The organism is Modicisalibacter radicis (assembly GCF_900961225.1).
Classification (GTDB): Bacteria; Pseudomonadota; Gammaproteobacteria; order Pseudomonadales; family Halomonadaceae; genus Modicisalibacter.
In genome coordinates this window covers 1-50,677 of the sequence record NZ_CAAHFN010000062.1, presented here as the reverse complement: position 1 = coordinate 50,677, position 50,677 = coordinate 1, and the positions used below count along the sequence as shown (strand labels likewise).

The 50,677-nt window shown below is 66.2% G+C and carries 46 protein-coding genes, 2 tRNA genes and 1 pseudogene; 27 read left to right on the top strand and 22 right to left on the bottom strand.

The window, feature by feature from the left end:
- Positions 1 to 121 (bottom strand): annotated as a pseudogene (locus HR9077_RS21905) (Hsp70 family protein); the annotation flags it as partial.
- A gap of 18 nt (positions 122 to 139) precedes the next feature.
- Here HR9077_RS21905 and HR9077_RS22140 point away from each other — a divergent pair.
- Complete coding sequence (locus HR9077_RS22140; RefSeq protein WP_244613144.1) at positions 140 to 484, top strand: EamA family transporter; 345 nt, start codon at positions 140 to 142, stop codon at positions 482 to 484.
- Here HR9077_RS22140 and HR9077_RS10170 read toward each other — a convergent pair.
- Positions 423 to 1,394 carry an esterase-like activity of phytase family protein gene (locus HR9077_RS10170; RefSeq protein WP_136066892.1) on the bottom strand — a complete coding sequence of 324 codons (972 nt, stop codon included), beginning with the start codon at positions 1,392 to 1,394 and terminating at the stop codon, positions 423 to 425. The two genes, HR9077_RS22140 and HR9077_RS10170, sit on opposite strands and share 62 nt — an antisense overlap.
- Before the next feature lie 280 nt (positions 1,395 to 1,674).
- On the opposite strand from HR9077_RS10170, the gene HR9077_RS10165 reads away from it, so the two are divergent.
- Positions 1,675 to 2,571 carry a DMT family transporter gene (locus HR9077_RS10165; protein WP_136066891.1) on the top strand — a complete coding sequence of 299 codons (897 nt, stop codon included), beginning with the start codon at positions 1,675 to 1,677 and terminating at the stop codon, positions 2,569 to 2,571.
- On the opposite strand, the gene HR9077_RS10160 is transcribed toward HR9077_RS10165, so the two are convergent.
- Genes HR9077_RS10160 through HR9077_RS10150 form a run of 3 tightly spaced genes read right to left on the bottom strand, consistent with a single transcriptional unit; the run spans position 2,549 to position 5,482 of the window.
- On the bottom strand, positions 2,549 to 3,298 hold the full coding sequence (locus tag HR9077_RS10160; protein ID WP_136066890.1) for an ABC transporter ATP-binding protein: 750 nt from the start codon (positions 3,296 to 3,298) through the stop codon (positions 2,549 to 2,551). The genes HR9077_RS10165 and HR9077_RS10160 overlap by 23 nt on opposite strands.
- Positions 3,292 to 4,365: a FecCD family ABC transporter permease gene (locus HR9077_RS10155; protein WP_244613140.1), complete on the bottom strand. Its 1,074-nt coding sequence runs from the start codon at positions 4,363 to 4,365 to the stop codon at positions 3,292 to 3,294. The genes HR9077_RS10160 and HR9077_RS10155 overlap by 7 nt, the downstream gene beginning before the upstream one ends.
- Positions 4,355 to 5,482, bottom strand: coding sequence for an ABC transporter substrate-binding protein (locus HR9077_RS10150; protein WP_136066889.1), 1,128 nt, complete (start codon positions 5,480 to 5,482; stop codon positions 4,355 to 4,357). The genes HR9077_RS10155 and HR9077_RS10150 overlap by 11 nt, the downstream gene beginning before the upstream one ends.
- Positions 5,483 to 5,811: 329 nt before the next feature.
- Between HR9077_RS10150 and dapB the strand changes: the two genes are divergently transcribed.
- The 4 genes from dapB (at position 5,812) to greA (ending at position 11,841) form a co-directional block, all read left to right on the top strand.
- Positions 5,812 to 6,630 (top strand): 4-hydroxy-tetrahydrodipicolinate reductase, encoded by an 819-nt coding sequence (gene dapB / locus HR9077_RS10145; protein ID WP_136066888.1) that lies wholly within the window; start codon positions 5,812 to 5,814, stop codon positions 6,628 to 6,630.
- Positions 6,631 to 6,937: 307 nt separating this feature from the next.
- Positions 6,938 to 8,083 carry a glutamine-hydrolyzing carbamoyl-phosphate synthase small subunit gene (gene carA / locus HR9077_RS10140; RefSeq protein ID WP_210725906.1) on the top strand — a complete coding sequence of 382 codons (1,146 nt, stop codon included), beginning with the start codon at positions 6,938 to 6,940 and terminating at the stop codon, positions 8,081 to 8,083.
- 54 nt (positions 8,084 to 8,137) lie between these two features.
- The gene (gene carB, locus HR9077_RS10135) at positions 8,138 to 11,368 is read left to right on the top strand and encodes a carbamoyl-phosphate synthase large subunit (protein WP_136066886.1); all 3,231 of its coding nucleotides are present in this window, start codon (positions 8,138 to 8,140) and stop codon (positions 11,366 to 11,368) included.
- Positions 11,365 to 11,841 (top strand): transcription elongation factor GreA, encoded by a 477-nt coding sequence (greA, locus tag HR9077_RS10130; RefSeq protein WP_031385258.1) that lies wholly within the window; start codon positions 11,365 to 11,367, stop codon positions 11,839 to 11,841. Before carB ends, greA begins: the two co-directional genes overlap by 4 nt.
- A gap of 104 nt (positions 11,842 to 11,945) precedes the next feature.
- Here the strand turns inward: greA and yhbY are convergent, their stop codons facing one another.
- The gene (gene yhbY, locus HR9077_RS10125) at positions 11,946 to 12,272 is read right to left on the bottom strand and encodes a ribosome assembly RNA-binding protein YhbY (RefSeq protein ID WP_136066885.1); all 327 of its coding nucleotides are present in this window, start codon (positions 12,270 to 12,272) and stop codon (positions 11,946 to 11,948) included.
- Positions 12,273 to 12,486: 214 nt separating this feature from the next.
- Here yhbY and rlmE point away from each other — a divergent pair, with 214 nt between their 5' ends.
- The 15 genes from rlmE (at position 12,487) to pnp (ending at position 27,889) form a co-directional block, all read left to right on the top strand.
- Positions 12,487 to 13,161: a 23S rRNA (uridine(2552)-2'-O)-methyltransferase RlmE gene (rlmE, locus tag HR9077_RS10120; protein ID WP_136066884.1), complete on the top strand. Its 675-nt coding sequence runs from the start codon at positions 12,487 to 12,489 to the stop codon at positions 13,159 to 13,161.
- Positions 13,162 to 13,252: 91 nt separating this feature from the next.
- Positions 13,253 to 15,220 carry an ATP-dependent zinc metalloprotease FtsH gene (ftsH, locus tag HR9077_RS10115; protein WP_136066883.1) on the top strand — a complete coding sequence of 656 codons (1,968 nt, stop codon included), beginning with the start codon at positions 13,253 to 13,255 and terminating at the stop codon, positions 15,218 to 15,220.
- Between the two features lie 109 nt (positions 15,221 to 15,329).
- A complete protein-coding gene (folP, locus tag HR9077_RS10110; RefSeq protein WP_244613139.1) occupies positions 15,330 to 16,205 on the top strand; it encodes a dihydropteroate synthase in 876 nt (291 codons plus the stop codon).
- Positions 16,202 to 17,551 carry a phosphoglucosamine mutase gene (gene glmM, locus HR9077_RS10105; RefSeq protein WP_136066882.1) on the top strand — a complete coding sequence of 450 codons (1,350 nt, stop codon included), beginning with the start codon at positions 16,202 to 16,204 and terminating at the stop codon, positions 17,549 to 17,551. Before folP ends, glmM begins: the two co-directional genes overlap by 4 nt.
- Positions 17,552 to 17,622: 71 nt before the next feature.
- Positions 17,623 to 18,372 carry a triose-phosphate isomerase gene (gene tpiA, locus HR9077_RS10100; protein ID WP_136066881.1) on the top strand — a complete coding sequence of 250 codons (750 nt, stop codon included), beginning with the start codon at positions 17,623 to 17,625 and terminating at the stop codon, positions 18,370 to 18,372.
- Positions 18,373 to 18,374: 2 nt separating this feature from the next.
- Positions 18,375 to 18,737, top strand: a complete 363-nt coding sequence (gene secG / locus HR9077_RS10095) for a preprotein translocase subunit SecG (RefSeq protein WP_136066880.1) — start codon at positions 18,375 to 18,377, stop codon at positions 18,735 to 18,737.
- 118 nt (positions 18,738 to 18,855) lie between these two features.
- A tRNA-Leu gene (locus tag HR9077_RS10090) sits at positions 18,856 to 18,942 on the top strand.
- 111 nt (positions 18,943 to 19,053) lie between these two features.
- Positions 19,054 to 19,130, top strand: a tRNA-Met gene (locus tag HR9077_RS10085).
- A 157-nt stretch (positions 19,131 to 19,287) separates the two neighbouring features.
- On the top strand, positions 19,288 to 19,749 hold the full coding sequence (gene rimP, locus HR9077_RS10080; protein ID WP_136066879.1) for a ribosome maturation factor RimP: 462 nt from the start codon (positions 19,288 to 19,290) through the stop codon (positions 19,747 to 19,749).
- A 28-nt stretch (positions 19,750 to 19,777) separates the two neighbouring features.
- On the top strand, positions 19,778 to 21,271 hold the full coding sequence (nusA, locus tag HR9077_RS10075) for a transcription termination factor NusA (RefSeq protein WP_136066878.1): 1,494 nt from the start codon (positions 19,778 to 19,780) through the stop codon (positions 21,269 to 21,271).
- A 27-nt stretch (positions 21,272 to 21,298) separates the two neighbouring features.
- On the top strand, positions 21,299 to 23,860 hold the full coding sequence (gene infB / locus HR9077_RS10070; RefSeq protein WP_136066877.1) for a translation initiation factor IF-2: 2,562 nt from the start codon (positions 21,299 to 21,301) through the stop codon (positions 23,858 to 23,860).
- 45 nt (positions 23,861 to 23,905) lie between these two features.
- Entirely contained in the window at positions 23,906 to 24,316 is a 411-nt protein-coding gene (gene rbfA / locus HR9077_RS10065; RefSeq protein ID WP_136066876.1) for a 30S ribosome-binding factor RbfA, read from the top strand.
- A complete protein-coding gene (truB, locus tag HR9077_RS10060) occupies positions 24,316 to 25,230 on the top strand; it encodes a tRNA pseudouridine(55) synthase TruB (RefSeq protein WP_136066875.1) in 915 nt (304 codons plus the stop codon). Before rbfA ends, truB begins: the two co-directional genes overlap by 1 nt.
- A gap of 111 nt (positions 25,231 to 25,341) precedes the next feature.
- Positions 25,342 to 25,611, top strand: coding sequence for a 30S ribosomal protein S15 (gene rpsO / locus HR9077_RS10055; RefSeq protein WP_136066874.1), 270 nt, complete (start codon positions 25,342 to 25,344; stop codon positions 25,609 to 25,611).
- A gap of 154 nt (positions 25,612 to 25,765) precedes the next feature.
- Positions 25,766 to 27,889, top strand: a complete 2,124-nt coding sequence (gene pnp, locus HR9077_RS10050; protein WP_136066873.1) for a polyribonucleotide nucleotidyltransferase — start codon at positions 25,766 to 25,768, stop codon at positions 27,887 to 27,889.
- Between the two features lie 126 nt (positions 27,890 to 28,015).
- Here pnp and hisC read toward each other — a convergent pair whose 3' ends face one another.
- The gene (gene hisC, locus HR9077_RS10045) at positions 28,016 to 29,071 is read right to left on the bottom strand and encodes a histidinol-phosphate transaminase (protein ID WP_136066872.1); all 1,056 of its coding nucleotides are present in this window, start codon (positions 29,069 to 29,071) and stop codon (positions 28,016 to 28,018) included.
- Between the two features lie 153 nt (positions 29,072 to 29,224).
- On the opposite strand from hisC, the gene HR9077_RS10040 reads away from it, so the two are divergent.
- Complete coding sequence (locus HR9077_RS10040; RefSeq protein WP_136066871.1) at positions 29,225 to 30,112, top strand: AEC family transporter; 888 nt, start codon at positions 29,225 to 29,227, stop codon at positions 30,110 to 30,112.
- Positions 30,113 to 30,196: 84 nt separating this feature from the next.
- Here the strand turns inward: HR9077_RS10040 and HR9077_RS10035 are convergent, their stop codons facing one another.
- The 9 genes from HR9077_RS10035 to dksA form a co-directional block, all read right to left on the bottom strand.
- Positions 30,197 to 31,375: an acetyl-CoA C-acetyltransferase gene (locus HR9077_RS10035; protein ID WP_136066870.1), complete on the bottom strand. Its 1,179-nt coding sequence runs from the start codon at positions 31,373 to 31,375 to the stop codon at positions 30,197 to 30,199.
- 139 nt (positions 31,376 to 31,514) lie between these two features.
- Positions 31,515 to 32,366, bottom strand: coding sequence for a pantoate--beta-alanine ligase (gene panC, locus HR9077_RS10030; protein ID WP_136066869.1), 852 nt, complete (start codon positions 32,364 to 32,366; stop codon positions 31,515 to 31,517).
- Entirely contained in the window at positions 32,366 to 33,157 is a 792-nt protein-coding gene (gene panB / locus HR9077_RS10025; RefSeq protein ID WP_136066868.1) for a 3-methyl-2-oxobutanoate hydroxymethyltransferase, read from the bottom strand. The genes panC and panB overlap by 1 nt, the downstream gene beginning before the upstream one ends.
- 131 nt (positions 33,158 to 33,288) lie before the next feature.
- The gene (gene folK / locus HR9077_RS10020) at positions 33,289 to 33,789 is read right to left on the bottom strand and encodes a 2-amino-4-hydroxy-6-hydroxymethyldihydropteridine diphosphokinase (RefSeq protein ID WP_136066867.1); all 501 of its coding nucleotides are present in this window, start codon (positions 33,787 to 33,789) and stop codon (positions 33,289 to 33,291) included.
- Between the two features lie 4 nt (positions 33,790 to 33,793).
- Positions 33,794 to 35,206: a polynucleotide adenylyltransferase PcnB gene (gene pcnB / locus HR9077_RS10015; RefSeq protein WP_136066866.1), complete on the bottom strand. Its 1,413-nt coding sequence runs from the start codon at positions 35,204 to 35,206 to the stop codon at positions 33,794 to 33,796.
- Between the two features lie 923 nt (positions 35,207 to 36,129).
- A complete protein-coding gene (locus HR9077_RS10010) occupies positions 36,130 to 37,518 on the bottom strand; it encodes a sigma-54-dependent transcriptional regulator (RefSeq protein ID WP_136066865.1) in 1,389 nt (462 codons plus the stop codon).
- 35 nt (positions 37,519 to 37,553) lie between these two features.
- The gene (locus HR9077_RS21900; RefSeq protein ID WP_168380927.1) at positions 37,554 to 37,703 is read right to left on the bottom strand and encodes a hypothetical protein; all 150 of its coding nucleotides are present in this window, start codon (positions 37,701 to 37,703) and stop codon (positions 37,554 to 37,556) included.
- 55 nt (positions 37,704 to 37,758) lie between these two features.
- Complete coding sequence (gluQRS, locus tag HR9077_RS10005; protein WP_136066864.1) at positions 37,759 to 38,649, bottom strand: tRNA glutamyl-Q(34) synthetase GluQRS; 891 nt, start codon at positions 38,647 to 38,649, stop codon at positions 37,759 to 37,761.
- Between the two features lie 97 nt (positions 38,650 to 38,746).
- Positions 38,747 to 39,184, bottom strand: a complete 438-nt coding sequence (dksA, locus tag HR9077_RS10000; protein ID WP_031385282.1) for an RNA polymerase-binding protein DksA — start codon at positions 39,182 to 39,184, stop codon at positions 38,747 to 38,749.
- A 245-nt stretch (positions 39,185 to 39,429) separates the two neighbouring features.
- On the opposite strand from dksA, the gene HR9077_RS09995 reads away from it, so the two are divergent.
- Positions 39,430 to 40,599: an aminotransferase class I/II-fold pyridoxal phosphate-dependent enzyme gene (locus HR9077_RS09995; RefSeq protein ID WP_136066863.1), complete on the top strand. Its 1,170-nt coding sequence runs from the start codon at positions 39,430 to 39,432 to the stop codon at positions 40,597 to 40,599.
- Position 40,600: 1 nt separating this feature from the next.
- Positions 40,601 to 41,353 carry a DNA/RNA nuclease SfsA gene (sfsA, locus tag HR9077_RS09990; protein WP_136066862.1) on the top strand — a complete coding sequence of 251 codons (753 nt, stop codon included), beginning with the start codon at positions 40,601 to 40,603 and terminating at the stop codon, positions 41,351 to 41,353.
- On the opposite strand, the gene metW is transcribed toward sfsA, so the two are convergent.
- The 5 genes from metW to HR9077_RS09965 all read right to left on the bottom strand — a co-directional run bounded on the left by metW (position 41,337) and on the right by HR9077_RS09965 (position 45,457).
- Positions 41,337 to 41,933 carry a methionine biosynthesis protein MetW gene (metW, locus tag HR9077_RS09985; protein WP_136066861.1) on the bottom strand — a complete coding sequence of 199 codons (597 nt, stop codon included), beginning with the start codon at positions 41,931 to 41,933 and terminating at the stop codon, positions 41,337 to 41,339. The genes sfsA and metW overlap by 17 nt on opposite strands.
- The gene (gene metX, locus HR9077_RS09980) at positions 41,933 to 43,090 is read right to left on the bottom strand and encodes a homoserine O-succinyltransferase MetX (protein ID WP_136066860.1); all 1,158 of its coding nucleotides are present in this window, start codon (positions 43,088 to 43,090) and stop codon (positions 41,933 to 41,935) included. Before metX ends, metW begins: the two co-directional genes overlap by 1 nt.
- A 78-nt stretch (positions 43,091 to 43,168) precedes the next feature.
- Positions 43,169 to 43,759, bottom strand: coding sequence for a YggT family protein (locus tag HR9077_RS09975; RefSeq protein ID WP_136066859.1), 591 nt, complete (start codon positions 43,757 to 43,759; stop codon positions 43,169 to 43,171).
- A gap of 92 nt (positions 43,760 to 43,851) precedes the next feature.
- Positions 43,852 to 44,679, bottom strand: a complete 828-nt coding sequence (proC, locus tag HR9077_RS09970; RefSeq protein ID WP_136066858.1) for a pyrroline-5-carboxylate reductase — start codon at positions 44,677 to 44,679, stop codon at positions 43,852 to 43,854.
- Between the two features lie 73 nt (positions 44,680 to 44,752).
- On the bottom strand, positions 44,753 to 45,457 hold the full coding sequence (locus HR9077_RS09965) for a YggS family pyridoxal phosphate-dependent enzyme (RefSeq protein ID WP_136066857.1): 705 nt from the start codon (positions 45,455 to 45,457) through the stop codon (positions 44,753 to 44,755).
- Between the two features lie 40 nt (positions 45,458 to 45,497).
- On the opposite strand from HR9077_RS09965, the gene HR9077_RS09960 reads away from it, so the two are divergent.
- Both HR9077_RS09960 and HR9077_RS09955 read left to right on the top strand, forming a co-directional pair.
- A complete protein-coding gene (locus HR9077_RS09960; protein WP_136066856.1) occupies positions 45,498 to 46,547 on the top strand; it encodes a type IV pilus twitching motility protein PilT in 1,050 nt (349 codons plus the stop codon).
- Positions 46,548 to 46,573: 26 nt separating this feature from the next.
- On the top strand, positions 46,574 to 47,725 hold the full coding sequence (locus tag HR9077_RS09955) for a PilT/PilU family type 4a pilus ATPase (protein ID WP_136066855.1): 1,152 nt from the start codon (positions 46,574 to 46,576) through the stop codon (positions 47,723 to 47,725).
- Between the two features lie 36 nt (positions 47,726 to 47,761).
- Here HR9077_RS09955 and HR9077_RS09950 read toward each other — a convergent pair whose 3' ends face one another.
- Entirely contained in the window at positions 47,762 to 48,880 is a 1,119-nt protein-coding gene (locus HR9077_RS09950) for an anhydro-N-acetylmuramic acid kinase (protein WP_136066854.1), read from the bottom strand.
- Positions 48,881 to 48,979: 99 nt separating this feature from the next.
- Between HR9077_RS09950 and tyrS the strand changes: the two genes are divergently transcribed.
- A complete protein-coding gene (gene tyrS, locus HR9077_RS09945; protein WP_136066853.1) occupies positions 48,980 to 50,179 on the top strand; it encodes a tyrosine--tRNA ligase in 1,200 nt (399 codons plus the stop codon).
- Positions 50,180 to 50,677 lie beyond the last annotated feature (498 nt).

The following is a 50,677-nucleotide window of genomic DNA, read 5'->3' as shown; positions in this document are numbered from 1 at the left end:
TCTTGTCACCGCGCGCCTTGTCCATGCCATAGGCCAGCGCGGCCGCGGTCGGCTCGTTGATGATGCGCTTGACCTCGAGCCCGGCGATGCGCCCGGCGTCCTTGGTGGCCTGGCGCTGGGAGGGGGCTTGATTGCCCTCGTGGGGCTGGCGCGGGGTGGTGCTGATGATCTGTCGCGACTGACGCCGGGCGATGCGCTGATACTGATCTACCTGGGGCTGTTCTCCAGCGGCCTGACGTTCTGGCTGCAGCAGCGCGCCACCGCCGTGCTGACGCCCGGGGCAGTGACCGCCTACAGTTATCTGGTGCCGTTCGTGTCGATGCTGCTGCTGTTCGTCAACGAGCCGCAGCAGATGGACTGGAGATGGCTGCCGGGCAGCCTGCTGGTGACGCTGGCGATCGTGCTGCTGCTGAGGCGCGACGTCACTCAGCGTCGGGCGGCGGCAGCTCGAAACAGCTCAGCAGAGTCTCCTGGGCGAAGCTGAAGTTGTCGTCGCTGACCATCAGGAAGCGATGGCCGGGCAGCGCCGTCAGTCCCTCGAAATTGTCGAGCCGCCAGCCCTCGCCGGTCGACAGCCGTGCCAGGGTCGTCACCTCGAGCCGGGCATTGCTGGCCAGACTCACCTGACGCAGGCTGATCACCAGCGGTGCCGGCGGGGCAAAGGCGCGTTCCAGCGCCAGCAGACCGTCGCCGTAAGGGGCCAGCGCGGTCAGCGCGCTGCCGGCCTCGTCGGCCAGGGGATAGCGCCATTCGGCCCCGGAGTCGAGCGCGAACAGCCGCGTCACGCCGACTTCGTTACCCCTGGGCGGGCTTTCCAGGCCGACGATCACACCCTCGCTCGGGTGGCGGGCCATCGCCTCGGGACCGCTGTTGTCACCGGCGCCACGCAGTCCACCGGGATACAGCGCCTCATCGACGGCACGGCCGTTGGGATAGAAGCGCTGCAGCCGCGTGTCACCCTCGAAGCCGATCAGCAGCACCGTGTCGCCACGCTTGCCGTTGTCCGCGCGCTGCAGGATCAGCGACTCGGCGTCGGCGGTGCGGGCCTCGAAGGCATCGCCGTGGCCGTCGCGCAGCACATAGGTCTTGAGCGGATCGAGGGCGATCAGCTCGCCCTCGCGAAAGCGTGGTCTGACGCGATGCAGCCAGCCGCGATCCGAGACGAGATAGAGCAGCGATTCGTCGGCGTCCCAGGCCAGGTCGGAAAGGCCGCCGACCGGGGTGTCGTCCTGCCACTTGCCGGGCAGCGCCAGGCTGCCGCACCACTCGACCGTCGCGGCCGGCTGCGTGACGTTGTCGGTCATCAGTCGGGTCTGGCGCGCCTCGCGGGCGCAGCCGGCCAGCAGGCCCAGGATCAACAGCAGGGTGGCCGGGTAAGAGGGACGATGGGGCATGGCGACTCCGCTGACGGCAGGTGGGTTTCGTCGGGGCTTAGTCCTTGAGCCTAGAGTATGGGCGCGACACGTGCATGACAGACGCCCCGGGGTCGCATTGGTATACTGCCGGCCGGTTCGCTGACGCCCGGGGCGTTGCGTGGGCTCGCCGGACGGCGAACGTCCGGCGTGGCATTCGCTCAGTGGCGCAGCGGCTTCTCTCCGGTCACCCGGCACGGGCCTGGAGGCCCTTCATCGTCAGCCTGCATTCGGCTCTCGCTCAGGACGGTAGACAAGCAAGATGGATGACATCTCGGGCCGGCCCCTGGCCGGCATTCTGCTTCGGCTGATGTCGGGGCTGCTTTTCACGGGCATGATGGTGTGTGTCAAGGCGGTCAGCACCCAGGTGCCGCTGGGGCAGACGGTCTTCTTTCGCTCGACCTTTGCGCTGCTGCCCATCCTGGCGTTCATGGCCTGGCGGCGGGAGTTCCCGAGGGCCCTGGCCACGCGGCGCCCGCTGGGGCACCTGTTGCGCTCGGGGCTGGGGGCGGCGGCGATGTTCGCCTCCTTCGCGGCGGTGGCCCGGCTGCCGGTGGCCGAGGCCACGCTGCTGGCCCAGCTGTCACCGGTGGCCATGGCCGTCGGTGGCGTGATGCTGCTGGGCGAGCGCTTCAGCCTGCACCGAGCAACGGCCCTCGCATTGGTGCTCACCGGTGTGGCGGTGCTGGTGCTGCCCGAGTTGAAGGGCCCTCAGGTGGATGGGCGTGTGCTCGGGTATGCGCTGGGCATCCTGGCCGCCCTGCTGACGGCGGGGGCGCTGCTGACCGTGCGGCGTATCTCGCGCACCGAGACCGCCGCCTCCATCGCCTTCTACTTCGTTCTGGTCACGGCCCTGGCCGGGCTGGCGACCCTGCCGCTGGGGTGGGGCGAGGTGGCCTGGCCGACCCTGGGATTGCTGGTGCTTTCGGGGCTGTTCGGCGGCGCGGCGCATATCTGCATGACCTTGGCGCTACGCTTCGCCGAGGTCTCGCGCCTGGCGCCCTTCGAGTACGTGGCGCTGATCTGGCCGGTGCTGGCGGACCTGTGGCTGTTCGGCCAGCCCCTCTCGAGCGGTTTCCTGCTGGCCCTGCCGCTGGTGCTGGGTGGCGCCGCCCTGGCGGCCTTCGAGGGGCGGCTCAGACGGCCGCTTCGACGATGAGCTGCGGGCGGCCCTGGGAGCAGGGTTCGATGCGGGCTTCGACCTGGAAGGTCTGCCGCAGCAGGGCCGGCGTCACCACCTGCGCTGTCGGCCCGCAGGCGACTAGCCGGCCGCTTTCCAGCACCAGCGCCTGATCGGTAAAGCGCAGCGCGTGGCCCAGGTCGTGCAGCGAGGCGACGACCAGCATGCGTCGCTCGCGGGCCAGCCGGCATAGGATGCCGAGCAGACTGATCTGACGGTGCAGGTCGAGCGCCGAGGTGGGCTCGTCGAGCAGCAGTATCTCGGGGTCCTGAACCAGCGCCTGGGCCGCACTCACCAGCTGGCGCTGTCCGCCGCTGAGATCGCCGATGTCGCGCTCGCCGAGCGCGGCGATTCCCAGCTCTTCCAGGGCGCGATCCACCGCCTGCAGGTCCTCGGAGCCGACCCTGAGGCTGCGCCCCTGCATGCGCGCCAGCAACACCGACTCATAGACCGTCAGTACTGCGTTGGCGCCGCTCTCCTGGGGCATGTAGGCCACCGGACGTTCGCGGGTCGCGCCGTCGATACGTACCTGGCCATCCCCCTCGAGCAGGCCGAGGATGCGGCGAAATAGCGTCGACTTGCCGGCCGCGTTGGGGCCCAGCAGGGCCACGACCTGGCCGCCCGCGAAAGCGGGCGTGGTGATTTCGGCAAGGATCTGGCGCCGGCCGTAGCGGGCCGACAGGCGGTCGAGGGTCAGGGTTACCATGAAGCCTTCTTGTGACGGAGCACCAGGAACAGAAAGAAGGGAATGCCTACCAGCGAGGTGATGATGCCGATGGGGATGATGGTGCCGGGCAGGATGACCTTCGACAGCACCGAGCCCACCGAGAGGATCAGGGCGCCGCAGAGCGCCGAGCCCGGCAGGAAGAAGCGCTGATCCTCGCCCAGCAGCAGGCGGGCGATATGCGGCCCGACCAGGCCGATGAAGCCGATGGTGCCGACGAAGGCCACCGCGATGGCCGCCAGCAGCGAGACCAGCACCAGCACCTCCAGGCGCAGCGCGCGGGGGTTCACGCCCAGGCTCTCGGCCTTGGCGTCGCCCAGGCGCATGGCGGTGAGCGCCCAGCCGTGCCGCGCCAGCAGCGGCAGCACGGCCGCCAGCACGCCGAATGCGATCCACAGCTTGGGCCAGGTTGCCTTGGTCAGGCTGCCCATGGTCCAGAACACCACCGCGGACACCGCCTGCTGGCTGGCGAAGAACTGGATCAGCGCCATCAGCGAATTGAAGATGAACACCATGGCGATGCCCAGTAGCACGATGGTCTCGATCGTCACCCCGCGCCGCATGCTCAGCAGGTGAATGGCGAAGGCGGTCAGCATGGCCATGACGAAGGCATTGATCGGAATGACGTAGTCGACCATGCCGGGGACCAGTGTCACGCCGAAGGCGAGCGCCAGGGCGGCACCGAAACTCGCTCCGGCCGAGATGCCCAGCGTGAAGGGGCTGGCCAGCGGATTGCTGAGGATGGTCTGCATCTGGGCGCCGGCGATCGACAGGCTGGCGCCGACGACCAGGGCCATCAGCGCCACCGGCATGCGGATCTCCCAGAGAATGACCCTGACCGGCTGGCTGACGGCATCGGGCGTGAAGATCGCGGCGATCACTTGCGTCAGGTCGAAGCGTGCCGGGCCGAGCGCCAGGTCGACGCACAGGCTCAGGCACAGTGCCAGGGCGAGTGCGGCGAGGATCAACTGGCGGCGAATGACCAGACGGCGGTAATGGCCGTGGCCCTCGAGGGGGCCGCTCGTGCCGGCGGCCAACTCACCGCTCACGGAGGGAGATCCAGTAGCCGGGCGCGTAGTCCACGGGCAGGAACCGCTCGTGCAGGGTGCGCAGGGTGGCCTCGGGGTCGAGATCGTCGAACAGCTCCGGATGGAACCACTTGGCCAGCCGCTGCACGGCGACGAAGTAGTAGGGGCTGTTGTAGAACTGATGCCAGATGGCATGGACGTTGCCGGTCTCGACGGCGCTGATGCCGGTCATGGCGGTGCGCTCGGTCAGCCCCTGGAGCTTCTCGCGGGCCGCGTTCATGTCGGCCCCCGGCCCCACGCCGACCCAGTCGCCGCCGGGCACGTAGGCGTCCCAATTGCCGCCCGTCACCACGACGTGGTCGGGATTGGCGGCGATGATCTGCTCGGGATTCAGGGAGCCGAAGGTGTTGGGAATGATGCCGTCGGCGATGTTGGCGCCCCCGGCGATCTCGACATATTCGCCGAAGTTGCCCGGCCCGAAGCTCATGCAGCAGTCTTCCGAGTAGCCCCCGGCTCGGTCGATGAAGATCTTGGGCCGGTCGGGGTCGGCGGCGGCGATCGTCTCCGTGACCCGGGCCATTTGTGCCTGGGAAAAGTCGATGAAGGCCTGCGCCCTGTCTTCCTCGCCCAGCAGGCGGCCCATCAGACGCATCGAGGGGATGGTGTGCTCGAGCGGTTTTTCGCGAAAGTCCACGTAGACGATGGGAATGCCGAGCTCGGCGAGCTTGTCGTCGTAGCCGGCGTCCTCGGTAGCGGCCCTGGCCTCGAGATTCATCAGCACCACGTCCGGCTGGAGGGTGGCGGCCTGCTCGACGTCGAAAGTGCCGTCCTTGAAGCCGCCGAAAGTCGGCAGGGCCTTCATCTCGGGGAACTTGGCGGCGTAGGCGGCGTAGTTGTCCGGATCGGCCTGGGAGAAATCCTTGCGCCAGCCCACCACATGCTCGAAGGGGGCTTCCGGTTCCAGCGCTCCCAGCAGGTAGATCTGGCGACCTTCGCCAAGGATCATGCGCTCCACGGGGGCGTCGACGGTGACCTCGCGGCCGGTGATGTCCGTCACGGTGACCGGGTCGGCCTGGACGGCCATGCTGCCAAGGGCGATGGCCGTGGCAGCGACGGCCTTGAGCGGTGTTATAGGCATAAGCGGGTGTCTTGCTCGTTGATGGGTCGCGTCGCAGTCCGGCAAGGCAGAGAAGGCCGGCGGAGTCGGCTGCATGTTGCGCATGATTCGTAGTTGCGGGCGCGCCAGTATGTCGTAATCGCCCTGAGCCGTCCAGGCGGGATCGGCGCGGCCCGGGCGGTTCGATGGAGAGCGCCGCGCAGCCGGCGGACGGCGCGAAGGGCCGGCGTGCGCGGGATCGAAGCCTCCGCAGCCTGCCGAGGTGATGGGCGCGGCGTGTCGGCAGTTGCTATACTGCCGCGGCTTTTCCATGAATTTTCCGCGACTTCCGCCATTCGCCTGGAGACCGCATGTCCTCTCACGCTCCCCGCATCGCCATCGTCGGCGCCGCCGGCCGCATGGGCCGTACTCTGGTCAACGCCGTCACCCGGGAACCGCAGGCTACCCTGGCCGCGGGGGTCGTCGCGGCGGACAGCTCGCTTGTCGGCGCCGACCTGGGCGAGCTGGCCGGTCTCGGCAAGCTGGGCGTGGCCGCCGGGGCCTCGCTGGCGGCGATCGCCGATGAGTTCGACGTCTTGATCGATTTCACCAATCCGGCGACCACGCTGGCCAATCTGGCCTTCTGCGCCGAACACGGCAAGGCGATCGTGATCGGCACCACCGGCCTGGCCGACGACGAGCTCGCCGAGCTCGACGGGTATCGCGAGCGGGTGCCCATGGTGTTCGCGCCCAACATGAGCGTCGGCGTCAACCTGACCCTCAACCTGCTCAGGACCGCGGCGACGGCATTGGGCGACGAGGGCTACGACATCGAGGTGATCGAGGCCCATCATCGCCACAAGGTCGACGCTCCCTCCGGTACCGCGCTGAAGATGGGCGAGGTGGTCGCCGAATCGCTGGGCCGCACGCTCAAGGAGCACGGCGTATTCGCCCGCGAAGGGCAGTGCGGGCCACGCAGCGGCGAGGAGATCGGCTTTGCCACCGTGCGCGCGGGGGACATCGTCGGCGAACACACGGTGATGTTCGCCACCGAGGGCGAGCGCATCGAGATCACCCACAAGGCCTCGAGCCGCATGACCTTCGCGCGCGGCGCGGTGCGCGCGGCCCGCTGGGTCGCCGGGCGCGAGGCGGGGCGCTACGACATGCAGGACGTTCTGGGGCTGACCTGAGGCCTTCCCGGGGCGCTCGCCGCTCGCAAGACTGGCCTCGCCGGGCGAATTTGGGTAGAATCCAGCCAATTTGGCCGGGCCGGGAGACGCTTCGAGGGGCCTGGCCGGCATGGCAACCTGGCGATTGGCAAGGCCGCCGATGTGAAAATGCGGACAACAACAAGCGGGATGGAACCGGTCTTCTTCGGGTTTCGTCCCGCTTTTTTACGACCTGAGTGTCCGTGAGCATGGGCTTGCGGATACGCGGAGAAACGTTTGGGGCGGCACGCCGTGCTGTCTTGCGAAGTGAGCACTGGAGGACGTTGCGTTGACTAGACCCGCGATACTGGCCCTGGCAGATGGCAGCGTATTTCACGGCAGCGCCATCGGCGCCGATGGACAGACCAGCGGCGAGGTGGTTTTCAACACGGCCATGACCGGCTACCAGGAAATTCTTACCGACCCCTCCTATACCCGGCAGATCGTCACGCTCACCTATCCGCATATCGGCAACACCGGCATCAACGAAGAGGATGTCGAGTCCGCGCGCATCAGTGCGGCGGGGCTGGTGATTCGCGACCTGCCGCTGATGGCCAGCAGCTTTCGCAGCCAGCGGACCCTCGACGACTATCTCAAGAGCCAGAACGTGCTGGGTATCGCCGACATCGACACGCGCCGGCTGACCCGCATCCTGCGCGACAAGGGCGCCCAGGACGGCGCGATCCTGGCCGGTCCGGCAGCCTCCGGCGACGATGCCGTCGCGCGGGCGCTGGCGGCGGCGCACGAGTTTCCCGGCCTCAAGGGCATGGACCTGGCCAAGGAAGCGAGCTGCACCAGCGTTCACGAATGGAGCCAGGGCGACTGGACGCTGGGCGAGGGCTACGCCGATGCCGCCGCCTGTGAGCGGCCCTTCCACGTGGTCGCCTACGATTACGGCTGCAAGCACAATATCCTGCGCCTGCTCGCCGCGCGCGGCTGCCGGCTGACCGTGGTGCCGGCGCAGACCCCGGCCGCCGAGGTGCTGGCGATGAAGCCCGACGGGGTGTTCCTGGCCAACGGCCCCGGCGATCCCGAGCCCTGCGACTACGCGATCCGGGCGATCGCCGGGATCCTCGAGATCGATACCCCGGTGTTCGGCATCTGCCTGGGGCATCAGTTGCTGGCGCTGGCTTCCGGCGCCAGGACGGTGAAGATGAACCACGGCCACCACGGCGCCAACCACCCGGTCCAGGATCTCGACAGCGGTCGGGTGATGATCACCAGCCAGAACCATGGCTTCGCGGTCGACGAGACCAGCCTGCCGGCGACGCTGCGCGCCACCCACCGTTCGCTGTTCGACGGCACCCTGCAGGGGGTCGAGCGTACCGACCGGGCGGCATTCAGCTTCCAGGGCCACCCCGAGGCGAGCCCCGGGCCGCGCGACGTGTCGCCGCTGTTCGATCGCTTCGTGCGGGTCATGCGCGAACGCCGCTGAGCCGCGCCCACTGTATACGCGTCGCCGTCTGTCACTTTTCTAGCGGGAATCGTCATGCCCAAACGTACCGACATCCAGAGCATCCTGATCATCGGCGCCGGCCCCATCGTCATCGGCCAGGCGTGCGAGTTCGACTACTCCGGCGCCCAGGCCTGCAAGGCGCTGCGCGAGGAGGGGTATCGGGTCATCCTGGTCAACTCCAATCCGGCGACCATCATGACCGACCCGGTGATGGCCGATGCCACCTACATCGAGCCGATCACCTGGCAGACGGTCGAGAAGATCATCGCCAAGGAGCGCCCCGACGCGCTGCTGCCGACCATGGGCGGCCAGACCGCGCTCAACTGCGCGCTGGATCTCGATAAGCACGGGGTGCTGGCCGAGTACGGGGTGGAGTTGATCGGCGCCAACGCCGACGCCATCAACAAGGCCGAGGATCGAGACCTGTTCGACAAGGCGATGAAGAATATTGGCCTCGAATGCCCCAAGGCCAAGGTCGCGCACTCCATGGGCGAGGCCTGGGAAATCCAGGCCGAGCTGGGCTTTCCGACCATTATCCGCCCCTCCTACACCATGGGCGGCTCCGGCGGCGGGGTGGCCTACAACAAGGAGGAGTTCGACGAGATCTGCACGCGCGGCTTCGAACTCTCCACCAACCACGAGCTGCTGATCGACGAGTCGCTGCTGGGTTGGAAGGAGTACGAGATGGAGGTCGTTCGCGACAAGAACGACAACTGCATCATCATCTGCGCCATCGAGAACTTCGACCCGATGGGCATCCACACCGGCGACTCGATCACCGTGGCTCCGGCGCAGACGCTGACCGACAAGGAATACCAGATCATGCGCGACGCCTCGCTGGCGGTGCTGCGCGAGATCGGCGTCGAGACCGGCGGTTCCAACGTCCAGTTCGGCGTCGATCCCGATACCGGGCGGATGGTGGTGATCGAGATGAACCCGCGGGTGTCGCGCTCGTCGGCGCTGGCTTCCAAGGCCACCGGCTTCCCGATCGCCAAGATCGCCGCCAAGCTGGCGGTGGGCTACACCCTGGATGAGCTGCAGAACGACATCACCGGTGGCAAGACCCCGGCCTCGTTCGAGCCGTCGATCGATTATGTGGTCACCAAGATTCCGCGCTTCACCTTCGAGAAGTTCCCCCAGGCCAACGACCGCCTGACCACCCAGATGAAATCGGTGGGCGAGGTGATGGCGATCGGCCGCACCTTCCAGGAATCGCTGCAGAAGGCATTGCGCGGGCTGGAGACCGGCAACGACGGGCTCGATCCCAAGGTCACTGATTTCACTGAGGCCAATCTGGCGCTGATCAAGGGCGAACTGCAGGCCGCCGGCGCCGAGCGCATCTTCTTCATCGCCGATGCCATGCGCGCGGGGATGAGCGTCGACGAGATATTCGCGCTGACCAACATCGATCGCTGGTTCCTGGTCCAGCTCGAGGATCTGGTGCGCACCGAACAGTCGCTGAGCGAGCGTTCGCTGGGCGAACTGGACGGCCCTGCGCTGTTCCGCCTGAAGCGCAAGGGCTTCTCCGACGCGCGGCTTTCCAGGTTGCTCGGCGTCTCCGAGAAGGAGTTCCGCAAGACCCGCCAGAAGGCCGGCATCCGGCCGGTCTACAAGCGCGTCGACACCTGTGCGGCGGAGTTCGCCTCGCATACCGCCTACATGTATTCCACCTACGAGGAGGAGTGCGAGGCCGAGCCCAGCGACCGCAGGAAGATCATGGTGCTGGGCGGCGGGCCCAACCGCATCGGCCAGGGCATCGAGTTCGACTACTGCTGCGTGCACGCGGCGCTGGCGATGCGCGAGGACGGTTACGAGACCATCATGGTCAACTGCAACCCGGAAACCGTCTCCACCGACTACGACACCTCCGATCGTCTCTATTTCGAGCCGGTGACCCTGGAGGACGTGCTGGAGATCGCCGACAAGGAGCAGCCGGTCGGGGTGATCGTCCAGTTCGGCGGCCAGACACCGCTCAAGCTGGCCCGCGAGCTCGAGGCCGCCGGGGTGCCGATCATCGGCACCACGCCGGACGCCATCGATCGCGCCGAGGATCGCGAGCGCTTCCAGCAGATGATCGACAAGCTCCGCCTCAAGCAGCCGCCCAACGCCACCGCGCGCAGTTTCGAGGACGCCTTCGCCAAGGCCGAGCGGATCGGCTACCCGCTGGTGGTGCGGCCGAGCTATGTACTCGGCGGGCGGGCCATGGAGATCGTCTACGATGCTTCCGAGCTCGAGAACTACATGACCCATGCGGTCAAGGTCTCCAACGATTCGCCGGTGCTGCTCGATCATTTCCTCAATGCGGCGGTCGAGGTCGACATCGATGCGGTTTCCGACGGGACGCAGGTGGTGATCGGCGGCATCATGCAGCACATCGAGCAGGCCGGCGTGCACTCCGGCGACTCGGCCTGCTCGCTGCCGCCCTATTCGCTGCCCGCCGAGGTCCAGGACGAGATGCGCGCCCAGGTCAAGCGCATGGCGCTGGAGCTCAACGTGGTCGGCCTGATGAACGTCCAGCTGGCCTGGCAGGATGGCGAAATCTACGTTATCGAGGTCAATCCGCGCGCCTCGCGCACCGTGCCCTTCGTCTCCAAGTGCATCGGCACCTCGCTGGCGCAGGTCGCGGCGCGCTGCATGGCCGGGACGACGCTCGACGCGCAGGGCTTCACCAGCGAGGTGATTCCCGGCTACTACAGCGTCAAGGAGGCGGTCTTCCCGTTCAACAAGTTCCCCAGCGTCGACCCGATCCTGTCGCCGGAGATGAAGTCCACCGGCGAGGTGATGGGCTCGGGGGCGACCTTCGCCGAGGCCTTCTACAAGGCGCAACTGGGCGCCGGCGAGGCGATTCCGCCGCTTACGGGCGAACGCACGGCATTCCTGTCGGTACGCAACCCGGACAAGGTCGGCGTTATCGAGGTCGCGCAATCTCTGCTAGCATTGGGGTTTGATCTGATCGCTACCCGCGGAACCGCCCAGGCGCTCGACGAAGCTGGCTTGCCGGTGACGGCCGTCAACAAGGTCTTCGAGGGGCGCCCGCATATCGTCGACATGATCAAGAACGACGACGTGGCCTACATCGTCAATACCACCGAAGGCCGTCAGGCGATCAACGATTCCTCCGTGATCCGTCGCACCGCACTTGCCCACAAGGTCCCCTACGCCACCACGCTGGCCGGGGCGCGCGCCGTTTGCATGGCGCTCGAGTATGGCAATGAAATTACCGTGCGGCGGCTTCAGGAACTGCATGCAGGAGCAAGTACATGAACAAGGTCCCGATGACCGTGGCAGGCGAGCAGCGCCTGCGCGAAGAGCTCAATCAGCTCAAGGGAGTGGAGCGTCCTCGGGTGATCAATGCCATCGCCGAGGCGCGCGAACATGGCGACCTCAAGGAAAACGCCGAATATCACGCCGCGCGTGAGCAGCAGGGCTTCATCGAAGGGCGCATCCAGGAGATCGAGTCCAAGCTGTCCGCCTCTCAGGTGATCGACGTCACCCGGATGCCCAGGACCGGCAAGGTGATCTTCGGCGTCACCGTCGAGCTGATCAACCTCGACAACGACGAAGAGGTGCGTTACCAGATCGTCGGCGAGGACGAAGCCGACATCAAGGCCGGCAAGGTCTCGGTGACCTCGCCGATCGCCCGGGCGCTGATCGGCAAGGAGGAAGGCGACGTGGTGGGCGTCAGGACGCCGCGCGGCGACGTCGAGTACGAGATCTCCAGCGTCGAGCACCTCTGACCCAGCCATAAGCTTTAAGCCGTAAGCTGTAAGTCAAACCGTAACACCCCCGAGGTTCTGCCTCGGGGGTGTTTGCTTACAGCTCAAAGCTTATGGCTCGCGGCTCAGCGCCGCCCGTGATGCTCCTCGAAGCGGGTAATGTTCGAGAGCTTGGGGTTGGCCTTGGGATTGTGGCGGTAGAGCAGCGCCATCTTGCCGATGGTCTGGACCAGCTCGGCGCCGCTGTCGCTGGCCAGTTGCTCGGCTAGCGCGTTGCGCGCGTCGCGTTCGCCGATGGCGATCTTGACCTTGACCAGTTCATGATCGTTCAGCGCGCGCTCGAGTTCGCCCATCACGCCGTCCGTGACGCCGTTGTCGGCGATCGTCACCAGGGGCGAGAGGTGATGGCCGATGCTGCGGAATGCTTTCTTTTGTGCCTGTGACAAGCTCATGGTATCGTGATCGTTCCGGTTGGCGTGCGTAGGAGCGGCTGGTGCGGTCGGCGACGGATCGGTCCGTGTCGCGTCCACTGAACGCGCCATGGTAAGACGAAAGACGGGCGATGCAAAGCGCCTGAGCCGGATTACCCCACTCGTTGAGCCCTCGCTGCCAGAACCCCCGCTTTCGAACGATCCATCCCCGCGGGTGGATGATTCAGGTGATCGTGTGGCCCGAAGCACTTCCAGCAAAAGCGCTCAAAGCAACAGCCCCGCAAGCAGGGGCGCGACCGGCAAGAGCAAGGCCGGTTGGCTCAAGGAACATTTCGACGACCAGTACGTGCAGCGCTCGTGGCAGGATGGCTACCGCAGCCGGGCCAGCTACAAGCTGCTCGAGCTCGATGCCAAGGATCGCCTCTTCAAGCCCGGCATGACGGTGATCGACCTGGGCGCCGCCCCCGGCGGCTGGAGTCAGGTGGCCGCCGAGAAGGTGATGCCGGGAGGAGCGGTGATCGCCTCGGACATCCTCGAGATGGATGCGTTGGCCGACGTGACGTTCATCCAGGGCGACTTCACCGAGGAGGCAGTGCTCGAGGCGATTCTCGGAGAGCTGGACGAGCGACCGGTGGATTTGATCATTTCCGACATGGCGCCCAACATGAGTGGCATGGCCGCCATCGACCAGCCCAAGGCGATGTACCTGGTCGAGCTGGCACTCGATCTGGCCCGTCAGACATTGAGCCCGGGCGGGCGGCTGCTGACCAAGGTCTTTCAGGGGGAAGGCTTCGATGATTTCCTCGCTGACCTGCGCGGCAGCTTCGCCCGGGTGATGACTCGCAAGCCGGAGGCTTCGCGCGCTCGTTCGCGTGAAGTGTATCTCCTGGCGGATGGTTTCAAGCGCTGAGCTTGCAAAGCTGGTGGTGCACCCCCATTTGTGGTGTAGAGTCAGCTATGGGCACGCTTGGCAGACAGATTGATGCAATGAGGGTATTCCCTTGAACGATATGGCGAAGAACCTGATTTTATGGTTGGTCATCGCGGCGGTCCTGCTGACGGTGTTCAACAATTTCAGTGTCGACAGTTCCCCGCAGACGATGAACTACTCCCAGTTCGTCGAGCAGGTGCAGGAGGGGCAGGTCCGCTCGGTCACCATCGATGGCTATACCATCGCCGGTGAGCGTTCCGACGGCTCGCAGTTCCAGACGATCCGTCCCGCGGCGCAGGATCCCAAGCTGATGGACGATCTGCTGGCCAACGACGTCAGCGTGACCGGCAAGAAGCCCGAGGAGCAGAGTCTTTGGACGCGGTTGCTGATCGCCAGCTTCCCGATCCTGATCATCCTGGCGATCTTCCTGTTCTTCATGCGACAGATGCAGGGCGGTGCCGGCGGCAAGGGCGGGCCGATGAGCTTCGGCAAGTCCAAGGCCAAGCTGCTCACCAACGATCAGGTCAAGACCACCTTTGCCGATGTCGCGGGCTGCGACGAGGCCAAGGAGGAGGTCGAGGAACTCGTCGACTTTCTCAAGGACCCCAGCAAGTTCCAGCGCCTGGGCGGTCAGATTCCCCGTGGCGTGCTGATGGTCGGGCCCCCGGGGACGGGCAAGACGCTGCTGGCCAAGTCGATCGCCGGCGAGGCCAAGGTGCCGTTCTTCTCGATCTCGGGTTCCGATTTCGTCGAGATGTTCGTGGGTGTCGGTGCCTCGCGGGTGCGTGACATGTTCGAGCAGGCCAAGAAGCAGGCGCCCTGCATCATCTTCATCGACGAGATCGATGCCGTGGGCCGTTCGCGCGGCGCCGGCATGGGCGGCGGCAACGACGAGCGCGAGCAGACGCTCAACCAGTTGCTGGTCGAGATGGATGGCTTCGAGGCCAACGAGGGCATCATCGTGATTGCTGCCACCAACCGCCCCGACGTGCTCGATCCGGCGCTGACGCGCCCCGGGCGCTTCGACCGCCAGGTGGTGGTGGGGCTGCCGGACATTCGCGGTCGCGAGCACATTCTCGGCGTGCACCTGCGCAAGGTGCCGCTCGGTGAGGACGTCAAGCCGAGCCTCATCGCCCGCGGTACGCCGGGCTTCTCCGGGGCCGACCTGGCCAACCTGGTCAACGAGGCGGCACTGTTCGCGGCGCGGCGCAATCGTCGCCTGGTGGGCATGGAAGAGCTCGAGCTGGCCAAGGACAAGATCATGATGGGCGCCGAGCGCAAATCCATGGTCATGACCGAGAAGGAAAAGCTCAACACTGCCTATCACGAGTCGGGGCACGCGATCATCGGCCTGCTGATGCCCGAGCACGATCCCGTCTACAAGGTCACCATCATTCCGCGTGGCCGCGCGTTGGGCGTCACCATGTTCCTGCCGGAGGAGGACCGCTACAGCCTGTCCCGGCAGCAGATCATCAGCCAGATCTGCTCGTTGTTCGGCGGGCGACTCGCCGAAGAGATGACGCTGGGGCCGAACGGGGTGACGACCGGTGCCTCCAACGACATCAAGCGGGCCACCGAGCTGGCGCACAACATGGTCGCCAAGTGGGGCCTGTCCGCCGAGATGGGGCCGATCATGTACGACGAGGACGAGTCGCACCAGTTCCTCGGTGGCCCGGGCCAGGGCGGCGGCAAGCTCAAGTCCGGCGAGACCACGACACGGCTCGACAAGGAAGTGCGGCGGATCATCGACGAGTGCTACGCCCAGGCCAAGCAGTTGCTCGAGGACAACCGCGACAAGCTCGATATCATGGCCGAGGCGTTGATTCAGTACGAGACCATCGATGCCGATCAGCTCAAGGACATCATCGAGGGGCGCAAGCCGCGTCCGCCCAAGGATTGGGGGAACGATGACGACTCGGGCAGCGGTTCACCGGTAGCCGACAGCCAGTCCGAAACCGACGAAGGCAGCGGTGAAGACGAGGAAGAGCGGCCGAACCGCAAGCCCTCCGATCCGCTGGGTGGTCCGGCCGGGCACTGAATTTGTCCGGTCCGCCAGCAAGATGTCCTGTGCAAGGCGCCCCATGTGGCGCCTTGCACCGTTTGGAGCGGGTCATTACAGTGTTTGTTTTTGTCGACGAGGCCCTGCCATGACTCCCTCCATGAAGAGCCGCGCCCCGGATGCCACGCTCTCTTGCGGCCGTCATCGTCTCGATATTTCCTACCCGCGGGTGATGGGCATTCTCAACGTCACGCCGGATTCGTTCTCCGACGGTGGCAATTTCGATGGGCTCGATGCCGCCTTGCGTCACGCGGAAGCGATGCTCGCCCAGGGCGCCGCGGTCATCGATATCGGTGGCGAGTCGACACGCCCCGGTGCAGCCGAGGTTACCCAGCAGCAGGAGCTGGATCGGGTCGTGCCCGTGGTCGAGGCCCTGGTGCGTGAGCTCGATGCGCTGGTCTCTGTGGATACCAGCAGCCCGGCGGTGATGCGCGAGGTGATCGGGCGAGGCGCGGGGATGATCAATGACGTTCGCGCGCTGCGCCGACCCGGCGCGCTCGAGGTGGCGGCGGCCAGCGGCCTGCCGGTATGCCTGATGCACATGGTCGGCGAGCCGGGCGACATGCAAGCGGCCACTGACTATGCTGAGCCTATCGAGCAGGTCGTGGCCAATTTTCTCGAGGCGCGCATCGCCGACTGCGAGAAAGCCGGCATCCGGCGTGAACGGTTGATCCTCGATCCGGGATTCGGCTTCGCCAAGACCGTCGGCCAGAATCTGCGACTGCTCAACAGGCTGAATAACCTGAACGACTTCGGCTTGCCGCTGCTTGCCGGCATGTCGCGAAAGAGCATGATCGGCAAGGTGCTCGATCGTCCGGTGGAGGAGCGCTTGCCGGGCGGCCTGGCCCTGGCTTCGCTGGCGGTCGAGCGTGGTGCTCGGCTGCTGCGCGTTCACGATGTGGGGCCCAGCGTGGATGCCATCAACATGACCTGGGCCGTGCTACAGGAAGACGCAGACCGATGACGCGACGCTATTTCGGAACCGACGGGATTCGCGGCATTGTCGGCGAATACCCGATCACCGCCGACTTCATGCTCAAGCTGGGCTGGGCCATGGGGCGCGTGCTGGAGCGCAAGAACCGCAACGCCAAGGTGCTGATAGGCAAGGACACGCGTATCTCCGGCTACATGTTCGAATCGGCGCTGGAAGCCGGCCTGTCGGCCGCCGGGGTCGACGTCGCGTTGCTCGGGCCGATGCCGACCCCGGGTATCGCCTACCTGACCCGGACCTTTCGTGCCGATGCCGGCATCGTCATTTCGGCCTCGCACAACGCCTTCCAGGACAATGGCATCAAGTTCTTTTCCGCCGAGGGCACCAAGCTGCCCGATGCCATCGAGGCGCGTATCGAGGATGAACTCGAAAAGCCCCTCGAGACGGTATCGGCGGATCGCCTGGGCAAGGCCGTGCGCATCAGCGATGCAGCGGGCCGCTACATCGAGTTCTGCAAGTCGACGGTGCCCAAGCGGCTGACCCTGACGGGCCTCAAGGTCGTGCTCGATTGCGCCCACGGTGCGACTTACCACATCGCTCCCAGCGTGTTCCGCGAACTGGGCGCCGAGGTCAGTCTGCTGGGCGTCAGCCCCGACGGGCTCAACATCAATCAGCAGGTGGGGTCGACGCATCCGGCCTCGCTGCGTGCGGCGGTGATCGAGCGTGGCGCCGATATCGGCGTGGCCTTCGACGGCGACGGCGACCGGGTGATCCTGGTCGATGCCGACGGACGCGAGATCGATGGCGACGACATCCTCTACATCATCGCCCGCGACCGTCACGAACGCGGCGTGCTGGGCGGCGGCGTGGTCGGGACCTTGATGAGCAACTTCGGCCTGGCCGCGGCCATGGAAGCGCTGGACATACCCTTCGAGAGGGCCAGGGTCGGCGATCGCTACGTCATGGAGTGCCTGGTGGCCAATGACTGGCAACTGGGCGGCGAGTCTTCCGGGCACATCGTCTGCGGCCATGTGCAGAGCACCGGCGACGGCATCGTGTCGGCACTCCAGGTGCTGGCGATCATGGCCACCCGTGGCTGCTCGCTGACAGCGCTGCTCGATGGCTTCGAGAAGGCGCCGCAGGCGTTGGTCAACGTGCGGCTGACCGACGGTACCGACAAGCAGGCGCTGCTCGAGAGCGAAGCCTTGCGTCGCTCGGTGGCCGCCGTGGAGAACGAGCTGGGGGATTCGGGACGGGTGCTGCTGCGCGCCTCGGGTACCGAGCCGCTGATCCGGGTGATGGTCGAAGGGCGCCCGCGCTTCGACGTCGCGGCCCTGGCGCGGCGTATCGCCGCGGATGTCGAGACGCTCATGGCCTGAGGCGCGATGCCGGTTGTCTTGACCGGGTCGCTCCTATACCATCTTGCACCACTCCGAGAAAGGGGCTCACCATGCGCATGCCGCTGATCGCCGGCAACTGGAAGATGAACGGATCCCTGGCACTGATCGAGCAGTTCGGCGAGGCCTTCGCGTCGGCCGGCCTGCCGACGTCGGTGGAGGTTGCCTTGATGCCGCCGTTTCCGTACCTGCCGGCTGCGCAGGCGGCGCTCGGTGGAACCTCGGTGATGCTGGGCGCGCAGACGCTCAACCCGGCGCACTCGGGGGCGCATACCGGTGAAGTCAGTGGCAGGATGCTCAAGGAGTTCGGCGTCGAATATGCCCTGGTCGGTCATTCCGAGCGGCGTCAGCTGTACCGCGAAGCCGACGAGGCGGTCTACGATCGCCTGCTCGCGGCGCTCAGCGCCGATATCAGGCCCATCCTGTGCGTGGGTGAAACGCTCGAGGAGCGCGACGCCGGCCGCACCCGCGACGTCGTGCTGCGTCAGGTCGGCCATGTCATGGCGCGGCTCGAGCCGCAGCAGCGGGCCCGCGTGACGATCGCCTACGAGCCGGTGTGGGCCATCGGTACCGGCCGTACCGCCACGCCCGAGCAGGCCCAGGAGGTCATGGCGGCGATTCGCGAGTACCAGGCCGGCTTCGACCGCGAACTGGCGGCCGGGCTGCGCTTGCTCTATGGCGGCAGCATGAATGCCGGCAATGCGGCCGAGCTGTTGTCCCAACCCGATATCGACGGCGGCCTGGTGGGCGGAGCTTCGCTCAAGGTCGACGATTTCATAGCCATCTGTCAGTCAGCAGGTTAACCATGCAAGCCATCATCCTCATGATTCATGTGGCGCTAGCCATCGCGCTGGTCGCGCTCATTCTGCTGCAGCAGGGCAAGGGCGCCGAGGCCGGCGCCTCCTTCGGTGGCGGCGCCTCGCAGACCGTATTCGGCTCGCGTGGCAGCAGCAGCTTCCTGGCCACGCTCACCGGGGTGCTGGCCGCGGCCTTCTTCGTGACCTCGCTGGGGCTCGCCTACCTGGCATCTTCGCAGGCCGATAGCGCGCCGGATGTGGGTATCCCCGACGCCGAGGTGGTCGAGCAGCAGAATTCGGTGCCGACCCTTGACGACAGCAACGATCAGCAGCATAATGCTGCGCCAGCGCTTGAGGAAGAGGGGCAGTAAACGTATGGCCCCGATGCTCGAGTAGCAGTGATAAACCAAGCGGAATCGTGAAAAATGAATCGCTTGGTTCTGGACGGAAGGCAGTTGCGGAATGTCTGCCTCTTGTTCACCCCCTGATGCCGAAGTGGTGGAATTGGTAGACACGCTATCTTGAGGGGGTAGTGACCTTATGGTCGTGGGGGTTCAAGTCCCCCCTTCGGCACCATCTGAACGCCGCGCCAAGAGCGGTGCTCAGAAGCACGATTGGCTGGACATGGCGATTTGTTCGCTTCCTTGACCGGGTGGTGAACGAGTTCCTATAATCGCCAACCTATGATGCGGGGTGGAGCAGTCTGGTAGCTCGTCGGGCTCATAACCCGAAGGTCGTCGGTTCAAATCCGGCCCCCGCTACCAAGTTTCTTGTGAAAGGCCCCTTCCTTATGAAGGGGCTTTTTGTTAGCAGCCTGATTTTGGCATCTGAGTTGTTGACACTAACGCCAATCAGCCACCTAGCTTTCCTCTTTACTCCTGGGTCAGGTGCCTGATGCAACTGCTGTAGGAGCCTTCATCTGTGGCAAACAAGCACGCTGCGCTGAACGCACTCATCGAGCCAGTGGTTACCGCCATGGGCTTCGAGCTCTGGGGGATCGAGCTCCTGCCCCAGGGCAAGCACTCCCGGTTGGTGGTGTATATCGATAGCCCGGCGGGGATCACGGTCGATCACTGTGCCGACGTCAGTCGCCAGATCAGCGCGGTGCTCGATGTCGAGGATCCGATTCCCGGGAAGTATCAGCTCGAGGTGTCGTCGCCCGGGCTTGATCGCCCCCTGTTCGAGCTCGAGCAGTTCGCGCGCTTCAAGGGGCATGTGATATCCCTGCGCCTGCGCGCGCCGTTCGAAGGGCGTCGCAAGTTCAAGGGGTTGCTGGCGGGCGTCGAGAATGACGAGGTGTTGCTGCAGCTCGACGGCGAGGAGTATTGCTTTCCTATCGATGGCATTGAACAGGCGCGGATCGTGCCGCAGTTCGATGCATGAGGACTGGTTTTCTGGCGAGGCTTAAGGCATGAGCAAAGAGATTCTGCTGGTCGTTGATGCGATCTCGAATGAAAAGGGTGTACCCCGCGACGTCATCTTCGGCGCGGTCGAGGCGGCATTGGCCAGCGCATCACGCAAGCGCTTCGAAGGTCAGGAAGCGAGCGTGCGCGTGCAGATCGACCGCGCTACCGGCGACTACGAGACGTTTCGCCGCTGGGTGGTGGTCGAGGACGACGAATTCGAGAATCCCGATGCCGAAATCAAGCAGTCGTACGCCGAGCAGCGCGACCCGCCGCTGACGCTGGGCGACGTGGTCGAGGAGCATATCGAGAACGCGGCCTTCGGCCGCATCGCGGCGCAGACCGCCAAGCAGGTCATCGTTCAGAAGGTCCGCGAGGCCGAACGCTCCGAGATCGTGCGGCACTATGCCGAGCGCGAAGGCGAACTGATCGCCGGTATCGTCAAGAAGACCACCCGCGATGGCCTGATCATCGATCTGGGCGATAACGCCGAGGGCTTCCTGCCGCGCAGCGAGATGATTCCCGGCGAGCGCTATCGGCTCAACGAGCGGGTGCGGGCCCTGCTGTGGAAGGTCGATGCCGAAGCCCGCGGGTCTCAGTTGATCCTGACCCGCACGCGCCCCGAGCTGATCATCGAACTGTTCAAGATCGAGGTGCCGGAGATCGCCGAGCAGCTCATCGAGATCAAGGGCGCGGCTCGCGATCCGGGATCGCGGGCCAAGATCGCGGTCAAGACCAATGACAAGCGCATCGATCCGGTCGGCGCCTGCGTCGGGATGCGCGGTTCACGCGTTCAGGCAGTCTCCAACGAGCTGCGCAACGAGCGGGTGGATATCATCCTCTGGGACGACAATCCGGCGCAGCTGGTGATCAACGCCATGGCGCCGGCGGATGTGGCCTCGATTCTCGTCGACGAGGACACCCATGCCATGGACGTGGCCGTCGCCGAGGACAATCTGGCCCAGGCCATCGGCCGCAGCGGGCAGAACGTTCGGCTGGCCAGCGAGCTGACCGGCTGGGCACTCAACGTGATGACCGAAGACGAGGCCGAAGGCAAGCGCGAGCAGGAGGTCGACACCCTGGTCGAGTACTTCATCAATCATCTAGAGATCGATGACGAACTCGCCCGGATCCTGGTGGACGAGGGCTTCACCTCACTCGAGGAGATCGCCTACGTGCCGCTCGAGGAAATTCTGGAGATCGAAGAATTCGACGAGGACCTGGTAGAAGAGTTGCGCGCACGCGCTAAAGATGAGCTGTTGAACCTGGCAATCGCTTCCGAAGAGGCACTCGACGGCGCTCAGCCCGCCGAGGACCTCCTCGAGATGGACGGCATGGATCGTCACCTGGCTTTCATTCTGGCCAGTCGTGGCATCGTCACCATGGAGGATCTTGCCGAACAGTCTGTCGATGATCTCAAGGACATCGAGGATGTAGACGAAGAGCGCGCCGCGGCACTGATCATGACCGCCCGTGCGCCCTGGTTCGAGAGTCAAGAGTAACTAGGTCACGGGCTCAGGAGGGTCGTAATGGCAGAGATGACAGTTAAGGATTTTGCAGCCAAGGTGGGGCGTGAGACGCCCCGCCTGCTGGAGCAGATGCAGGAAGCCGGGCTTCCCCACAAGGCGGAAGGTGATGCGGTGTCCGAAGAGGACAAGCAGCGCCTGCTCGACCACCTCACCAAGAGTCATGGCGGCGGCCAGGGGCCGAAGAATCGCGTTACCCTGACGCGCAAGACCAAGAGCCGCATTCGCTCGGGTGATGGCCGGGGCAAGTCCATCGAGGTTTCCGTCCGCAAGAAGCGCACCTACGTCAAGCGCGAGGAAGCCGAGGAACCGGCGGCACAGGCTCCCGAACAGGGTCCGCGCCAGTTGGTCGGCGACATGGCCGATGCTTCCCAGGCGCGCGAGCAGGCGGAACGCGAAGCGCAGGCCAAGGCCGCCGAAGCCCAGCAGGAAGCCGAAGCACCGGGGGCCGAAGCACCGGGGGCCGAGGTGCCGGCAACGCCCGATGACAGTGCCCAGGCGGAGACCACCGCGCCAGCCGCCGACGAGATCCGTTCCGAGCAGGATCTGACCGCCGGCGAGCCGTCGCCGGAGCCGGTCGTCGAGGCACCGCCCAAGGAGCCGCGTAGCGACAACCGCCGCGCCAATCCCAAGAAGGCGGCTGCCAAGAAGGGACGCGACACCAATCGCGAGGAGGATCGCGAGGAGCGCGCCGAGCGGCGTCGCGGCAGCGGCAAGAAGGTCAAGCGCGCCGAGCGGCGCGGTAGCCGGCGTGGCGGTCGCGACAGCGGCGGCGGCGGCAAGCACAGCTTCCAGCGTCCGACCCAGCCGATCGTCCGTGAAGTGGCGATCCCCGAGTCGATCAGCGTCGCCGACCTGGCTGACAAGATGGCCATCAAGGCCAACGAAGTCATCAAGGCCATGTTCACCATGGGTGCGGCGGTGACCATCAACCAGACCATCGACCAGGACACCGCGGCGATCGTCGTCGAGGAGATGGGCCACAAGCCCAAGCTGGTCAAGGACGATGCGCTGGAGACCGAGGTCCTCGAGGGCATCTCCTACGAGGGCGAGGAGATCACGCGCTCGCCGGTGGTCACGGTGATGGGCCACGTCGACCACGGCAAGACCTCGCTGCTCGACTTCATTCGGCGTACCAAGGTCGCCACCGGCGAGGCCGGCGGTATCACCCAGCATATCGGCGCCTACCACGTCGAGGACAAGCACGGCGGCGTGACCTTTCTCGACACCCCGGGCCACGCGGCGTTCACCGCCATGCGTGCGCGTGGCGCCCAGGCGACCGATGTGGTCATCCTGGTGGTCGCGGCCGATGACGGCGTGATGCCGCAGACCGTCGAGGCGGTCGAGCACGCCAAGGCGGCCGGCGTGCCGCTGGTGGTCGCGGTCAACAAGATCGACAAGGAAGGTGCGGATTTCGACCGCATCCGCAACGAGCTGTCTCAGCACGGCGTGATTTCCGAGGAGTGGGGCGGCGACACCCAGTTCGTGCACGTTTCGGCCAAGACCGGGGAAGGCATCGACGCGCTGCTCGAGGCGGTACTGCTGGTTTCCGAGGTGCTCGAGCTCAAGGCCGTTCCCGAAGCGCCGGCCAAGGGCGTGGTCGTCGAGTCGCGGCTCGACAAGGGGCGTGGCCCGGTCGCTACGGTGCTGGTCCAGAACGGCACCCTGCGGAAGGGCGATATCGTGCTGGCCGGGTTGCATTACGGCCGCGTGCGCGCCCTGACCAACGAACTCGGCAAGCAGGTCGACGAAGTCGGCCCGGCGATGCCGGTGGAGATCCAGGGTCTCGACGGTACGCCCGAGGCCGGCGAGGACTTCATGGTCCTGGCCGACGACAAGAAGGCACGTGAAGTCGCCAACTTCCGTCAGGGCAAGTACCGCGAGGTGCGCCTGGCACGTCAGCAGAAGGCCAAGCTCGAGAACATGTTCTCGCAGATGGGCCAGGACGAGGTGGCCAAGGTCAACATCGTCCTCAAGGTCGACGTGCAGGGCTCGCTGGAAGCGATCCGCGGAGCGCTCGAGGAGTTGTCCACCGGTGAGGTCGAAGTCGCCGTGGTCTCCTCCGGGGTCGGCGGCATTACCGGCACCGACGCCAACCTGGCGCTGGCTTCCGATGCCATCCTGGTCGGCTTCAACGTGCGTGCCGACGCCGCCGCACGCGAGATCGTCGAGCGCGAAGGGCTGGATCTGCGCTACTACAGCGTCATCTACCAGCTGGTCGACGAGGTCAAGCAGGCGATGAGCGGCATGCTGGCGCCGGAGTGGAAGGAGGAGATCGTCGGTATCGCCGAGGTTCGCGATGTCTTCCGTGCGCCCAAGATCGGCTCGGTGGCCGGCTGCATGGTCGTCGAGGGCAGCGTTCACCGCCACAAGAAGATCCGCGTGCTGCGCGAAAACGTGGTCATCTACGAGGGCGAGCTGGAATCGCTGCGCCGCTTCAAGGATGACGTCAGCGAAGTGCGCAACGGCATGGAGTGCGGGATCGGCGTCAAGAACTACAACGACGTCCAGGTCGGCGACAAGATCGAGGTCTTCGACCAGGTCAAGGTCGAGCGCAGCCTGTGACGCGCGTCGTGTCGACGTCGATGACGCAGCGAGGAGAGTGAGCCGATGCGCGAGTTCAAGCGTACCGACCGGGTGGCCGACCAGCTCCAGCAGGAGCTGGCGGTACTCATCCAGCGTGAGATCAAGGATCCGCGGCTGGGCATGGTCACCGTCAGTGGCGTGACCGTCAGTCGCGACCTGGGCTACGCCGACGTCTATGTCACCCTGTTGGGCGACGACGATGCCGAGCGGATCAGGGAGAACCTGGCGGTGCTCAAGCGTGCCGGGGGGTTCCTGCGCAGCCAGATCGCTCGCCGGATCAAGCTGCGACACGTGCCTGAATTGCGTTTCCATTTCGATGAGAGCGTGGTTCGTGGGCACCGGCTGTCGTCGTTGATCGACGAGGCGGTCGAGACCGACCGCGCACGTCACGGCGATGCGGCCGATGACGATGGCGAACCGGAAAGCCAGCGCTGATGGCGCGTCGTCGTCGCGGCCTGCCGATCGATGGCGTGCTGCTGCTCGACAAGCCCCGGGGCGTGTCGAGCAACCATGCCCTGCAGCGTGTGCGTCGGCTGTTTCAGGCGCAGAAGGCGGGACATACCGGCACGCTGGATCCCATGGCCACCGGGCTGTTGCCGGTGTGCTTCGGCGAGGCGACCAAGTTCTCGTCGTACCTGCTCGAGGCCGACAAGGTCTATCGCACCTACGTGCGCCTGGGCGAGATTACCGACAGCGGCGACGCCGACGGCGAGCTGATCGAGCGGCGCCCGGTGCCGACGCTCGAGACGGCGGACATCGAGCGGGTACTGGTCGATTTTCGTGGCGAAATCGAGCAGGTTCCGCCGATGTACTCGGCGCTCAAGCATCAGGGCAAGCCGCTTTATCAGCTGGCCCGCGAGGGCAAGACGATTGCGCGTGCGCCGCGGCGCGTGACGGTTTACGATATGCGGCTCGTCGGCCGTGAGCCGACGGGCTTCGAACTGGAGGTCGCCTGCAGCAAGGGCACCTACATCCGGACCTTGGCCGAGGAGATCGGTGCCGCGCTGGGCTGCGGGGCGCACATCAGCGTACTGCGGCGACTCAAGACCGGGCCCTTCCAGGCGGCCGACATGTTCGACTTCGCGGCACTGGAGGCCGAGTCCGAGGCAGCCCGGCGCGAGCAGGTGCTGTTGCCGACGGACGTGCTGGTCGCGCATCTGCCGCGGCTCGATGTCGATGACGCCACCGCACAGCGGGTGCTCAACGGCCAGCGGGCACGCTTCGATACCACCGGGCTGTCGAATGATGGCGGCCCGGTTCGACTCTATCGCGACGCGGCCTTTCTGGGGCTGGTCGCGGTAACGGCGGCAGGGGAGATCGCCCCGCGTCGCCTGGTCGCCACCGCCTGATCGCGGCTGGCGGCTCTCGCCACTGGGCTTCAGTGGCGCGACCCTGGAGACTGCAAATATGCGTGGTCTCCGACATTTCATGCTCAGGCATATTGCTTACTGGAGAGACAGATGGCTTTGACCGCTGAAAAGAAGGCCGAGATCGTCAATGAATACGGCCGTGGTGACAACGACACCGGTTCCCCCGAGGTTCAGGTGGCGCTGCTGAGTGCCAACATCGATGGCCTGCAGTCGCACTTCAAGACCAACAAGCAGGACCACCACTCGCGTCGTGGTCTGATCCGCATGGTCAACCAGCGCCGCAAGCTGCTCGACTACCTCAAGCGCAAGGACTTCGAGCGCTATCAGTCGCTGATCCAGCGTCTGGGCCTGCGCCGCTAAGCAAGGCCAGCCCGCGGATGATCATTGAACAAGCAACCCATGGGGTTGCTTGTTCTTTTATTGGGGTGCGGTAGCTCTTGACCCTGTGAACTCCTAAAATGGTCGCCGAGTCAAAAGACCCCAACATGAAACAGACAAGTTGAAGGAAGTCACCGTGAATCCGGTCAAAAAGACATTCCAGTACGGTCAGAGCACCGTCACCCTCGAAACCGGGCGCATCGCCCGCCAGGCCACCGGCGCCGTGCAGGTCACCATGGACGGCGCGGTGGTGCTGTGCACCGTGGTCGCCAAGAAGGACATCAAGCCGGGGCAGGACTTCTTCCCGCTGGCGGTGTTCTATCAGGAGAAGACCTACTCGGTGGGCAAGATCCCCGGTGGCTTCTTCAAGCGCGAAGGCCGTCCGACCGAGAAGGAAACGCTGACCTCGCGGCTGATCGACCGGCCGATTCGTCCGCTGTTTCCCAAGGGCTTCATGAACGAAGTCCAGGTCGTCTGCACCGTGCTGTCAGCCGACCGTAACCAGGACCCGGATATCGCCGCGATGATCGGCACCTCGGCGGCGCTGGCAATTTCCGGCGTGCCGTTCAGCGGCCCGATCGGCGCCGCGCGCGTGGCCTTCACCGAAGAGCGTGGCTACTTCCTCAATCCCAGCGTCGAGGAACTGGCGGTCTCCGAACTCGATATGGTCGTCGCCGGCACCGACAAGGCCGTGCTGATGGTCGAGTCCGAAGCCAAGGAGCTGCTCGAGGACGAAATGCTCGGCGCGGTGCTCTACGGCCATCAGGAAATGCAGGTGGCGATCGGCGCGATCAACGAGTTCGTCGCCGAAGCGGGCAAGCCCAAGTGGGACTGGCAGCCGGCGGCGGAAAACACCGCGCTCAAGGAGACGCTGGCCGGAAGTTTCGAGAGCAAGGTCGGCGAAGCCTACCGGATCACCGACAAGATGGCCCGCCAGGATGCCCTCGGCGAGCTCAAGCGCCAGGCCGTCGAGCAACTGGCCGGCGAAGGCGAGGGCCAGTATGACGCCGACGAGGTGGGCGGTGCCTTTGCCAGCCTCGAGAAGCGCGTGGTGCGCAGCCGGGTCATCGCCGGCGAGCCGCGCATCGACGGCCGCGATCACAAGACCGTGCGCCCGCTGGATATCGAGGTCGGTCTGTTGCCGCGAACCCACGGTTCGGCGCTGTTCACCCGCGGCGAGACCCAGGCGATGGTCATCGCCACGCTGGGCACGCTGCGCGACGCCCAGTTGATCGAATCGCTGGAGGGCGAGCGCAAGGACCGCTTCCTGTTGCACTACAACTTCCCGCCGTATAGCGTCGGCGAAGCCGGCTTCATGGGGGGGCCCAAGCGTCGCGAGATCGGCCATGGCCGGCTGGCGCGGCGCGGCGTCCAGGCGATGCTGCCGAGCGACGAGGAGTTCCCCTACACCATCCGCGTGGTTTCCGAGATCACCGAGTCCAACGGCTCGAGTTCGATGGCCTCGGTGTGCGGTTCATCGCTGGCGCTGATGGATGCCGGGGTGCCGCTCAAGGCGCCGGTGGCGGGCATCGCCATGGGGCTGATCAAGGATGATGACCGGTTCGCCGTGCTCACCGACATCCTCGGCGACGAGGACCACCTTGGCGACATGGACTTCAAGGTGGCCGGTTCGGCGGAAGGCGTCACTGCGCTGCAGATGGACATCAAGATCGAGGGCATCAACGAGGAGATCATGGAGATCGCGCTGCAGCAGGCCCATGAAGCGCGCCAGCATATCCTCGGCGAGATGAACCGGGTGATCGCGCAGAGCCGCGAGGAAGTGTCGGCCAACGCGCCGTCGATGGCGACCATCAAGATCTCCCCGGACAAGATCCGCGACGTGATCGGCAAGGGCGGGGCGACGATCCGCAAGATCTGCGACGATACCGGCGCCTCGATCGATCTCGACGACGACGGTACCGTGCGCATCTACGCCGAGGACAAGGCAGCCGCCAAGCGCGCCATCGATACCGTGCTGGGGATCACCGCCGAGGCGGAAATCGGCAAGCTCTACAGGGGCAAGGTGGTGCGGATCGCCGACTTCGGCGCGTTCGTCAACTTCATGCCCGGCACCGACGGCCTGGTGCATATCTCGCAGATCGTGCCCGAGCGGGTCAACGATGTGCGCGATTTCATGAACGAAGGCGACGAAGTGACCGTCAAGGTGCTCGACATCGACAACCGCAACCGCGTGAAGCTGTCGATCAAGGAGATCACCGCCGAAGAGAAGGAAGCCTTCGAGGCAAGCCTGGTCGAATGACGCTCCAGTCGAGCCGGGCCCGCCCGGTTCGACTGTTCAGGCAGCCAACGAAACGGCCCATCCGCCAAGCGGATGGGCCGTTTTTCATGCGGCGTCAGGCACACTCACTGGCCCGGGGGACCCCATTCAGCGGCAGATCGCCTCGAGGGCCTCGATCAGGCTGTCCATCTCGTCGTCGGTGCCGATGCTGATGCGCAGGAAGTCGCGCAGTGCCTCGCTGTTGAAGTGACGCACCAGGATGCCGCGCTCGCGCAGGCCGATGAACAGCCCCGCCGCGTCGAATCGAGCATGTCGGGCAAGCAGGAAATTGGTCTGCGACGGCAGCACCTCGAAGCCCAGCCCGTCGAGCCGGCGGCGGGTGCGCTCGCGGCTGGCGATCACCCGTTCCCGGCAGGCCTCGAAGTGCCCGCGATCGGCCAGCGCCGCGATGCCTGCGGCGCTGGCCAGGCTGTCGATGGGGTAGGAATTGAACGAGTTCTTGACCCGCTCCAGGCCCTCGATAAGCGCTCGCGAGCCGATCGCATAGCCCAGCCGCAAACCGGCTAGGCTGCGCGACTTGGAGAAGGTACCGACCACCAGCAGGTTGGCGTACGAGTCGATCAGCGGGACCGCACTCTCGCCGCCGAAGTCGACGTAGGCTTCGTCGACCAGCACCACGCGATCGCTGACATGCTCGAGCAGTCGGGCGATGGCCGTTTGCGGGTGGCCGTGGCCGGTGGGGGCGTTGGGGTTGGCGAAGACCACGCCACCGCTGTCGGCGGTCAGCGCATCGAGGGGAACCTGCCAGTGATCGTCGAGCGCCAGTGTGCGGTAGTTGATATCGTAGAGCCGGCAGTAGACCGGGTAGAAGCTGTAGCTGATGGCCGGCATCAGCAACGGCCGCGACTGGCGGAAGAACGCCTGGAAGGCCAGGGCCAGGACCTCGTCGGAGCCGTTGCCGACGAAGACCTGCTCGACCGCGACGCCCTGTTCGCGCGCCAGGGCCTCGCGCAGGGCCAGCGACTCGGGATCGGGGTAGCGGCGCAGGTGGTCGACGGAAAACTCCCGCAGCGCCTGCTCCACGCCGGGCGCCGGCGGGTAGGGGTTCTCGTTGGTATTGAGCTTGACCAGCCGTTCGCGCGGCTGTTCCCCGGGGACGTACGGCGTCAGCTCGCGAACTTGCGGGCTCCAGAACTTGCTCATGGTGTCTCGGTATCGATGATCGGGAGTAATTGACGGAATGTCTTTGAATAGCGTATTCCAAGATAGTGCTTTGGTCATGGTGACGCGCCCGCACGAGCCGCGCAAGCCGCCGTCATGCTAGGCTGCCACTCCCCTGTCTGACGAGCCGTGAGCATGCTGGCAAAGATCCTGTCGACCCTGCTGCCGGTGTTCCTGATCGCCGGTTGCGGTACCCTCTACGGGCGTTTTCGCACGCCCGACATCCGTGGTCTCAACACCCTCAACATGGAGCTTTTCGTGCCCATGCTGGTGTTTGCGGTGCTTGCCGACCGTCAGGCACCGCTCGAGGAGTACGCCAGCCTGGCATTGGCCGCCGCGGCGATCGTGCTCGGTTCCGGGCTGCTGCTGTGGCCGCTGGCGAGCGTGCTTGGGCTCAATCGGCGCACCTTTCTGCCGCCGATGATGTTCAACAACACCGGCAACATGGGCATACCGCTGCTGGTGCTGGCGTTCGGCGAGGCCGCGCTGCCTGCGGCGGTGGTGGTGTTCATCGTCGAGATGCTGCTGCATTTCTCGGTGGGCCTGTACATGCTCGACCCGCGCACGCCCTGGTGGCGACTGCTGCGCATGCCGATCGTGCTGGCCAGCCTGGCCGGGCTGGCGGTCAACCTGAGCGGCATTCAGCTGCCGGGCTGGTTGCTCGAGGCGCTCGACATGCTCGGCGGGGTGAGCATTCCGCTGATGCTGTTCGCGCTGGGGGTGCGCATGCTCGATGTCGACTTCAGCGACTGGCGGATGGGCGTGCTGGGCGCGGTGGCCTGTCCGGCGAGCGGGCTGGTGCTGGCCTGGCCGCTGATCGTCTGGCTCGATCTGGCGGGCCTGCAGGCGGCGACACTGTGGGTTTTCGCGGCATTGCCGCCGGCGGTGCTCAACTACCTGGTGGCCGAGCAGTATCGCCAGGAGCCGCACACGGTCGCCTCGCTGGTGCTGATCGGCAATCTGGGCAGCCTGGTGGTCATGCCGATCGTGCTGGCGGTGCTGTTCGCCCAGGGCGCCGGCTGACCCAAGCGGCCATATCCGCCGGAAACGACGACGCCAGCGGCTCGAGCGCTGGCGTCGTTCGTTGCTAGGAGGCCTGCTTCGGCACTAGCGCTCGATGGCCAGCGCCACCCCCTGACCGCCGCCGATACACAGCGTCGCCAGGCCTTTCCTGGCGTCGCGGGCGATCATCTCGTGGAGCAGCGACACCAGCACGCGGCAGCCCGAGGCGCCGATCGGGTGGCCCAGGGCGATGGCACCGCCATTGACGTTGATCTTGCTGACATCCCAGCCGAGTTCCTTGTTGACCGCCATGGCCTGGGCGGCGAAGGCCTCGTTGGCCTCGACCAGGTCGAGATCGTCGAGGGTCCAGCCGGCCTTCTCCAGGCACCGCCGTGTCGCCGGCGCCGGACCGATGCCCATGATAGCCGGGTCGACACCGGCATTGGCGTAGGCCTTGATGTGGGCCAGCGGTTCGAGGCCCAGCTCTCGCGCCTTGTCGGCGGAGCAGATCATCGTCACCGCGGCGCCGTCGTTGATCGAGGAAGCGTTACCGGCGGTAACCTTGCCGTCCTTCTTGAAGGCGGGCTTCATGGCGCCGAGCTTCTCGGCAGTGATGCCGGCGCGCGGTCCCTCGTCGGCGGCGAAGGTGACCGGATCGCCCTTGCGCTGGGGGATCTCGATCGGCACGATCTGGCTGTCGAAGCGACCCGACTCGATGGCGGCGCTGGCGTTGCGCTGCGACTGAGCGGCGAATTCGTCCATCTGTTCGCGAGTGATCCCGTACTTGTCGGCGAGATTCTCGGCGGTGACGCCCATGTGGTATTCGTTGAAGGCATCCCAGAGGCCGTCGTGAACCATCGAGTCGATGGCTTTCCAGTCGCCCATGCGGTGACCGGTGCGCGAGTGCGGCAGCAGGTGAGGCGCCAGTGACATGTTCTCCTGGCCGCCGGCGAGAATCAGCTCGGCGTCGCCGCAGCGGATCGCCTGGGTCGCCAGGTGCAACGCCTTGAGCCCCGAGCCGCAGACCTTGTTGATGGTCATCGCCGGCACGCCCTCGGGCAGGCCCGCGAGGATCGACGTCTGGCGGGCGGGGTTCTGCCCGCAGCCGGCGGTGAGGACCTGGCCGAGCAGGACCTCGTCGACCTGTTCGGGGGCGACGCCGGTATTCGCCAGGATATCCTGAATCACTTTGACGCCAAGTTCGGTGGCGGGTATGCCGGCGAGCGAGCCGCCGAAAGTGCCGATAGCGGTGCGGCGCGCCGCGACAATGACCACGTCTTGCATGTGAGACTCCTTGATACGAGGCGAACGGGTGCTCGTTCAGCATAGGAGACCCGAGGGCATGGCGACAATCGGCAATCAGGCGAAGAGCGATGAACAGGCGCAGCCGGCGGCGCGAAGGACAGGGCCGGATCCGGTCAGGTCAGCGCGGCAGCTCCACGGGAAGGTTGTCGATCAGCCGTGCCGGCCCCAGGTGGGCGGCACCGAGCAGCACCGCCTCGCGGGTATCGTCGGTGACGACGCCCAGGTCGTCGTGGCGGCGCAGTGCCAGGTAATCGGGCTTGAAGCCGTCCTCGACCAGCCGGGCAAGCCCTCGGCGCAAGGCTTCGTCACTGGCGGTGCCCTGTTCCAGCGCGGCGCGGACATCGCACAACGTGGCATACAGGCGTGGCGCCCGGGCCCGCTGCTCGGCGCTGAGGTAGCCGTTGCGCGACGACAGTGCCAGGCCGTCGGCGGCGCGCACGATCGGTACGGCGACGATCTCCACCGGGAAGTGCAGATCGGCGACCAGCTTGCGGATCACCGCGAGCTGTTGGAAGTCCTTGCTGCCGAAGCAGGCCAGATCGGGCTGGAAGAGATTGAACAGCATGCTGACGACGGTCGCCACGCCGCTGAAATGCCCTGGCCGGTTGGCGCCGCACAGGCCCTCCGAGACGCCGGGAACCTGGACCGTGGTTTGCGCCGCCGTACCCTGCGGGTAGAGGGTCTCGTGGCCGGGAGCGAACACCAGATCGCAGCCGGCACCCTCGAGTCGTGCGCGATCCTCGTCCAGCGTGCGCGGGTAGCCGGTGAAGTCCTCGCCGGCGCCGAACTGCAGCGGGTTGACGAAGATGCTCGCCGCCACGTAGTCGGCGCGCGCACGGGCGGCGGCGACCAGCGCCAGGTGACCGTCGTGAAGATTGCCCATGGTCGGCACCAGGCCGATTCGTCGGCCCTGGCGACGGGCTTCGCCGAGTCTTTCGCGCAGCGTGGCGATATCGGTCACGGTATGCATCAGAAGCAGTGCTCCTCGGCCGGGAAGCGACGTGTCTTGACGGCCTCATGATAGGCCTCGAAGGCGCCCTGGATCGAATCGGCCCCGTTCATGAAGTCCTTGACGAAACGCGGCGTACGCCCCTGGCTGATGCCCAGTACGTCGTGCATGACGAGTATCTGGCCGTCGGTGTCGACCCCGGCGCCAATGCCGATCACCGGCACCTCGAGCGCCTGCTGCATGGCCTGGCCGAGGCTCGCCGGCACGCATTCGAGCAGGATCGCCGAGGCACCGGCGTCGACCAGCGTGCGGGCATCGGCGATCAGCCGTTCGGCGTGTGCGGCGTCGCGCCCCTGAACCTTGTAGCCCCCCAACTGATAGACGGTCTGCGGGGTCAGGCCGAGATGGGCGCAGACCGGCACGCCGCGTCGCGTCAGCTCGCGAACGCCCTCGGCCATCCACGCCTCGCCCTCGATCTTGACCAGTTCGGCCCCGGCGCGCATCAACTCGCCGGCATCCTGCAGCAGCCGCTCCTGACTGGTGTTGCTCATGAACGGCAGGTCGACCATCAGCAGGCTGGCGCCCTTGCCGCGGGCCACGCAGCGGGTGTGGTAGCAGATGTCGGCGAGGGTGACCGGCAGCGTACTGGCATGGCCCTGCAGGACCATGCCCAACGAATCGCCGACCAGCAGGACCTCGATGCCGGCCTGGCCGGCGACATGGGCGAAGGTGGCGTCGTAGGCAGTCAGGCAGCTGAACGGTTCGCCGGCGCGCTTGGCCGCCTGCAGCGTACTCAGGGTGACGGTTTTCATGGAGCTTTTCTCATGGTGCGTTCCGGGGGTGCGGCACTGTCCGGAGCTGGCGTGTATTGCGAGGGTTGTTACCCGTGCAGGGCGAAAGTGTGGAATGGTAACAACCGTGCTGCAACTCGACTTTGGCGAAGTCAGCGGCTTGGCGGCGACAGGGGCCGGAGATCGTGGCTATCGAGCGTCCTGGCATGTTGCGTCACGCTGATGCCCCCGAGGGCGAGATCGGGGGCAATGTCCGCCAGCGGTATCAGCACGAAGGCGCGCTCGAGAAGGCCCGGATGGGGGAGCGTCAGGCGCGCTGACGCCAAGTGTCGGCCGGCGAACAGCAGCAGGTCGAGATCCAGGGTGCGGGGGCCCCAGTGGCGCTGGCGCACGCGCCGATGGCGTTGTTCGAGGGCCTGTAACTGATCGAGCAGTGCGAGCGGCGACAGGCGAGTGGTGACGCTCGCCACGGCATTGACGAAATCGGGCTGATCCTGTGGACCGAACGGCCGGCTGCGATACAGCGGCGAGCACGCCAGTCGTCGGGTGAGCGGCAGGTCATCCAGTTCATCGCGGGCCCGCTCGACCTGCCTGACGGGGTCGTCGAGATTGCTGCCCAGGCCGATATAGGCCGTTTGCTGCGCTGCCGCCATGCGTTCAGCCGGTACCGCCGCCGGGATCGTTGCCCTGGCGGCCGCCGCGGCGTTTGCGCGGGCGGCGTTTGCGCGGCCCCGCGCTGCCCGCCGGGTCGGCATCGACCTTGTTCAACAGGCGACGCTGTTCATGTTCGTCGCCATCCTGGAAAGCGCTCCACCAGTCGCCGAGACCGGGGGCGATCTCGCCGGCGTGTTCGCGCAGCAGCAGGAAATCGTACGCAGCACGAAAGCGCGGGTGCTCGCGGGTCTGGAAGGCACGTTTGCCGCGCCGCTTGGGCAGGCGCTCCTGAAGATCCCAGATGTCTCGCATCGGCAGGCTGAAGCGCTTGGGGATCGAGATATGCTGGAGCTGGCGCGCAATGACCTGCTGGGCGGCGGTCTGCTGGGCCGGGATCGGCGGCATGCCCTCGGCCCTGAGGCGCTGCGAGCGCCATTGCACGCTGGGCCAGAGCAGGGCACCGAACAGGAAGGCCGGGGTGACCGGGCGCTCGTTGCGTATCCGCTCGTCGGTGTTGGCGAGCGCCTGCAGAAGGAGTGGCTCGGCCCACTCGAGTTCGGCCATGGTCTCGTCGGACTCGGGAAACAGCATGGCGAACAGCCCGTACTCGCGCAGCCGATGAAAGCTCTCGACGCCGTGGCCCGACATGAACAGCTTGAGCACTTCGTCGAAGAGCCGTGCCGGGGGAATCTGCAGCAGTAGCGGTGCGAGCTCGCGGATCGGCGCTTCGGTTTCCGGGGCGAGCGTGAAGTCCAGCTTGGCGGCGAAACGCATCGCGCGCAGCATGCGCACCGGGTCCTCGCGATAACGGGTCGCCGGGTCACCGATCAGGCGCAGCACCCGGTCGTCGATGTCGGCGAGGCCACCCGCCCAGTCGTGCAGAGAGAAATCGGCGATGCTGTAATACAGCGCGTTGACGGTAAAGTCGCGACGCAGGGCATCTTCCTCGATATTGCCCCAGACGTTGTCGCGCAGCAGCAAGCCATCCTCGGACTGGTGGGCGATGTGTTCGCCGTGATCGTCGCCGGGGCGCCCGCGGAAGGTGGTGACTTCGATGACTTCCCGGCCGAAGCGGACATGCACGATGCGAAAGCGCCGACCGATGATGCGCGAATTGCGGAACAGGTCGCGAAGTTCCTCGGGCGTGGCGTTGGTCGCCACGTCGAAGTCCTTGGGCGTCTTGCCGAGCAGCGCATCGCGTAGACAGCCACCTACCAGGTAGGCCTCGAAGCCGGCATTGTGCAGGCGATAGAGAACCTTGAGCGCGCTGGCGCTGAACAGCTGCCGCGAAATGCTGTGCTCTTCCCGTGGGATGATGCGAAGACCGGTGGGTTCGCCGGCCCCCGCGTGGTTGCCGAACAGAGTCTTCAAACGTTCACCGGGGCGTTGGAGAAAGCGGGTAAATCCTTTGAACATGCCGCGATAGTGCTCGCAGTCTGGGAGAAAGCGCCCAGTGTAGCCGAGCCCCCCCGGCTTGCAAAGCGCCGCCGAGAAAAGCGCGCCTTGATGCGTGGACGCACGACGGGGCCATGGTCGGTCTCGTACCGGTGCGCGCCGTGTCCAGGAAAGCGGTGGGGATGGCCGGCAAGCAGAAAGGGAAGGGCCGGAAAGTAGAAAGGGAAGGCCGTCGGCCTTCCCTTTAAGCAGTCATACAGCATCCGTGCTGTTGGTTCTTCTTCGTGATGGCGCATCGCCTTGAATACGCACCACAGTCACCAATCTGTACATCAGGCAAGCAATGGTCTTGTTGTTCTTGGGTCTCTTCCTGATGGCGACCGTCTCGTATTCAAAACAATAATCCAACCACGACGGCAGGTGTCTGCCTCCCCTCGGCGTGTTGTTGTTGTTGCCGAGGGTACTCCTCAGACAGGCCTATTGTCGTTGTTGAGCCTGTGCGCGAAGTGTCGCGTCCCGATACTGACACCGGATTGTTCCGACGCTGTTGTGCTTGTTGTCGTCGGTGCTTCTCGTGGGCTTGTTGTTGTTGGACCCGGAAACTCTTTTTCGGCTGTGTTGTCCTTGTTGTTGCTCAGCCTCGAAGACCGCGGCGATCCTGTTGTTGTTGTGCGCCGCCGGCGGTTTTTGTTTTTCTTGCCCTAGTAAGTAGCATCGACCGTGCCACTTGCTTGTTTTTTGTTTTTTATCAAACGCTTGTGTTTCCCGTGCCCTGGGGCCTAAGTGTTCTTCGAGCCTTCTGTTACCGTTTGTGCGCCACAATGGTGAAGCGTGTGGGTGAAGCAGTAACAAGTGGTGCGTTCAGGTCGTCTCGAACTGGCCTCATCATCCCTGCAAGTGCGGCGGCTTGCTGTTAGACCATGGTCGCGAATTCTGCGAAAGGATTAGGCCGAGCGGCTACGCGGGCTCTTCTTCCGGGGGATGCCCAGGCGCTGACGGCGCTCCCACAGGCACTTGCGGCTGATGCCGAGCTTGCGGGCGAGTTCGGTTTCGCTCATCTGATCCTGATGCTCGAGGACGAAATGCTGGAAGTAGTCTTCCAGGGACAGGTCCTCTTCCTGTTCGGCGGTGGCTTCGGGCCGGCTGGTGCCGGTCGACACGCTACCGCGTGCCGGAGCGGGGCGGGCAACGACCGGACCGAGCCCCAGGTCATCGGGATGGATGAGATTGCCCTCGGCGAGAATGACCCCGCGCTCGAGCGCGTTTTCCAGCTCGCGGACGTTGCCCGGCCAGGGGTAGTCGCGGATATTGCGACGCGCGGCGCGTGACAGCCTGAGGCCGCTACGGGCGTGGCGACGGCAGGCACCGGTAAGCAGCACATCGGCAATCTCGAGGATGTCGTCCTCGCGCTCGCGCAGCGGCGGCAGATCGATCTGCATGACATTGAGGCGATAATAGAGGTCGAGGCGGAACTCGCCGCTCTTGGAGAGCGCATTGAGATCGCGGTGGGTCGCGGCAATCAGGCGTACATCGACATGGCGGGTTTCTACCGAGCCGATCTTGCGGATCTCGCCTTCCTGAAGCACGCGCAGCAGCCGGGCCTGGGCATCGAGCGGCAGCTCGCCGATTTCGTCGAGGAACAGCGTGCCGCCATCGGCGGCTTCGACCAGCCCGGTACGCGCCGCGCTGGCCCCGGTGAAGGCACCTTTCTCATGACCGAACAGTTCGGACTCGATCAGCGTCTCGGGGATCGCCGCGCAATTGACGCAGATCAGCGGCGCCTTGACGCGGCGGCTCTGGCGGTGAATGGCGCGTGCCACGAGCTCCTTGCCGGTGCCCGATTCGCCCTGGATGAGTACCGTCACGTCCGCCGGGGCGGTCTTGCGAATCCGCGTGTAGACCATGCGCATGCCGGGGCAGTGCCCGATCATTCCCTGGGGCGTGTCGCTGTTCCGTTGCGCCTCGGGCGCCCTGTCGCGCCGGGGGGCATGCTCGTCGATCGCCCGGGCCACGCTGGCGAGCAGCTCGTCCGGGTCGAAGGGTTGGGTGACGAAATCCACCGCGCCCTGCTTGAGCGCCTCCACTGCCGAGCGAATGCTGGCGTGGCGGGCCGTGACCAGCACCGGCACCGAGTCGGCGGTGTCGATCAGCGCGGTGTCCGGCGCATCGGGACGGTGCAGGGTACTGATGATCAGGTCGAATCGCTTCAGATCCAGCGGCTGGGCCTCGGCGACCGACGCGGCCTCGCTGACGTGATAGGCCTCCCCCTCGAGCAGGCGGCGCAGCGCCAGTCGGGAGGTGGCCTCGTCGTCGACGATCAGAATCTGGGGCATCGTGTTTTCAACCATCTCGGTTCGGGCGGGTCGGGTCACAGGGACGATGCGCTTGCCGCGGCGCTGGCCAATCCGGCGATATCCTGACCCGCCCGGGCGGCAATGATCAAGTCCATGACCGGGTCGACCCGGTCCCGGCTCCGGTGCGCGTGCAACTGGAAGGGAAAGTGCGAGTGTAGGGACATCCGGGCCTGCGACTCAACACGACCTGAGTCGTACACGTGGCGATGGCCGAGGGCGTCAGGCCGGGTCCGCCGCCTGGCGCCTGGCATCGCGACGCAGCCGGGCGGGCTGCCAGGCGGCGATCGCCGCGGCGAGCTGGTCGGCGACCGGCGCCCCGGCCAGTTCGCGGGGCGGCGACTGGTCGAGTGCGACGAGGGCCCGGCGCAGATGATCGCGCGGTGCGTCGCCATCGACCGGCAGCGCAGGGGCCCGGTTCTGCTTGGAGAGTTTCTGGCCGTTGGCGGCGACGATCAGCGGCAGGTGCAGGTAACGAGGCTGCGAATGGCCCAGCGCCGCCTGCAACTGGAGCTGCCAGGGTGTGTTGTCGAGCAGGTCGGCGCCGCGCACCACGTCGCTGATGCCCTGCTCGGCGTCGTCGACCACTACCGCCAGTTGATAGGACCACAGGCCTTCCTTGCGCTTGAGCACCACATCCCCCAGCGCCGCGGGGTCGAACCGCTGCTCGCCGAACAGGCGATCGTGCCAGCTCACCGGGCGCGCGCCCAGGTCGCTGCGCAGTCGCCAGGCCAGCGGCCGCTCGGGGTGCAGCGGACCGCTGCGGCACCAGCCGGGGTAGATGGCGTGGTCACGCCACTCCTTGCGCGAGCAGCTGCAGGGGTAGGCCAGGCCCTGCTCGGCCAGGCGTGTCAGTGCGTCCTGGTAAGGCGCGTCGCGTGCGCTCTGGGTGATCACAGGGCCGTCCCAGGTGAGGCCGTAGGCATCGAGCTGGTGACGGATGACGTCGCCGGTGCCCGGTGGGCAGCGCGGCGGATCGACGTCCTCGATCCGCAGCAGCCATTCTCCACCGGCGTGGCGGGCGTCCAGAAAGCTTGCCAGCGCGGCCACCAGCGAACCGAAATGCAAAGGTCCCGATGGGGTCGGCGCGAAGCGTCCACGGTACCCGGACATCGGACTCTCCTCGAAGTGGCCAGGAAGTGATCGGGCGCGGGACGGCCCTGAAACGCAAACGGGCGCCACCGGGCGCCCGTCTCGACCCGCCGGTCGGTCAGCCGCCGAGCTGCTTTTCCTTGAGTTCCGCCAGGGTCTTGCAGTCGACACACAAGGTGGCCGTGGGGCGGGCTTCGAGCCGGCGAATGCCGATCTCGACGCCGCAGGCCTCGCAGAAGCCGTAATCGTCCTCGTCGATCTTCTCGATCGTTTCGTTGATCTTCTTGAGCAGCTTGCGCTCGCGGTCGCGGGTGCGCAATTCCAGGCTGAAGCCCTCTTCCTGGGTCGCCCGGTCGGCCGGATCCGCATAGTTGTTGGCGTCTTCCTGCAGGTGACGCACGGTGCGGTCGACTTCTTCCATGAGATCCTGTTTCCAGCCGAGCAGGATCTGTCGGAAGTGCTCCAGCTGCTGCTCGTTCATATACTCTTCACCCGGTGCCGGCTCGTACGGGGTGAATTTCTTTGGCGCTTCCGTCTTCTGTTCTGCTACTGGCATGGGGCTGCCTCATTACTCAAGTGACTGGGGCCGATGCCCGGCCGCTCGGAACGCGCCATGTCGAATCGGCGGCTCCGCGGATGGCATGCCCACCCGAAGCCTTGCTTATTTAGCGAAAAAGCGCCGGCATTGCAACCATTGAACGTTCGCGGCGAGGAATCTTGACGCGCGTCGCCGGGCGTGGACAACTGGCCGCCGCTGTCGGAGCACTGGCGGCGCGACAAGTCGCGACCAAGGACGCAACCATGCACTGGAGTGAACGCATCGACCGGGTGCAACCGTTTCGTGTCATGCACCTGCTGGAGCTGGCCCAGGCCCGCGAGGCGGCGGGCCACGACGTCATCCACCTGGAAATCGGCGAGCCGGATTTCCCGACCCCGCAGCCGGTGGTCGAGGCCGGCCAGCAGGCACTGGCACGGGGCGCAACCCGCTATACACCGGCGGGCGGTATTCCCGCGCTGCGGGAGGCGATCGCCGGGCATTATGCCGAGCATTTCGCCACCCGCATCGATCCGGCGCGTATCCTGGTCACCCCGGGCGCTTCCGGAGCGCTGTTGCTGGCCAGTCAACTGCTGGTGAGCCGCGGCGAGCGGGTCCTGATGGCCGACCCCACCTATCCCTGCAATCGCCACTTCATGGCGCTCGCCGACGCCGAGCTCGATTGCGTGCCGGTGGGCCCGGAGAGCGGCTGGCAGCTCGATGCCGCGCTCATCGACCGGCACTGGCGGGCGGAGACCCGGCTGGCGATGCTGGCCACGCCCTCCAATCCCACCGGGCACATGCTCGACGCCGGGCAACTGCGGGCGGTGGGCGAGACGATCGCGGCGCGCGAGGGAGCGATGCTGGTCGACGAGATCTACCAGGGGCTGAGCTACGACATGGCGCCGCTGAGCGCGGTGTCGGTTGCCCCGGAGGCGTTCGTCGTCAACAGCTTCTCGAAGTACTTCGGCATGACCGGCTGGCGGCTGGGCTGGCTGGTGGCGCCCGAAGCCGCCGTCGAACCGCTGACGCGGCTGGCGCAGAACGTCTTCCTGGCCGCGCCGACGCTGTCGCAGCACGCCGCGCTGGCGGCGTTCACGCCGGAATGCCGGGCGGAGCTGGAGCGTCGCCGTCATGAACTGCATCGACGGCGCGACGTGCTGCTGGCGGGGCTCGAGCGGCTGGGGCTGGCTCCCGCGCAGCCTCCCCAGGGGGCGTTCTACCTGTGGCTCGACGTATCGCGTTATACCCGCGACAGCCAGGCCTTCTGCCAGCGCCTGCTGAATGAGGAAAACGTTGCCATCACCCCGGGCATCGACTTCGCGGTGCAGGGCGGCGAGCACCACGTGCGGATCGCCTTCACCAACGACGTCGCCCGGCTCGAGGAGGCACTGCATCGGCTCGAGCGTTTCCTGACGCGCCGGGCGGGGAGCTGACATGGACTATCCCGAGCTGGTGCCGGGCATCCTGCGTCGGCGCTACAAGCGTTTTCTCGCCGACGTCGAACTGACGAGCGGCGAGACGGTGGTGGCACACTGCCCGAATACCGGGTCGATGCGTGCGGTCGACGTACCCGGCTGTCGGGTCTGGCTGGCTCCGAGCAGCAACCCGGCCCGCAAGCTGGCCTGGACCTGGGAACTGATCGAGCTGCCCCAGGGAGACGGCACGCTGGCGAGTGCCTCGGTGCATACCGGGCGCACCAATGCGATCGTCGCCGAGGCGCTCGCGGCGGGGCGGGTGACGGAGCTGGCCGGCTATGCGCAACTCAAGCGCGAGGCCGGGGTAGCCGGCTCACGGCTCGACTTTCGGCTCGACGATCCGCGGCGGGGCACGGCGTACGTCGAGGTCAAGCAGGTCACCCTCAAGGAGCGCGACGGCCACGGATACTTCCCCGACGCGGTCAGCGCGCGCGGCACGCGCCATCTCGAAGCGCTGGCCGGGCTGGCCGCCGGCGGTCAGCGGGCGGTGCTGCTGTTCTGCGTGGCACACACCGGGATCGAGGCCGTCGCCCCCGCGGCGCACATCGATGCGCACTATGCGACGACGCTGCGACGGGTGGCGAAGCTGGGGGTCGAGGTACTCGCCTACGGCTGCCGAGTGGAGCGTCGGGCGACCCGACCTACGGCGATCACGCTCGCCACGCCTCTGCCGGTTGCGCTCGAGCGTGAGCTGCCTAGCGGCGCCGACTGACGCGGAAGATGGCGATCTCGCCGAACAGGTTGGGCCAGATGCGACTGGCGCGGTTGCTCTCGTGGTCGCCGGTGCCGACCGCCCGGTCGGTTATCTCCAGGCCCTTGTCGCGGCACAGTTTCTCGAAGTCGTTGAAGGTCGACAGGTGAATGTTGGGGGTGTCGTACCAGGCGTGCGGCAGTGAGCGCGACACCGGCATGTAACCCTTGAAGCCCAGATACAGCCGATGGCGCCAGTAGGCGAAGTTGGGGAAGGTGATGATCGCCTCGTCGGCGACCCGCAGCATCTCGTCGAGCATCATGTCGGGGCGGCGCAACGCCTGCAGCGCCTGGGTCATGATCACCAGGTCGCAGGCATCATCCTCGAAATTGGCCAGGCCCTGGTCGAGATCCTGCTCGATGACGTTGACGCCACGCTCGAGGCACGCGCTGATGCCTTCCGGTGCGATCTCCAGGCCGTAGCCGAACACCCCTTTTTCGCGGGCCAGAACGTCGAGCAGTTCGCCGTCGCCGCAGGCCAGGTCGAGCACCCGCGCGCCCTGGGGCACCCAGCGGTAGATCAGTTCGAGATCGGCGCGCATCAGTTGCCCTCCAGGCCGAGTTCGCGAGCCACGCGTTTCATGAATCCGCCGAACACCGCCTGGTAGCGGTCGTCGGGCAGCAGGAAGGCATCGTGGCCGAACAACGAGTCGATCTCTGCGTAGCTGACCGGCTTGCCGGCGCGCACCAGCGCGTCGACCAGCTCGCGCGAACGCTCCGGCGCGAAGCGCCAGTCGGTGGAGAAGCTGACCACCAGAAAGCGGCAGCTGGCCGGCGCCAGGGCGGCGGCGAGGTCGCCGTTGTGCGCCGCGGCGGGATCGAAGTAGTCGAGCGCCTTGGTCATCAGCAGGTAGGTGTTGGCATCGAAGGCGGTGGAGAAGGTGTCGCCCTGGTAGCGCAGATAGGACTCGACCTGAAACTCGACGTCGTAGCCGAAGTTGAGCTCGTCGCTGCGCAGGTCGCGACCGAATTTCGCCCCCATCGAATGTTCGGACAGATAGGTGATGTGGCCGACCATGCGCGCCAGCTTGAGGCCGCGCTTGGGCACCGTGCCGTGCCGATGGTACCAGCCGTCGTGGAAGTCGGGGTCCGAGCGGATCGCCTGACGGGCGACCTCGTTGAAGGCGATGTTCTGCGCCGACAACCGCGGCGTGGCGGCGATGACCGCGGCATTGGCGATGCGCTCGGGGTAGGCCAGCGCCCACTGCAGCACCTGCATGCCGCCGAGGCTGCCGCCGACTACCGCGGCGAAGCGCTCGATACCCAGCCGGTCGGCCAGCCGCGCCTGGCTGTGCACCCAGTCGGCGACGGTCATCACCGGAAAGTCGGGCCCCCACGGGTGTCCCGTCTCGGGATTGATGCTGCACGGCCCGGTACTGCCGTGGCAGCCGCCGAGGTTGTTCAGCGAGACGACGAAGAAGCGGTTGGTATCCAGCGTCTTGCCGGGGCCGATGTGCGCATCCCACCAGCCGGGCTTGCGTTCGTCCAGGCTGTTATAGCCGGCGGCGTGGTGGTGTCCCGACAGGGCGTGACAGATCAACACCGCATTGTCGCGCCGGGCGTTGAGTTTGCCGTAGGTCTCGTAGACCAACTCGTAGGCCGGCAGCGTCTTGCCGCAGGCCAGCGGCAGCGGCGCCTCGAAGCGTTGGCGCTGCGGCGCCACCAGGCCCACCGAGTCGGCGGGAAGCGATTCACTCATCGAACGTGTCGTGTCCAGTGGTCGGCACGGGGCGCGATGGCCCCGACTTGCATTGACGGTCGATCGGCGTATGGCGACCTAGAGGCCGACCAGCATGCCCGAAATGCCGGCGGCGCGGGCCAGCGAGCCGACCACCAGGCTATCGATCAGGTTGATGAGAATGAACACCACGATCGGCGAGAGGTCGATCATGCCCAGTGGCGGTATGACCTTGCGTACCGGCGCCATGATCGGCTCGACCAGTTGCATGATCAGGATCGCGCCGGGGTGGCTGGCCTGGGGGGCGACCCAGCTGAGGATGATCATGCCGATCAGCGCGAAGAAGTAGATCTTGAGAATCGCGCTGGCCAGAGCCGCCAGCGAGGCGATGGCGATTCCACCCAGCGGTGGCAGCCCGCCGATCGCTATCTGCATGATCAGCACGATGCTCAGCGCCTTGATGATGAAGCCGGCCGCCAGCGTGGCCAGGTCGAACGGGCCGACCGGGCGCAGAAAGCTCTGCAGGGGCTTGACCGCCGGCTGGGTGACCTTGACCACCGACTGGCTGAGCGGGTTGTAGTAATCGGCGCGCGACGCCTGCAGCAAGAAGCGCAGCATCAACAGAAACAGGTAGATGTTGACCAGCATGTTGACCAGCATCAGGCCGGCACCGCCCAGTTGACTCCCCATGGAACTCCTCCGTGTCGATTCGAACCGTCAGGCCGGTTCACGCATACCCGCCGGCTAGGGCGTGGGCGGGCGTGTCGCGGCGTCGTTTGGATTCAGTCTTTCTTGCCGAGTTCGGCGGCCATCTCGCGGGCCCGTGCGGCACAGGCTTCGGTGGCCTCGGCGAACAGCTCGCGCAGGCCGCCGTCTTCCAGGCAGTGCACGGCACGCTCGGTGGTGCCGCCCGGCGACATTACCTGCCGGCGTAGCTGGGCTGGCTCGAATTCGCTCTGCTGGGCCATCCTCGCCGCCCCGAAGCCGGTCTGCAAGGCCAATCGCCGCGCGCTCTCGGCGGGCAGGCCGAGCCGCTTGCCGGCCTCCTCGAGCGCCTCGAAGATCAGGAAGAAGTAGGCCGGGCCGCTACCCGATATCGCGGTGACGGCTTCGATCAGCGACTCGTCCTCGACCCACTCGACCAGCCCCACCGGCTCGAGCAGGTCGGTGGCCAGCCGACGCTGCGCCTCGCTGACCCGGGCGTTGGCGTACAGCCCCGAGGCGCCGGCGCCGACCAGCGACGGCGTGTTGGGCATGCAGCGTACCACCGCCAGCCCGCCGCCGAGCCACTCATCGAGGGTTTCGGCACTCAGCCCGGCGGCCACCGAGACGATCAGCGGCCGGCGTGCCTGGATGGCGTCGCGGAGTTGCTCGCAGACCCCGCGCATGACCTGCGGCTTGACCGACAGCACCACGACCTCGGCGTCGGCCACCGCGGCGTCGTTGTCGGTGGCGACGTTGATGCCATGGCGCGCCTCGAGTGCGTCGAGCGTTTCACGGCGACGCGCGGTGGCGGTGATCGCCTTGGCCGGATAGCCGGCCTCGATCATTCCGCCGAAGATTGCGCTGGCCATGTTGCCGGCGCCGATGAAGGTGACTTGGCTTGCCATGCTTGTGTCCTTTGTCGCTGTGTACGGGCGCTGCGGCGCCCCGTGTCTGTGCAGCCCGCCTGGCACGCTGTCCCTAGTGGCCGGCGCGGGCGCCGAAGATCGCCGTGCCCAGGCGCACCAGTGTGGCGCCCTCGTGAACCGCCGCTTCCAGGTCGTCGCTCATGCCCATCGACAGGGTGTCGAGTTCGAGCGACGGCTGGCGCTCGGCGAGGCGTTCCTTGAGTCGGCGCAGTTCGGCCAGGGGCCGACGCTGGGCGACGAGGCCCTCGGCTGGCGCGGGGATCGTCATCAGCCCCCGCAGCCGCAGGTTGGGCAGTCGGGCGACTTCGAGGGCCAGCGCTTCGAGCTCCGCGGGACTGACGCCCGACTTGCTGGCTTCGCCGCTGACATTGACCTGCAGGCAGACGTTCAGCGGGCCGAGGGCGGCGGGGCGCTGTTCGGACAGCCGCCGGGCGATCCTGGCGCGATCGATGCTGTGCACCCAGTGGAAGTTTTCGGCGACGGCGCGGGTCTTGTTGGATTGCAAGGGGCCGATGAAATGCCAGACGATGGCGTCCAGGTCGGTGAGTTCGCGCTGCTTGTCGAGCGCTTCCTGCAGGTAGTTCTCGCCGAAGTCGCGCTGCCCGTTCCGATAGGCCTGGCGGATCAGCGCGGCGGGCTTGGTCTTGCTGACGGCCAGCAGTCGCGCGTCGTCGACGCCGCGTCCGGCCTGTGCCAGGGCGTCGGCCAGGCGGCGACGTGCGGTGGCGAGTGCTGCGCTGACCGGAACCTCTGGCATACTGGCATCGACCTTATAAGAAACGTAAGCAGGGAATCGAATGGATATTACCGAACTCCTGGCATTTTCGGCAAAACAGAACGCCTCGGACCTGCACCTTTCCGCCGGGCTGCCGCCGATGATCCGTGTCGACGGCGATATCCGTCGCCTCAACGTGCCGGCGATGGAGGACCGCGAGGTCCGCAAGATGATCTACGACATCATGGGCGACAAGCAGCGCCGTGACTACGAGGCCCAGCTGGAAACCGACTTCTCCTTCGAGGTGCCCGGGGTCGCGCGCTTTCGTGTCAACGCCTTCAGCCAGGATCGCGGGGCCGGGGCGGTCTTCCGGACCATTCCCGGGCGTGTGATGACCCTCGAGGAGCTCGATCTGGGCGACGTATTCCGGCGCTTCGCCGCGTTGCCGCGCGGCCTGGTGCTGGTGACCGGACCTACCGGCTCGGGCAAGTCGACGACCCTGGCGGCACTGATCGATTACATCAACGATACCCAGCATCACCATATCCTGACCATCGAGGATCCGATCGAGTTCGTTCACGTCAGCAAGCGCAGCCTGATCAACCAGCGCGAGGTGCATCGCGATACCAAGGGCTTCACCCAGGCGCTGCGTTCGGCGCTGCGCGAGGATCCCGACGTGATCCTGGTCGGCGAGTTGCGTGATCTTGAAACCATCCGCCTGGCGCTGACCGCCGCGGAAACCGGCCATCTGGTGTTCGGCACCCTGCATACCACCTCGGCGGCCAAGACCATCGACCGGATCATCGACGTGTTTCCCGGCGACGAGAAGTCGATGGTGCGTTCGATGCTCTCCGAGTCGCTGCAGGGCGTCATCTCCCAGGCCCTGCTCAAGCGCAATGGCGGCGGGCGGGTCGCGGCCCATGAGATCCTGGTGGCGACCTCGGCGGTGCGCAACCTGATCCGCGAGGACAAGGTGGCGCAGATCTATTCGGCGATCCAGACCGGCGGCAACCAGGGCATGCAGACGCTCGACACGGCGCTCGCCAGGCTGGTCAGCCAGCACGTGATCAGCCGTGAGGAGGCCCAGGGCAAGGCCAAGGGCCTCCTGCCCGAAGCCGGCAGCGCGCACTAAACGGCCGGTCGGCCACAGGGGGAAGCATGACGCCGGGACAATGGCTGCATCAGTTGCTGGACATCATGATCGACAAGCAGGCCTCGGACATGCTGGTGTCGACCAACGCGCCGCCGTCGCTGAAGATCAGCGGCAAGCTGGTGGCGCTGGGCGACACGGCGCTGAGCATCGATCAGGTCCGCGAGCTGGTGCTGGCAGCGCTGCCCGAGGGCGCGCGCGAACGCTTCGAGGCCCACCGCGAGGCCAACTTCGCGCTCAGCCTGCCGGGCAAGGGACGCTTTCGCATCAGCGCCTTCTACCAGCGCAGCCAGATGGCCATGGTGGTGCGGCGCATCGCCTACGACATTCCCTCGCTGGAGGCGCTGTCGCTGCCGGCCACGCTGGGTGAGCTGGTCTCGCTCAAGCGCGGTCTGGTGTTCGTGGTCGGTGGAACCGGCACAGGCAAGTCGACGACCCTGGCGTCGATGATCCAGCACCGCAACGACCACGCCGGCGGCCACATCATCTGCATCGAGGACCCGATCGAGTACATCCACCCGCATCGCCGGGCGATCATCAACCAGCGCGAGGTGGGCATCGACACCGAGTCCTTCGAGGTGGCGCTGAGAAACGCGCTTCGCCAGGCGCCGGATGTGGTCATGATCGGCGAGATCCGCACGCGCGAGACCATGGAACAGGCGCTGACCTTCGCCGAGACGGGGCACCTGTGCCTGGCGACGCTGCATGCCAACAGCGCCAATCAGGCGCTCGAACGGATCATTCACTTCTTTCCCGGCGAACGCCACGAGCAGGTCTGGCTCGACTTGTCCCTCAACCTGCAGGCGATCGTCGCGCAGCAGTTGCTGCCGCGCCAGGACGGCCAGGGCCGTGCCCCGGCCATCGAGGTGCTGCTGCGTTCGCCACTGATCAGCGACCTGATCCGCAAGGGCGAGGTCGGCGAGATCAAGGCGTTGATGGCGCGCTCGCGCGAGTTGGGCATGCAGACCTTCGATCAGGCGCTGTTCGAACTCTATCAGCGAGGCGACATCGGCCAGGAGGTCGCGCTGGTGCATGCCGATTCCGCCAACGACCTGCGCATGATGATCAAGTATGGCCAGGGTGGCGGCGGACAGGGCGTCGGTCCGGCGATGGACGCCGCGAGCCGGCTGTCGCTGCGGGCCAGCGACGACTTCGAGTGAAGCCGACTCCCGGGGCATGAGCGGGGCGCTGTCGCTTCAGGCGCTATACAGGCCGCCGAGAACCCGCTCCCCGGCGGCGCCGGTGACGCTGGGCAGATTGCCGGGCAACCCTTCCAGGCGGCGCCAGGCCAGCCAGGCGAAGGCGCCGGCTTCCAGCCAGTCCGCCGCCCAGCCGAAGTCGTCGCAGCGTGCCAGGGCCAGCGCCGGCAGGCGGCGTTGCAGACGCGCCAGCAGGTCGGCATTGCGTGCGCCGCCGCCGCAGGGGATCAGCGTCAACGGCCCGCTGGCGCCCTGGCGGTCGAGCGCCTGCTCGATGCCCAGCGCCACGCTGGCGGCGGTCAGCTCCGCCAGCGTGGCCTGGATGTCATGCGGCGCTTCGCGGCCGCTGGCCCGTTCGGCCAGCCAGTCGAGGTGAAAGTACTCGCGCCCGGTGCTCTTGGGCGGTGGCTGGTGAAAGAAGGTGTCGTCGAGCAGGCGCCCCAGTAGCGGCTCGTCGACCTCGCCCTGCGCGGCCCATTGCCCGCCGGCATCGTAATGACCGCCGTTGTGGCGCGCATGCCAGGCATCCAGCAGAGCATTGGCGGGGCCGGTATCGAAGCCGATGATCGGCGTGTCGCGCTCGGTGGGGGGCAGCAGGGTCAGGTTGGCGAAACCGCCCAGATTGAGCACCACCCGCCACTCCCGGGCGTCGCGGAACAGCGCGGCATGAAAGGCCGGCGCCAGGGGGGCGGCCTGGCCACCGGCGGCCAGGTCGCGGCGCCGAAAGTCGCCGACCACCGGGCAGCCGGTGAGCTCGGCCAGCAGGCTGGGGTTGTCCAGCTGCCAGGTATAGGGCGATATGCCGTGCGGGGCATGCTCGATGGTCTGGCCGTGACTTCCGATGGCGCTGACGGCGTCGCTGCCCATGTCGTTGGCGGCGAGCAACCGGGTGACGGCTTCGGCCTGCAGCTCGCAGAATGCCTGCTCGGCATAGGCGAGATCGGCGAAGCTTGCCTGGCGCGACTGGCAGAGCATCATCAATACCTGGCGCAGGCTGTCGGGCATGTCGACGCCCAGCGCATCGACGAGCTCGGGGCGACCTTCACCGCAACGCACCAGGGCCGCATCGATTCCATCCAGGCTGGTCCCGGACATCAAGCCAACGAACAACGGCATAAGGACTCTCCTGCGTTAATGGCGCTCAACCGCCAAGTCAAGACATGCTAACATCCTGCCCCATTCTTCCAGGCAACCGAATTAATGGAGAGGGGCACGATGACCGACGTCGCCGATGCGCTGGCGCTGCTCAAGCGCGGCGCCCACGAGATTCTGCTCGAGGAGGAGCTGGAGAAAAAGCTGGCTTCCGGGCGCAAGCTGCGTATCAAGGCCGGCTTCGACCCCACCGCGCCCGACCTGCACCTGGGGCACAGCGTGCTGCTGACCAAGATGCGTCAGTTTCAGGAACTGGGCCATGAGGTGATCTTCCTGATCGGCGACTTCACCGGGCGTATCGGCGACCCTACCGGCAAGAACGTCACCCGCAAGCCGCTCACCGAAGAGGAGGTCAAGGCCAACGCCAAGACCTACCGCGAACAGGTCTTCAAGATTCTCGATCCCGAGAAGACCGTCGTCGCCTTCAACGCCGACTGGATGAACAAGCTCTCCGCCGCCGACATGATCGAGCTGGCCGCCCAGTCGACCGTGGCGCGCATGCTCGAGCGCGACGATTTCGAGAAGCGCTACCGGGCCAATCAGTCGATCTCGATCCATGAGTTTCTCTACCCGCTGGTGCAGGGCTACGACTCGGTGGCGCTCGAGGCGGACGTCGAGTTGGGCGGCACCGATCAGAAGTTCAACCTGCTGATGGGCCGCGAGATCCAGAAGCACTTCGGGCAGGAGCCGCAGGTGGTGATCACCATGCCGTTGCTCGAAGGGCTCGACGGCGTGCAGAAGATGTCCAAGTCGCTCAACAACTATGTCGGCCTCGACGAGGCGCCGGGAGCGATGTTCAACAAGCTGGTATCGATGCCCGACAGCCTGATGTGGCGTTACTTCGAACTGCTGTCGCTCAAGAGCAACGAGGCGTTCGAGGCGCTGCGTCGCGATGTCGATGCCGGTGCCAATCCGCGCGACATCAAGATGGAGCTTGCCCGTGAACTGATCGGCCGCTACCACGGTGAAGACGCCGCCGCCAACGCACACCGCTCGGCCGGCAACCAGCTGGCCGAAGGCGAGTTGCCGGAGGACCTGCCGGAAGTGACGGTCGACTTCGAAGGCAGTGCCCAGGCGCCGATCGCCGCGGTGCTCAACCGTGCCAACCTGGTCAACAACAGCGCCCAGGCCAAGGACATGCTGGGCAACGGTCGGGTCAAGGTCGACGGCGAGGTGGTCGCCCGCGATCATATGCTCGCTACCGGCAGGAGCTATGTGATCCAGGCCGGCAAGAAGCGCTATGCGCGGGTCACGTTGAGCTGACCCTGTCGCCACTGTCGACCGACGCCCGCGTTCGCGGGCGTTTCGTTATCCACAGCCGGTCCGTTCGCGGTGTTGCCCGTGGGGGTGTGGATAAGCGGCTTCCGGTTGATTGGGCACTTTTTTCCTCGCAGGGGCTTGTCATCGCCCTTCGTGCGCCGTAAAGTACGCATCCGCTGCTCGCGACGGACACACGTCGCCGGCGGTGGAGGTGGCACAAGGTCTTGTTCCCGTTAGGTTTTTCTTCGCTCGATTGAGCAAGGCAGGGTTGACAGGGACGTCGGATTCGGTAGACTATGCGCCACTCGATCGGGGTTCGCCCGACGGCTCGAGCCGGCTTTTAAAGAAGCCTCTCGGGCAGGCTACGAAGCCCCGGCTTCGGATCGCCACGGCGGACACGGCGCTTGACAGCGCGGCCCGGATCGGTAGAATACGCCTTCCTCGCAGGGCGCTGGCGAGCCACCCGGTGGCGCGACAGCACAGCGAGACGCTCTTTAACAA

What these genes read in the sequence shown, in the direction of transcription:
- HR9077_RS10170 (WP_136066892.1), bottom strand. Translation starts at nt 1,394, where the DNA reads ATGCCCCATCGTCCCTCTTACCCGGCCACCCTGCTGTTGATCCTGGGC.
- HR9077_RS10165 (WP_136066891.1), top strand. Translation starts at nt 1,675, where the DNA reads ATGGATGACATCTCGGGCCGGCCCCTGGCCGGCATTCTGCTTCGGCTG.
- HR9077_RS10160 (WP_136066890.1), bottom strand. Translation starts at nt 3,298, where the DNA reads ATGGTAACCCTGACCCTCGACCGCCTGTCGGCCCGCTACGGCCGGCGC.
- HR9077_RS10150 (WP_136066889.1), bottom strand. Translation starts at nt 5,482, where the DNA reads ATGCCTATAACACCGCTCAAGGCCGTCGCTGCCACGGCCATCGCCCTT.
- dapB (WP_136066888.1), top strand. Translation starts at nt 5,812, where the DNA reads ATGTCCTCTCACGCTCCCCGCATCGCCATCGTCGGCGCCGCCGGCCGC.
- carB (WP_136066886.1), top strand. Translation starts at nt 8,138, where the DNA reads ATGCCCAAACGTACCGACATCCAGAGCATCCTGATCATCGGCGCCGGC.
- greA (WP_031385258.1), top strand. Translation starts at nt 11,365, where the DNA reads ATGAACAAGGTCCCGATGACCGTGGCAGGCGAGCAGCGCCTGCGCGAA.
- yhbY (WP_136066885.1), bottom strand. Translation starts at nt 12,272, where the DNA reads ATGAGCTTGTCACAGGCACAAAAGAAAGCATTCCGCAGCATCGGCCAT.
- folP (WP_244613139.1), top strand. Translation starts at nt 15,330, where the DNA reads ATGACTCCCTCCATGAAGAGCCGCGCCCCGGATGCCACGCTCTCTTGC.
- glmM (WP_136066882.1), top strand. Translation starts at nt 16,202, where the DNA reads ATGACGCGACGCTATTTCGGAACCGACGGGATTCGCGGCATTGTCGGC.
- tpiA (WP_136066881.1), top strand. Translation starts at nt 17,623, where the DNA reads ATGCGCATGCCGCTGATCGCCGGCAACTGGAAGATGAACGGATCCCTG.
- secG (WP_136066880.1), top strand. Translation starts at nt 18,375, where the DNA reads ATGCAAGCCATCATCCTCATGATTCATGTGGCGCTAGCCATCGCGCTG.
- nusA (WP_136066878.1), top strand. Translation starts at nt 19,778, where the DNA reads ATGAGCAAAGAGATTCTGCTGGTCGTTGATGCGATCTCGAATGAAAAG.
- infB (WP_136066877.1), top strand. Translation starts at nt 21,299, where the DNA reads ATGGCAGAGATGACAGTTAAGGATTTTGCAGCCAAGGTGGGGCGTGAG.
- rbfA (WP_136066876.1), top strand. Translation starts at nt 23,906, where the DNA reads ATGCGCGAGTTCAAGCGTACCGACCGGGTGGCCGACCAGCTCCAGCAG.
- truB (WP_136066875.1), top strand. Translation starts at nt 24,316, where the DNA reads ATGGCGCGTCGTCGTCGCGGCCTGCCGATCGATGGCGTGCTGCTGCTC.
- rpsO (WP_136066874.1), top strand. Translation starts at nt 25,342, where the DNA reads ATGGCTTTGACCGCTGAAAAGAAGGCCGAGATCGTCAATGAATACGGC.
- hisC (WP_136066872.1), bottom strand. Translation starts at nt 29,071, where the DNA reads ATGAGCAAGTTCTGGAGCCCGCAAGTTCGCGAGCTGACGCCGTACGTC.
- HR9077_RS10040 (WP_136066871.1), top strand. Translation starts at nt 29,225, where the DNA reads ATGCTGGCAAAGATCCTGTCGACCCTGCTGCCGGTGTTCCTGATCGCC.
- HR9077_RS10035 (WP_136066870.1), bottom strand. Translation starts at nt 31,375, where the DNA reads ATGCAAGACGTGGTCATTGTCGCGGCGCGCCGCACCGCTATCGGCACT.
- panC (WP_136066869.1), bottom strand. Translation starts at nt 32,366, where the DNA reads ATGCATACCGTGACCGATATCGCCACGCTGCGCGAAAGACTCGGCGAA.
- panB (WP_136066868.1), bottom strand. Translation starts at nt 33,157, where the DNA reads ATGAAAACCGTCACCCTGAGTACGCTGCAGGCGGCCAAGCGCGCCGGC.
- folK (WP_136066867.1), bottom strand. Translation starts at nt 33,789, where the DNA reads ATGGCGGCAGCGCAGCAAACGGCCTATATCGGCCTGGGCAGCAATCTC.
- pcnB (WP_136066866.1), bottom strand. Translation starts at nt 35,206, where the DNA reads ATGTTCAAAGGATTTACCCGCTTTCTCCAACGCCCCGGTGAACGTTTG.
- HR9077_RS10010 (WP_136066865.1), bottom strand. Translation starts at nt 37,518, where the DNA reads ATGCCCCAGATTCTGATCGTCGACGACGAGGCCACCTCCCGACTGGCG.
- HR9077_RS21900 (WP_168380927.1), bottom strand. Translation starts at nt 37,703, where the DNA reads ATGTCCCTACACTCGCACTTTCCCTTCCAGTTGCACGCGCACCGGAGC.
- gluQRS (WP_136066864.1), bottom strand. Translation starts at nt 38,649, where the DNA reads ATGTCCGGGTACCGTGGACGCTTCGCGCCGACCCCATCGGGACCTTTG.
- dksA (WP_031385282.1), bottom strand. Translation starts at nt 39,184, where the DNA reads ATGCCAGTAGCAGAACAGAAGACGGAAGCGCCAAAGAAATTCACCCCG.
- HR9077_RS09995 (WP_136066863.1), top strand. Translation starts at nt 39,430, where the DNA reads ATGCACTGGAGTGAACGCATCGACCGGGTGCAACCGTTTCGTGTCATG.
- sfsA (WP_136066862.1), top strand. Translation starts at nt 40,601, where the DNA reads ATGGACTATCCCGAGCTGGTGCCGGGCATCCTGCGTCGGCGCTACAAG.
- metW (WP_136066861.1), bottom strand. Translation starts at nt 41,933, where the DNA reads ATGCGCGCCGATCTCGAACTGATCTACCGCTGGGTGCCCCAGGGCGCG.
- metX (WP_136066860.1), bottom strand. Translation starts at nt 43,090, where the DNA reads ATGAGTGAATCGCTTCCCGCCGACTCGGTGGGCCTGGTGGCGCCGCAG.
- HR9077_RS09975 (WP_136066859.1), bottom strand. Translation starts at nt 43,759, where the DNA reads ATGGGGAGTCAACTGGGCGGTGCCGGCCTGATGCTGGTCAACATGCTG.
- proC (WP_136066858.1), bottom strand. Translation starts at nt 44,679, where the DNA reads ATGGCAAGCCAAGTCACCTTCATCGGCGCCGGCAACATGGCCAGCGCA.
- HR9077_RS09965 (WP_136066857.1), bottom strand. Translation starts at nt 45,457, where the DNA reads ATGCCAGAGGTTCCGGTCAGCGCAGCACTCGCCACCGCACGTCGCCGC.
- HR9077_RS09960 (WP_136066856.1), top strand. Translation starts at nt 45,498, where the DNA reads ATGGATATTACCGAACTCCTGGCATTTTCGGCAAAACAGAACGCCTCG.
- HR9077_RS09955 (WP_136066855.1), top strand. Translation starts at nt 46,574, where the DNA reads ATGACGCCGGGACAATGGCTGCATCAGTTGCTGGACATCATGATCGAC.
- HR9077_RS09950 (WP_136066854.1), bottom strand. Translation starts at nt 48,880, where the DNA reads ATGCCGTTGTTCGTTGGCTTGATGTCCGGGACCAGCCTGGATGGAATC.
- tyrS (WP_136066853.1), top strand. Translation starts at nt 48,980, where the DNA reads ATGACCGACGTCGCCGATGCGCTGGCGCTGCTCAAGCGCGGCGCCCAC.